This window comes from Acidovorax sp. (assembly GCF_021287135.1).
GTDB lineage: Bacteria > Pseudomonadota > Gammaproteobacteria > Burkholderiales > Burkholderiaceae_C > Acidovorax.
Window position 1 is genome coordinate 1 of sequence record NZ_JAJTBB010000062.1, and the last position, 43410, is coordinate 43410.

General features: G+C 65.3%; 47 protein-coding genes. 11 read left to right on the forward strand and 36 right to left on the reverse strand.

Features of this window, described 5'->3' with window-relative positions; translation table 11 throughout:
* On the forward strand, positions 1–135 hold a 135-nt coding region (locus LWW96_RS14155; RefSeq protein ID WP_291488131.1), incomplete at its 5' end, for a transposase.
* Positions 136–439: 304 nt separating this feature from the next.
* Positions 440–769 carry an I78 family peptidase inhibitor gene (locus LWW96_RS14160; RefSeq protein ID WP_291488046.1) on the forward strand — a complete coding sequence of 110 codons (330 nt, stop codon included), beginning with the start codon at positions 440–442 and terminating at the stop codon, positions 767–769.
* Between the two features lie 41 nt (positions 770–810).
* Here the strand turns inward: LWW96_RS14160 and hemW are convergent, their stop codons facing one another.
* The 5 genes from hemW to LWW96_RS14185 form a co-directional block, all read right to left on the reverse strand.
* Positions 811–2067, reverse strand: a complete 1257-nt coding sequence (gene hemW, locus LWW96_RS14165) for a radical SAM family heme chaperone HemW (RefSeq protein WP_291488048.1) — start codon at positions 2065–2067, stop codon at positions 811–813.
* Positions 2068–2182: 115 nt separating this feature from the next.
* Positions 2183–2782, reverse strand: a complete 600-nt coding sequence (gene rdgB, locus LWW96_RS14170) for an RdgB/HAM1 family non-canonical purine NTP pyrophosphatase (protein ID WP_291488050.1) — start codon at positions 2780–2782, stop codon at positions 2183–2185.
* A gap of 62 nt (positions 2783–2844) precedes the next feature.
* The gene (gene rph, locus LWW96_RS14175) at positions 2845–3573 is read right to left on the reverse strand and encodes a ribonuclease PH (protein WP_291488052.1); all 729 of its coding nucleotides are present in this window, start codon (positions 3571–3573) and stop codon (positions 2845–2847) included.
* Between the two features lie 175 nt (positions 3574–3748).
* On the reverse strand, positions 3749–4651 hold the full coding sequence (locus tag LWW96_RS14180; protein ID WP_291488054.1) for a PP2C family serine/threonine-protein phosphatase: 903 nt from the start codon (positions 4649–4651) through the stop codon (positions 3749–3751).
* Positions 4652–4682: 31 nt separating this feature from the next.
* Positions 4683–5699, reverse strand: a complete 1017-nt coding sequence (locus LWW96_RS14185; RefSeq protein WP_291488056.1) for a serine/threonine-protein kinase — start codon at positions 5697–5699, stop codon at positions 4683–4685.
* A 75-nt stretch (positions 5700–5774) separates the two neighbouring features.
* Between LWW96_RS14185 and LWW96_RS14190 the strand changes: the two genes are divergently transcribed.
* From LWW96_RS14190 to LWW96_RS14205, 4 genes are all read left to right on the forward strand, one after another.
* Positions 5775–6695 (forward strand): YicC/YloC family endoribonuclease, encoded by a 921-nt coding sequence (locus tag LWW96_RS14190; protein WP_291488058.1) that lies wholly within the window; start codon positions 5775–5777, stop codon positions 6693–6695.
* A gap of 36 nt (positions 6696–6731) precedes the next feature.
* Complete coding sequence (gene gmk, locus LWW96_RS14195; protein WP_291488060.1) at positions 6732–7352, forward strand: guanylate kinase; 621 nt, start codon at positions 6732–6734, stop codon at positions 7350–7352.
* A 21-nt stretch (positions 7353–7373) separates the two neighbouring features.
* Positions 7374–7577, forward strand: a complete 204-nt coding sequence (gene rpoZ, locus LWW96_RS14200) for a DNA-directed RNA polymerase subunit omega (protein WP_005794722.1) — start codon at positions 7374–7376, stop codon at positions 7575–7577.
* 96 nt (positions 7578–7673) lie between these two features.
* On the forward strand, positions 7674–9953 hold the full coding sequence (locus LWW96_RS14205; RefSeq protein WP_291488062.1) for a bifunctional (p)ppGpp synthetase/guanosine-3',5'-bis(diphosphate) 3'-pyrophosphohydrolase: 2280 nt from the start codon (positions 7674–7676) through the stop codon (positions 9951–9953).
* 34 nt (positions 9954–9987) lie between these two features.
* Here LWW96_RS14205 and greB read toward each other — a convergent pair whose 3' ends face one another.
* Positions 9988–10548: a transcription elongation factor GreB gene (gene greB, locus LWW96_RS14210; protein ID WP_291488064.1), complete on the reverse strand. Its 561-nt coding sequence runs from the start codon at positions 10546–10548 to the stop codon at positions 9988–9990.
* Between the two features lie 317 nt (positions 10549–10865).
* On the opposite strand from greB, the gene LWW96_RS14215 reads away from it, so the two are divergent.
* Complete coding sequence (locus tag LWW96_RS14215; protein ID WP_291488066.1) at positions 10866–11171, forward strand: hypothetical protein; 306 nt, start codon at positions 10866–10868, stop codon at positions 11169–11171.
* Between the two features lie 122 nt (positions 11172–11293).
* Here LWW96_RS14215 and LWW96_RS14220 read toward each other — a convergent pair whose 3' ends face one another.
* The 12 genes from LWW96_RS14220 to LWW96_RS14275 form a co-directional block, all read right to left on the reverse strand.
* Positions 11294–11833: a hypothetical protein gene (locus tag LWW96_RS14220; RefSeq protein WP_291488068.1), complete on the reverse strand. Its 540-nt coding sequence runs from the start codon at positions 11831–11833 to the stop codon at positions 11294–11296.
* Positions 11833–12174, reverse strand: coding sequence for a DUF6527 family protein (locus LWW96_RS14225; protein WP_291488070.1), 342 nt, complete (start codon positions 12172–12174; stop codon positions 11833–11835). The genes LWW96_RS14220 and LWW96_RS14225 overlap by 1 nt, the downstream gene beginning before the upstream one ends.
* A 2-nt stretch (positions 12175–12176) precedes the next feature.
* Positions 12177–13133, reverse strand: coding sequence for a hypothetical protein (locus LWW96_RS14230; RefSeq protein WP_291488073.1), 957 nt, complete (start codon positions 13131–13133; stop codon positions 12177–12179).
* A gap of 85 nt (positions 13134–13218) precedes the next feature.
* Complete coding sequence (locus LWW96_RS14235) at positions 13219–13440, reverse strand: hypothetical protein (RefSeq protein WP_291488075.1); 222 nt, start codon at positions 13438–13440, stop codon at positions 13219–13221.
* 4 nt (positions 13441–13444) lie between these two features.
* Positions 13445–15322, reverse strand: coding sequence for a hypothetical protein (locus LWW96_RS14240; RefSeq protein WP_291488077.1), 1878 nt, complete (start codon positions 15320–15322; stop codon positions 13445–13447).
* Between the two features lie 4 nt (positions 15323–15326).
* Positions 15327–15707 carry a hypothetical protein gene (locus LWW96_RS14245; protein ID WP_291488079.1) on the reverse strand — a complete coding sequence of 127 codons (381 nt, stop codon included), beginning with the start codon at positions 15705–15707 and terminating at the stop codon, positions 15327–15329.
* Positions 15704–15988: a hypothetical protein gene (locus tag LWW96_RS14250; RefSeq protein WP_291488080.1), complete on the reverse strand. Its 285-nt coding sequence runs from the start codon at positions 15986–15988 to the stop codon at positions 15704–15706. The genes LWW96_RS14245 and LWW96_RS14250 overlap by 4 nt, the downstream gene beginning before the upstream one ends.
* 112 nt (positions 15989–16100) lie before the next feature.
* Entirely contained in the window at positions 16101–17297 is a 1197-nt protein-coding gene (locus tag LWW96_RS14255; protein ID WP_291488082.1) for a hypothetical protein, read from the reverse strand.
* Between the two features lie 28 nt (positions 17298–17325).
* On the reverse strand, positions 17326–19257 hold the full coding sequence (locus LWW96_RS14260) for a hypothetical protein (RefSeq protein WP_291488084.1): 1932 nt from the start codon (positions 19255–19257) through the stop codon (positions 17326–17328).
* A 10-nt stretch (positions 19258–19267) separates the two neighbouring features.
* Positions 19268–21016, reverse strand: a complete 1749-nt coding sequence (locus LWW96_RS14265; protein ID WP_291488086.1) for a hypothetical protein — start codon at positions 21014–21016, stop codon at positions 19268–19270.
* Positions 21017–21019: 3 nt separating this feature from the next.
* Positions 21020–21430: a hypothetical protein gene (locus LWW96_RS14270; protein WP_291488088.1), complete on the reverse strand. Its 411-nt coding sequence runs from the start codon at positions 21428–21430 to the stop codon at positions 21020–21022.
* Between the two features lie 12 nt (positions 21431–21442).
* Positions 21443–25474, reverse strand: coding sequence for a tape measure protein (locus LWW96_RS14275; RefSeq protein ID WP_291488090.1), 4032 nt, complete (start codon positions 25472–25474; stop codon positions 21443–21445).
* Here LWW96_RS14275 and LWW96_RS14280 point away from each other — a divergent pair.
* Positions 25473–25670: a hypothetical protein gene (locus LWW96_RS14280; protein WP_291488092.1), complete on the forward strand. Its 198-nt coding sequence runs from the start codon at positions 25473–25475 to the stop codon at positions 25668–25670. The two genes, LWW96_RS14275 and LWW96_RS14280, sit on opposite strands and share 2 nt — an antisense overlap.
* Here LWW96_RS14280 and LWW96_RS14285 read toward each other — a convergent pair whose 3' ends face one another.
* The 13 genes from LWW96_RS14285 to LWW96_RS14345 all read right to left on the reverse strand — a co-directional run bounded on the left by LWW96_RS14285 (position 25671) and on the right by LWW96_RS14345 (position 36253).
* Positions 25671–26429 (reverse strand): hypothetical protein, encoded by a 759-nt coding sequence (locus LWW96_RS14285; RefSeq protein ID WP_291488094.1) that lies wholly within the window; start codon positions 26427–26429, stop codon positions 25671–25673.
* 77 nt (positions 26430–26506) lie between these two features.
* The gene (locus LWW96_RS14290; RefSeq protein WP_291488096.1) at positions 26507–26962 is read right to left on the reverse strand and encodes a hypothetical protein; all 456 of its coding nucleotides are present in this window, start codon (positions 26960–26962) and stop codon (positions 26507–26509) included.
* Complete coding sequence (locus LWW96_RS14295) at positions 26959–27294, reverse strand: hypothetical protein (RefSeq protein ID WP_291488098.1); 336 nt, start codon at positions 27292–27294, stop codon at positions 26959–26961. Before LWW96_RS14295 ends, LWW96_RS14290 begins: the two co-directional genes overlap by 4 nt.
* Before the next feature lie 8 nt (positions 27295–27302).
* A complete protein-coding gene (locus LWW96_RS14300; RefSeq protein WP_291488100.1) occupies positions 27303–27656 on the reverse strand; it encodes a hypothetical protein in 354 nt (117 codons plus the stop codon).
* Positions 27657–27658: 2 nt separating this feature from the next.
* Positions 27659–28597, reverse strand: a complete 939-nt coding sequence (locus LWW96_RS14305) for a major capsid protein (RefSeq protein WP_291488102.1) — start codon at positions 28595–28597, stop codon at positions 27659–27661.
* 39 nt (positions 28598–28636) lie between these two features.
* Entirely contained in the window at positions 28637–29008 is a 372-nt protein-coding gene (locus LWW96_RS14310) for a capsid cement protein (RefSeq protein WP_291488103.1), read from the reverse strand.
* A 40-nt stretch (positions 29009–29048) separates the two neighbouring features.
* Entirely contained in the window at positions 29049–30422 is a 1374-nt protein-coding gene (locus LWW96_RS14315) for a S49 family peptidase (RefSeq protein WP_291488104.1), read from the reverse strand.
* Positions 30419–30859, reverse strand: coding sequence for a hypothetical protein (locus LWW96_RS14320; RefSeq protein WP_291488106.1), 441 nt, complete (start codon positions 30857–30859; stop codon positions 30419–30421). Before LWW96_RS14320 ends, LWW96_RS14315 begins: the two co-directional genes overlap by 4 nt.
* Complete coding sequence (locus LWW96_RS14325) at positions 30856–32469, reverse strand: phage portal protein (protein WP_291488107.1); 1614 nt, start codon at positions 32467–32469, stop codon at positions 30856–30858. The genes LWW96_RS14320 and LWW96_RS14325 overlap by 4 nt, the downstream gene beginning before the upstream one ends.
* 3 nt (positions 32470–32472) lie before the next feature.
* Positions 32473–32712 carry a hypothetical protein gene (locus tag LWW96_RS14330; RefSeq protein WP_291488108.1) on the reverse strand — a complete coding sequence of 80 codons (240 nt, stop codon included), beginning with the start codon at positions 32710–32712 and terminating at the stop codon, positions 32473–32475.
* Positions 32709–33455 (reverse strand): hypothetical protein, encoded by a 747-nt coding sequence (locus LWW96_RS14335; protein WP_291488110.1) that lies wholly within the window; start codon positions 33453–33455, stop codon positions 32709–32711. The genes LWW96_RS14330 and LWW96_RS14335 overlap by 4 nt, the downstream gene beginning before the upstream one ends.
* A gap of 204 nt (positions 33456–33659) precedes the next feature.
* Positions 33660–34181, reverse strand: a complete 522-nt coding sequence (locus LWW96_RS14340; protein ID WP_291488112.1) for a hypothetical protein — start codon at positions 34179–34181, stop codon at positions 33660–33662.
* A complete protein-coding gene (locus tag LWW96_RS14345; protein WP_291488114.1) occupies positions 34178–36253 on the reverse strand; it encodes a terminase gpA endonuclease subunit in 2076 nt (691 codons plus the stop codon). Before LWW96_RS14345 ends, LWW96_RS14340 begins: the two co-directional genes overlap by 4 nt.
* 26 nt (positions 36254–36279) lie before the next feature.
* Between LWW96_RS14345 and LWW96_RS14350 the strand changes: the two genes are divergently transcribed.
* Positions 36280–36498 carry a hypothetical protein gene (locus tag LWW96_RS14350; protein WP_291488116.1) on the forward strand — a complete coding sequence of 73 codons (219 nt, stop codon included), beginning with the start codon at positions 36280–36282 and terminating at the stop codon, positions 36496–36498.
* Between the two features lie 23 nt (positions 36499–36521).
* Here LWW96_RS14350 and LWW96_RS14355 read toward each other — a convergent pair whose 3' ends face one another.
* The 5 genes from LWW96_RS14355 to LWW96_RS14375 form a co-directional block, all read right to left on the reverse strand.
* A complete protein-coding gene (locus tag LWW96_RS14355) occupies positions 36522–38243 on the reverse strand; it encodes a DNA cytosine methyltransferase (RefSeq protein ID WP_291488118.1) in 1722 nt (573 codons plus the stop codon).
* On the reverse strand, positions 38243–38830 hold the full coding sequence (locus LWW96_RS14360) for a hypothetical protein (protein ID WP_291488120.1): 588 nt from the start codon (positions 38828–38830) through the stop codon (positions 38243–38245). Before LWW96_RS14360 ends, LWW96_RS14355 begins: the two co-directional genes overlap by 1 nt.
* Positions 38831–39360: 530 nt before the next feature.
* Positions 39361–40824, reverse strand: coding sequence for a DUF5906 domain-containing protein (locus LWW96_RS14365; protein ID WP_291488122.1), 1464 nt, complete (start codon positions 40822–40824; stop codon positions 39361–39363).
* 232 nt (positions 40825–41056) lie between these two features.
* A complete protein-coding gene (locus LWW96_RS14370; RefSeq protein WP_291488124.1) occupies positions 41057–42124 on the reverse strand; it encodes a toprim domain-containing protein in 1068 nt (355 codons plus the stop codon).
* Positions 42124–42525 carry a hypothetical protein gene (locus tag LWW96_RS14375; protein ID WP_291488126.1) on the reverse strand — a complete coding sequence of 134 codons (402 nt, stop codon included), beginning with the start codon at positions 42523–42525 and terminating at the stop codon, positions 42124–42126. Before LWW96_RS14375 ends, LWW96_RS14370 begins: the two co-directional genes overlap by 1 nt.
* 266 nt (positions 42526–42791) lie before the next feature.
* Between LWW96_RS14375 and LWW96_RS14380 the strand changes: the two genes are divergently transcribed.
* Complete coding sequence (locus LWW96_RS14380; RefSeq protein ID WP_291488127.1) at positions 42792–43025, forward strand: hypothetical protein; 234 nt, start codon at positions 42792–42794, stop codon at positions 43023–43025.
* 114 nt (positions 43026–43139) lie between these two features.
* Positions 43140–43400, forward strand: a complete 261-nt coding sequence (locus tag LWW96_RS14385) for a hypothetical protein (protein WP_291488129.1) — start codon at positions 43140–43142, stop codon at positions 43398–43400.
* Positions 43401–43410: the final 10 nt, after the last annotated feature.

Sequence of the window (43410 nt, forward strand, 5' to 3'; positions counted from 1 at the left end):
CGCTGGCCCATGCACACCGGACAGCTCGAGGGGATCAACAACCGCATCAAGGTCATCAAGCGCATGGCTTATGGCTACCGTGACTGCGAGTACTTCTTCCTCAAGATCAAGGCAGCGTTCCCCGGGAATGCGTGAAGAACCAAAAAAAAGCCCGCAGGGTTGCGGGCTTGAACACTTGCTTGCTGCAAGCGGGAGGGATGTCGATGGGGGGATCGACGGAAGTTATGGTAGGGCCCCGGTGGCCGCGCTGCGTGTAGGACAGCGCCGCGTGATCGACCAGAACCACCGTCGGCGCCGGGAGTCACGGCCTTGTTTTGCCGGCCCGTCCGGCCCTTGTTACGCCCCGACACCGGTGCCGGGCCGGCCTTCCGCTATGGTGCGGAGTACGTCCGCACGGAGCTGCCTTTCACTCTCCGCACCACCCTCAACAGACTCGCCCATGAAACCCCATCCTTTGCTCGTCAGCTTTCCCCTCCTGGCCTCGGCGTTGATGGCCGGCTGCGCCCACCCGGTCCCACCGCCAGCAGGCACCGCGCCGGCACCGGCCGCGTCTCCGCCGCCGGCCGCCTTGTGCGACGCGGGCCCTGCGCAGTCGGCCGTGGGCCAGATGGCGACGGCTTCGGTGATGGAATCGGCCCGAGTGCGGTCGGGCGCGCAGATGGCGCGGGTGCTGCGGCCGGGGCAGATCATCACCAAGGAGTTCAACGCGCAGCGCCTGAACCTGGAGGTGGACGCGAACGGCCGCATCCTGGCCGTGCGCTGCGGCTGACCGCCGGCGGCGAGGACGCCACAGCGTCCTGGCCAATGTGGTCAATCGGCCAGGAACAGTTCCTGCAGGTCGCTCAGGAAGTCGAATCCCCGCTCGGTGGGCCGCACGCGGCCCAGGTCGCGCTCGATCAGGCCTTTGCGCTCGGCCTCCTGCAGGCCGGGCTCGATGGTGGTGAGCGGCAGGCCGGTGCGGGCCAGGAAGTCCTGCAGCGCAAAGCCCTCGCGCAGGCGCAGGGCGTTCAGCATGAACTCGAACGGCAGGTCGGCGCGGCGCACGTCGGCGTCCTGCGCCACGGCGCGCCCGGCCAGGGCCTGGTCCATGTACCGGCCCGGCTCGCGGAAGCGCACCTGCCGCACCACGCGGTGGGCAAAGCTGATTTTGCTGTGCGCCCCCGCGCCAATGCCGAGGTAGTCGCCAAACTGCCAGTAGTTGGTGTTGTGCACGCACGCATGGCCTGGCCGCGCGTAGGCCGAGATTTCATAGCGCTGCATGCCGGCCTGCCCGGTGAGCTCGGTGATGCGGTCGAGCATGGCCCAGGCTTGGTCTTCCTCCGGCAGGGCCGGTGGGAACTTGGCGAAATAGGTGTTGGGCTCGATGGTGAGGTGGTAGATGGAGATGTGCGGCGGCGCAAAGGCCAGCGCGGTCTGCAGGTCCTGCTCCAGTTGCGCCAGGTTCTGGCCGGGCAGCGCGTACATGATGTCCAGGTTGAAGGTGTCGAACGCCTGCGCGGCCTCTTGCACCGCGGCCAGGGCCTGGGCGCGGTCGTGCACGCGGCCCAGGGCCTTCAGGTGCGCGTCGTTGAAGCTCTGCACGCCCACCGACAGGCGCGTGACGCCCGCGGCGCGGTAGGCGCGGAAGCGGTCTTTTTCAAAGGTGCCGGGGTTGGCTTCGAGCGTGATTTCGCAGTCGGCCTCCAGGCGCAGGCGGGCGCGCAGGTCGCCGAGCAGCCGGTCGATGGCGGCCGGCGAGAACAGGCTGGGCGTGCCGCCGCCGATGAAGATGCTGTGCACGGTGCGCCCCCAGATGAGGGGCAGCGCGGCTTCCAGGTCGGCCACCAGCGCGTCGAGGTAGCGCTGCTCGGGCACGCCGCCTTCGCCCGCCCCTGCGCCCGGGCGGTTCTCATGCGAGTTGAAGTCGCAGTAGGGGCATTTCTTCAGGCACCACGGCAGGTGCACGTACAGCGACAGCGGCGGCAGTGCGCTGAGCTGCAGCGTGCCGGGCCGCATGTAGTGCTGCACGTCGCGCACCGGGGCGGGCGCGTCGTCCGGGGCCGGCGCGGGGTGGATGGGGATGGTCATGCGGGGTGGCGCAGTGCGCTCTCAAAAACCATAGCTGCTGGCGCTTGCTGAGCAAGAGTTTCAGTATTAAAACGATTTGAAATCCGCAGGCAGCAAGCGCAAGGCGCTCCTGTTTTCATAGCCATCGGCTGCGGATCAGCTCCAGCATCTGCTGGGCGGCACGGCCGCGGTGGCTGTGGGCGTTTTTCACGTCCACGGGCAGCTCGGCAAAGGTCTTTCCGAATTCGGGGAGGTACATCACCGGGTCGAAGCCGAAACCGTTGCTGCCACGGGGTTCGCGGGTGATCTCGCCCACCACGCGGCCCACGGCAATCAGCGGCTCGGGGTCTTGCGGGTTGCGCACGGCCACCAGGGTGCTGACCATGGCGGCGCGGCGCTGGTCCTGGCCCTGCAGCTGTTCCAGCACGGCGCGCACGTTGTTGGCATCGCTTTTTTCGTAGCCGAACTGGGTGCAGTAATAGGCGGTGTCCACACCCGGCAGGCCGCCAAAGGCGTCCACGCACAGGCCGGCGTCGTCGGCCAGCGCGGGCAGGCCGGTGTGCGCAGCGGCAAAGCGCGCCTTGGCCAACGCGTTCTCGACAAAGGTGCGGAAGGGTTCCTCTGCCTCGCCCACGCCCAGGTCGGCCTGGCGCACCAGCTCGACGCCCAGGGGGGCGAACATGGCTTGCAGCTCGGCCAGCTTGCCGCGGTTGTTGGATGCCAGAACAATTTTCATGGTCAAAATGGCCTGTAGCGCTTGCCCAGCAAGCGCTGGCAGCTATCAATGTGTGAGTGAATTCAGCCCGCCGCCAGGGCCTGCTGCTGCAGCGCCACCAGTTCGGCGATGCCCTTTTCGGCCAGCGCCAGCAGTGCGTCCATCTCGGCCCGGGTAAAGGCCACACCTTCGGCGGTGCCCTGCACTTCCACATAGTGTCCGGCGCCGGTCATCACCACGTTCATGTCGGTATCGCAATCCACGTCCTCGACATACTCCAGGTCCAGCAGCGGCGTGCCCTGCACGATGCCCACGGAGATGGCGGCCACGGGCTGCAGCAGGGGCGACTGGGTGATCTTGCCGCTGGCCAGCAGCTGGTTCACCGCGTCCTGCGCGGCCACCCAGGCGCCGGTGATGGCGGCGGTGCGGGTGCCACCGTCGGCCTGGATCACGTCGCAGTCGAGCTGGATGGTGCGCTCGCCCAGCCGCTTCAGGTCAAACACGGCCCGCAGGCTGCGGCCGATGAGGCGCTGGATTTCCTGCGTGCGGCCGGTCTGCTTGCCGCGCGCGGCCTCGCGGTCGCTGCGGGTGTGGGTGGCGCGCGGCAGCATGCCGTATTCGGCCGTGACCCAGCCCTCGCCGCTGCCGCGCTTGTGGGGCGGCACGCGCTCTTCCACCGACGCGGTGCACAGCACCTTGGTGTTGCCAAACTCGATGAGCACCGAGCCTTCGGCGTGCATGGTGTAGTGGCGGGTGATGCGCACGGGGCGCAATTGGTTGGCGGCGCGGGCGCCGGTGCGTTCAAAGTTCATGGGTTTCTTTCCAGAGGGGGTGCGCATGGCTTGCAACGGACGCGCTCCCGGCCAGGGCCACCGCGCGACGGCCGCTCTGGCGGCTTGGCTGCGTTCCGTGGCGTGCGCCGCTCGCGTCGCCCTTCGCGGCGAAGCCGAAAAAAGGCGGGTCCGCGCGCAGCGGCTCAGGGGCTTGTCACGCCTTCCGTGCGGCGGACCGGCGAATGGCTTCGTTGATCTCGGCAATGGAGCGTTCGATGGCCGCGTCGTCCAGGTCGTCCACCAGGCCGTCGAGCGGACCGGCCTGGATGGTGGAGGCGAACACGTCGTCGCTGATGCTGTCGGTGGACACGCCCTGGGTGGACTCGAACGCATCGGGCGTTTCCCATTCCAGCGCCAGCACGGTCACGTTGTCGCTGCCGCTGCCGGCCGTGCGCAGGGCATCTTCCACCAGCTCGGGCACCGCGTGCGACACGGTGTTGCGGGCCAGCTGCCGGGCAATGTCGTCATCGCTGAGCGTGCCCCACAGGCCGTCCGAGCACAGGAGGATGCGGTCGCCCTGCTCCAGGTACACCGGGCCGGTGATGTCGTAGATGGGCTTGGTGGGCGAGCCCAGGCAGGTGAACAGCACGTTGCGGTTGATGCGCTCCAGCCCCGGGGGCGGTGCGTTGCGCAGCTCCATGTACGAATGGTCGCGCGTGCGGGTCAGCAGGCCGCCATCGCGCACCATGTACAGGCGCGAATCGCCGCAGTGGATCCAGGTGGCTGTGCCCGCCTGCAGCACCGCTGCCACCAGCGTGGTGCGCGGCGTGTCCAGCATGCCCTTGTCGGTGGCATACCGCAGGATCTGGTGGTGGGCCGCCAGCAAGGCGCCGGAGAGAAACTCCTGCACATCCTTGAGCTGCGGCTTGGCCTGGCGCTGGAACAGCGCCGAGATGGTCTGCAGCGCGATCTGCGCAGCCACCTCGCCCTCGGGGTGGCCGCCCATGCCGTCCGCCAGCACGAATAACCCCGACTCGCGCGTGTAGCAGTAGCCCATGCGGTCTTCGTTCTTCTCGCGGCCGCCGCGGCGGCTGATCTGGAATACGGAGAACTTCATGGCAACTCACGCAAAAAGAGCGACGCGTCGTTCATTTGGGCTTGACTCCGATCCCGGTGGCTTCGCCCACCTTCTGCACGTTCTTCTTGGTGTCTGACACCAGGGTGTCCAGCTGCAGGCGCATCTTCTCGGCCACCGTGAGCTTGGTGTAGCGGCGCTCGCCTTCGCGGCTGAGCTCCTTTTGCAGCGCAAAGACAGACTGCGGGCGCGACAGCGGGTCCAGCGCCATGCACCACTCGACCACCTCGATCAGGTTGTCGGAGTACACCCCGCGCAGCTTGGTCAGCGCCAGCGACAGGCGGTCTTTCTCGATGCGCTGCGGCGCCTCGTTGGGCGGAAAGCCCTGCATGCACGCGTAGATGCAGGCGCCGATGGCGTAGATGTCCGTCCACGGGCCCATCTGCGAATCGCGCCGGTACATCTCCGGCGCGGCAAAGCCGGGCGTGTACATGGGGCGGATGAAGTTGCCCTCCTTGGACAGCACTTCGCGCGCGGCGCCAAAGTCGATCATCACGGCCTTGTTGTCGTCGGTGATGAAAATGTTGGCGGGCTTGATGTCCAGGTGCAGCATCTTGTGCTGGTGCACGATGCGCAGGCCGCGCAGGACCTCGTCGAACAGCGAGCGGATGGTGGACTCGCGGAACACCTTCTGCGTCTTCAGGTCGCGGGCGGTGATGATGAAATCCTGCAGGGTCGCGCCCTCCAGGTAGTTCATCACCATGTAGACGGTTTCGTTCTCGCGGAAGAAGTTGAGCACGCTCACCACCGACGCATGCGAGATCTGCGCCAGCGCACGCCCTTCCTCAAAGAAGCTCTTGAGCCCCAACCGGTACAGCGAGAGCTTCTCGGGCGGCACCTTCGGCAGCAACTCGCCCGGCGCCCGGGTGGCCAGCGAGGACGGCAGGTATTCCTTGATGGCGACCTGCTGGCCCTCGGCGTCCAGCGCCAGATAGACCACGCCAAAGCCGCCTGAAGACAACCGGCGCACCACGCGGTAGCCGCCAATCGCGGTATCGGGCGGCAAAGGAGCCGGCTTGATTTTTGACATATTTTGCGAAGATGACTCGGGGGTGGAGCGGAACCCGGATAATCGCCGGATCGCAAGCAACCATCAAAAAGTCCAATGCCAGTTTACAGCATGACCGGATACGCCAGCGTACAGCACGGCGCGTCCGCCACTGGCGCTGAAACCGATGTCCGCGCGCCCCAGACACGCCGGCTGGGGCTGGAAATCCGCTCCGTCAACAGCCGTTTTCTGGACCTGTCCTTTCGCCTGCCCGACGAACTGCGCGCCACCGAACCGGCCCTGCGCACCCTGCTCACCGCCCGCCTGAAGCGCGGCAAGGTGGAAGTGCGCGCCGCGCTGGACAACGAGGACAGCAGCGCCCTGCAAGACCCGCCCGCGCGGCTGCTGCAGCGGCTGAACTCCCTGCAGGATTCCGTGAGGGCCTGGCTGCCCCAGGCCGCGCCCCTCACCGTGGCCGACGCGCTGCGGCTGTGCGCCAACGCGCCTTCCGGCTCCGAGGACTGGGGCGACGTCCTGCCCGCCCTGGCCGAAGAGGCCCTCACCGCCCTCATGGGCGCCCGTGAACGCGAAGGCAAGCGCCTGGCCGCCATGCTGCTGGACCGTGTGAAGCAGTTGCGCGCACTGGCACAGCAGGCCGGCCCTCTGGTGCCAGCGCTGGTCGAGCAGCAGCGCCAGCGGTTCATGGAACGGTGGAAGGAAGCCATGGCGCTTTCGGACGGGAACGCCACCGTGCCCGAGGCGGCCCGCGACCGCGCCCTGACCGAGGCCACCGCCTTCGCCATCCGCATCGACGTGGCGGAAGAGATCACGCGCCTGGACTCGCACCTGGACGAAATCGAACGCCTGCTCAAAAAAGGTGGCGAGGTCGGCAAGCGGCTGGACTTTCTCATCCAGGAGCTGCACCGCGAGGCCAACACGATGGGCTCCAAATCGGCGGCACTCGAGCTGACACGCATCAGCGTGGACATGAAGGTGCTGATCGAGCAGATGCGCGAGCAGGTGCAAAATCTCGAATGACACTCATGTTTTGATAGCGCCAGGCGCACATCAACTATGGACTATCCCGGAAATCTCTTCGTAGTGGCGGCGCCCAGCGGCGCCGGCAAGTCCAGCCTGGTCAAGGCCCTGCTGGAACTCGACTCCCACGTTCACCTCTCCATCTCCCATACCACCCGCCCCCCGCGGGGCCAGGAAAAGCACGGCCGCGACTACTATTTCGCCTCGCAGTCCGAGTTTGACGCCATGGTGGAGGCCAACGCCTTCGTGGAGTGGGCCCACGTGCACGGCAACCGCTACGGCACGTCCAAGAAGGCGATCGAGGAACGCATCGCCCAGGGCACGGACGTCATCCTGGAAATCGACTTCCAGGGAGCCCTGCAGATCCGGCAGGCGTTTGCCAACGCTATCCTCGTGTTCATCCTGCCACCCAGCTGGGAAGAACTGCGCTCCCGCCTGGAGCGGCGGGGCGAAGACTCGCCGGAAGTCATCGAAGTCCGCCTCAAGAACGCGGCCACGGAGATGGCCCAGGTCAGCAAATTCGACTTCGTTATAATTAACGAATTGTTTGAACGCGCGCTGTTCGACCTGAAGGCCGTGGTTCATGCCCAGCGATTGAAGTACGCCGCACAACGCCGTGCCCGCGCCGACACCTTCCAGTCGCTCAACATCACCTGAAAAATCCCGGAGTACCCCACGATGGCCCGCATCACTGTAGAAGACTGCCTGGAAAAGATCCCCAACCGCTTCCAGCTCGTGCTGGCCGCCACCTACCGCGCCCGCATGCTGAGCCAGGGCCATGCCCCGCGCATCGAAAGCCGCAACAAGCCTGCGGTCACCGCCCTGCGCGAAATCGCCGAAGGCAAGGTCGGCCTGGAGATGCTGAAAAAGGTTCCAGGTTGAGATTTCCAAGGGCCCAGGCCCCGCAAGAGCACCGCGCCAGCGGTGCTTTTTTTTGCCCCGCCGCGTCCCGGGGCGCTCCCGCGCTACATTTAAGGCATGAACGCGGTGCTTAAATCACCTTCTGCAACGCAGCCCTCCGGGGGCGAAACCACCTCGGCAGGCGGCCTCTCGGCCGCTGCGGCGGCGGCCAACGCGGCTGCGGCCAGCTTTGCAGCACTCACTGACAGCCTCGATTACCTGGACGCCGCGGGCATCGAACAGGTGCGCCAGGCCTACCGCTTCGCCGATGAGGCCCACCTGGGGCAGTTGCGCAACAGCGGCGAGCCCTACATCACCCACCCCATCGCCGTGGCCGCCCAATGCGCCATGTGGAAGCTGGACGCCCAGGCGCTGATGGCGGCCCTGCTGCACGACGCAATGGAAGATTGCGGCGTGACCAAGGCCGACCTGATCGACCGCTTTGGCGCCCCCGTGGCCGAACTGGTCGATGGATTGACCAAGCTGGACAAGCTGCAGTTCAATACCCGCGAAGAGAATCAGGCAGAGTCCTTCCGCAAGATGCTGCTGGCCATGGCCCGCGATGTGCGCGTGATCCTGATCAAGCTGGCCGACCGCACGCACAACATGCGCACGCTGTCGGACATGCCGCGCAGCAAGTGGGGGCGCATTGCCTCCGAAACGCTGGACATCTACGCCCCCATCGCGCACCGGCTGGGCCTGAACCAGACGTACCGCGAACTGCAGGACCTCGCGTTCAGGCATCTGCACCCCTGGCGCTACGCGACGCTGTCCAAGGCCGTCAACAAGTCGCGCAACCGCCGGCGCGACCTGGTGCAGAAGGTGCAAAACGAGGTCGACGCGGCGTTTGCCAAGATCGGCATGAACGTGCGATTGGCGGGCCGGGAAAAGACGCTCTACGCCATCTACCAGAAGATGCACCTCAAGCACCTGAGCTTTGCCCAGGTGACCGACATCTACGGATTCCGGGTGATTGTCCCCACCGTCACGGATTGCTACACGGCGCTGGGCGTGCTGCACCAGATGTACAAGCCCGTGCCGGGCAAGTTCAAGGACCATATCGCCATCGCCAAGCTCAACGGCTACCAGTCGCTGCACACGACGCTGGTGGGTCCCTCGGGCGTGAACATCGAGTTCCAGATGCGCACCGACGAGATGCACGTGATCGCCGAGGCCGGCGTGGCGGCGCACTGGCTCTACAAGGCCCAGGACGGCGAGGGCACGGCCGCCGAACGGCTGGGGACCAAGTGGCTGCAATCGCTGCTGGACATTCAGAACGAAACCCGCGATGCGGCCGAGTTCTGGGACCACGTCAAGGTCGACCTGTTCCCCGACGCCGTCTATGTGTTCACCCCCAAGAGCCAGATCATGGCACTGCCGCGCGGGGCCACGGTGGTGGACTTTGCGTATGCCATCCACAGCAACGTGGGCAACCGCACCACCGCCGCCAAGATCAATAACGAGCAGGTCCCCCTGCGAACCGAACTCAAGAACGGCGACGTGGTGGAAATCATCACGGAAGCGGCTTCCACCCCCAACCCGGCGTGGCTGGGCTTTGTGCGCACGGGCCGCGCACGCTCCAAGATCCGGCACTACCTGAAAACGCTGGCCCAGACGGAATCAGAAGGGCTGGGAGAAAAGCTGCTGACCCAGGCCCTGCGCGCCGAAGGCCTGGAACAGCTGCCGCCCCTGAATGCGGAAACCCAGCCCCTGTGGGACAAGCTGCTGCGCTTTACCGGCAACCGTTCTCGCAGCGAACTCATGACGGACCTGGGCCTGGGCAAGCGCATCGCCAGCATCGTGGCCAAGCGCCTCATGGTGCTGATGTCCGAGCATGGCCACCGGCCGGATGCGCTGCTGATGTCCCGCGAGCGCTACACCTCCCACGAAACCCTGTCCCAGGGCGCCGTGACGTTGGACGGCAGCGAGAACGCTTCGGTGCAGTACGCGCACTGTTGCCGCCCCGTTCCGGGCGACAGCATCGTGGGCTACCTGGGGCGCGGCGAAGGCTTGGTCGTGCACAACGCGCACTGCACCGTGGCCAAGCGGCTGCAGCACAAGGACAGCGAACGCTTCATCGCCGTGGATTGGGCCGACGAGCCCACGCGCCTTTTTGAAACCGGCGTGGTGGTCACGGTGAACAATGGCAAAGGCGTGCTCGCCCGGGTGGCGGCGCAACTGGCCAATTCCGAGGCGGACATCACCCACGTCGACATGGACGACGACGCTGCGCTGGACACCATCGATCTGCGGTTCGTCATCGCCGTGCGCGACCAGGCCCACCTGGAATCCGCGCTGCGCAACCTGCGCCGCACCCAGGCCGTCATCCGCGCGGCGCGGATCACTCCGCAGGCCTGAACCCCAGCGGCCCGGAAGCCTGCCGCAGTGCAGCTCAGCCGGCGCTGCGCTGAGGGTATTGCACCCCGACGACTTCCAGGCTTCGCGTTCCGCCCGGCGTGGGCAGTTGCACCTCGTCGCCGACGCGCGCCTTGAGCAAGGCGCGGGCCACCGGGGAAACCCAGCTCACTTGCGCTTCACGGCTGTCGGCCTCGTCAATGCCCAGGATGGTGATGGTGCGCTCCACATCCTCGTCGTCCACGTAGGTCACCGTCGCGCCGAAAAAGACCTGGTCGCTGCCCGCATGCAGGCTCGGGTCCACCACTTCGGCAATCTCCAGGCGCTTGGTCAGGAAGCGGATGCGCCGGTCAATTTCACGCAACCGCTTCTTGCCGTACAGATAGTCGCCGTTTTCCGAACGGTCGCCATTGCTGGCCGCCCAGTGCACCGCGTCCACCACCTTGGGCCGCTCGTTGTCCATGAGGTCCAGCAACTCATCCCGCAAACGGGCGTAGCCCGCGGGGGTGATGTAGTTCTTGCCGCCGGCAGGAATGGGCGGCAGCGCCAGCTCCTCGTCGTCGGCCCCGTCGGTTTCCTTGGTAAAAGCCTTGCTCATCGCCAATCTCCCGATAAGCGCAAAGCGCTGAACAAATGAAAAAGCCTGCAATCTTTCGATTGCAGGCTTTCAACATTGGTGCGGCTGGCAGGAATCGAACCCACGACCCCTTGGTTCGTAGTTAGCCTGCCGCCTGCAAGTCGTTGATTTTACACAGCTAAAGGCCGTCCGTTCCGACGCATTGTGTACCGTCATGTACAGCAGTTTTAATGCGGATCCCCCGGTTTTCCCCATGGGATGAGCTATAGCGTCGCATACCAAAGCAATACGCACCAACTCAAAACACTGTATGCTTTTTCAGTATTTTGAGGTGGCGCATGTACTGCACGGTTTACAGACTCTACGACGGCCAGGGCAACCGCCTGCACAACGACGTGGCCAAGGCTAACGGGCAAACCGGCTGGCTGGTGTACCGGCTCAAGCGCCCGCAGAACGGCCAGCCATTTCGCCACGCGCTGCTGCTGCCCAAAGAAGGGGCGCCCGACCATCCCGCAGTGCTTCCAACGCTCGAACACGCGCAGCTGCGGATGCTGCAGGGTGGGATGCGCCTTACAGGCCAGGACTTTGATGCACACCACCGCTATCTGAAACAGGCCTGGTGGGTGATTCCGACGCTCGTCTAGCCCTTGGCCGACCACTCCCCAAGCCCGGCCGCAAGCGCGTGCATGGCCAGCTTGAGCATGCGCTTGTACTTGACCGGGGCGCCCGGCCTTGCGGACCCGAGGCGCTGAGCTGGCGGGCGCACTCATTCGGTCAGCGCCCGGTCGTTGACGATGACCCGCTTGAGGGTGCGGATCTCGTCGGCATGTTTTTCAGCCGCGCTTGCGAATTCTTCCGCCTGTCTGTCAGCTTCGTCGTATAGCTCCCCGAGGGTGGCGGCTCTATCTCGACAATCGCTGATGGCAGCGGCGACGCTTTGGGCTTCTCCCCCACCACAGGCGGCGGCAAAGGCTCTGACCTGGTCGCGCAAGCGCTCACCATCAGCAGCGGCAGCAGCCAGAGCAGCAGCGCGGGCACGTTCTTGTTTTGCATGGGCATCGGCTATCTCCTGTTGATTGCGTGCGTGGATTTCGTTTCGACGGAAGGTCGCGCGGGCATCGTCCAGAGCCACACGCATGCGTTCGGCGTTCTCCCGGGCGCGTGAGGTCTGCTCGGCCGACAAGGCGCTGCGCGACTTCTCGGCATCGAGCCGGGCCTCGTAGACCTGGAAGCCGAGGTAGATGGACAGCGCCAGCAGGGCCAGCGCCAGGGCCTGGAAGCCATAGGCTTTGATCTTGTCCAGCATCACGCCTCCAGTTCCGGCAAGTCCACCGTCTGCCCAGCCAGCGCATGGTTGCTGTCGGTGAGGAACTGGATGCGACCATCCGTCACGAACGAATGGCACACGTTGGGCAGCGGCTTGCCGTCTTCCCCACGCTCCCATTCGCCATTCCATTTGCCATCCGGCCCCAACTTGACCTTCAGGCCCTTTGCGAGGATGGAGGGCGCCAACGTGGGCCGCTCGATGTCTCCGTTGAACGACCACGCATTGGCGCCGGTCACCGGCAGGCAGTGATCTTGACCACAGCCGGGGCAATGGAAGGAAACATAGCGCTGGCCCTCAAAGTCTGCATCGATACGCGGCATGGCTACACTCCCAGCCACTGCGCATAACGCCAGCGCCTGGGCTCCAACAGAACGGTGGCGCGCACGTGGGCGCGATTGATCTCGACGGCGCTGGCACCGTAGCCCTGCCACTTGGCGCGGCTCTTGTTGCTGTGGTGTTCCACGTGGCCGAACCACTGCGCCGGGTCACACCCAGCCGTAAGAGCGCAAAGCTGCCGCTCTTGCTGCACACCGCCAAGGCCGCCGTTGTAGGCTGCATCGCAAAACGCCAGGCGGGCCATGTCGTCATCGATGCCCAGCTGCTGAAATCGCCGGTGACAGTCGCGCAGCTTGACCAGGATGGCGCGCACGCCCAGGTCAGCACGGGTGTACACGTTGTCCCAGGTCAGTTCCTGCAGAGCGCGCGGGTCCATGGCCACGGTCTCTGCCAGGGCGTCAAAGCGCAAGGCGCCAGATGCCCCCCAGGCCCGCGTGATCTGGCCCAGGCCTGCGCCCTCTTCCCGGCTGGTCTTGAGCCTCGCCGCCGTGCTCCAGCAGTTTCGGTGCTCCAGGCTGATGCAGCTCTCTTTCTCGATCAGCGCGCCCACGTAGCTGCGCCGGGGCACCTGCGGCCAGTGCTGATCAATCTCCTGCGTCACCAGGGGCGCCAGCGCCTGTGCAGCGGCCGGCACGGGCTGCGCTCGCGCGAAGCCGACGAACGCCAGCACCAGCGCGCCAGACAGGATGCACAGGCCCAGGAAGGCCAGCCCTGCGCCGATGGGGTGCTGCAGGGCCTTGAGCCACGCCTCCCGGCCGTGGGCGTAGTCGTACAGCGCTTTGCGCGCGCTGTGCGCCAGCGCCACGCAGATGGCGGTCCACGACAGCCACAGCAGCTTGACCAGCGGGTCGCGCCAACCATCGGGGCCGAATGAGTTGAGGGCAATGACTGCCAGGGGCAGCATCAATACTGCCCACCAGCGCCAGCGCTTCAGGGGGTTCATGGGGTTTCCTTTCGGGGTTACAGACGACAAAAAGCCCGCCGGTGTTGCCACGGGCGGGCGCGGATGGGTTGCTGTGGATGTGGTGCTAGATCTCGATCTCAACCACGGGGAGCGCGGGCGCTGTGCTCTCGATCACGCCGTCACGCACAAACACGCGCTGGCCTACCGGGGCCTCACCGCGCACCTGCGCGATGCCGCCGTCCTGCAGTTCGACGGTGGACAGGCCATCCGCGCTGGCGGTCACTTTGCCAATGAGCAGCGGGGCGTCCGGGAAGATTTCTTTGAACAGTGCGATAGGGTTTTTCATGGCATCACTCCGGGTGGGTCTCCACGGACAGAACTTGGCGCAGCGTGGGCGATGACCACTCCAGGGACGTGGCCCGCACGTAGCCCAGGTGCGTGGTCGAGCCGTCCACATAGCGCACCAGCGCGCCCGGCTTGATGACGCCCGTGGACTCCAGCACCGGCAAGCGCAAGCTGATGTGGGCCTGCACACCAGTGTTGCCCAGCTCGGCAATGCCGCGCTGCCGCGCCGCCTCCATGTCGGTGATGAGGGGGTGCGTGACGCTCGGTGCAACCAGCGTGCCGGCCGTGCCCGCGCGTTTGATTCGGCCCTCGATGCCGTCTGCAACCCCTGACACAAACACGCGGTCGTAGGTGGCCTTGCGCAGCCACTCAATGCCCTCAACGCTGACGACCGCGCTGGGCAGCTCAAAGTCGGGCGTCAAGTCGCCCCAGTCCCACGGCGCTGCGGGGTAACGCGGCAGAGCAATCACGGTCTGTTCGGTATCGCGCGGCTGGATGTAGCCACCCGCGGCCGCGGCGATATCGGCAAGGGCGGACATGAAAGAGCCCTGGTGTGTCCACAGGCCGCCGGGCACCAGCCAATCCGTCATGCGCCAGTCAACACCCCAACCAAAGGGCACGCCATTGATCGTGAGCACTTCGCTCATGAGCTGGTGAGCCGTGCGTGCCAAGCTGTTACCGTGGTTCAGCGCGGGCGAATACGGCACATCCAGCAGCGCGGTGACGCCACGGCCCTTCACGTTGATGGTGGTCTTTCCAAACCGCCGCTCGCGGCTGTAGCTCTCGGACAGCAGGCGGTAGGGCGCGCCGTTGATGGTGACGATCACCTGCACAGGCTCGCCACCCGGGCCTGGCGTGATGAGCGGGAGCGCGCTGCCGTGCAGGGTGGCGCTCCACTGCCACGTCCAAGAGTCCATGTCCAGGGACATCCCGAACGATTGGGCCGGGATGGGCTCGCCGTCTGCACGGGCCAGGCTGACATTGTTGATGGTCATGTAAACCCTCTGGATCGGTACGATGACAGTTGCCGGCGGCACCACTTGCCCCGGCCGCTGGCATACGAAAACCAGGCGCCCGTCTCCCAGCCACATGTCTGTGAACACCAGCCGCCCCACCGTGGCTGGGTCGTAGCAGGGTTGTTCGGGCGGCTCGACAGGTGGGACAAACGACACGCCCGGCGGCGGCCGGCGCCCCTGCTGCCAATGCGCCCGCAACACCTGCCTGATGTGCGAGCCGTCGCCCCAGTGGCCCAGCAAAGCCCGGCGCACGGGGGCGCCGTCCTGCCAATGCGCCGCCACGCCAGAGCGCAGCCGCTCGGTCTCTTGCCATGTAGACAGCACCGCACCGCGCCGGCCCTCGCCCTGCTGCCATGCGGCCTTGATGGCCGCGCGCAGGCGCTCGCTCTCTTGCCAGCCGGAGGCCACGGCGTTGCGCAGCCTGATACCCGCTTGCCAGCTGGACACGACGCCTGCGCGCATGCGCTTGCTCTCCTGCCACCGGCTTTCGACGGCGGCAGCCATTTGCTTGCCCTCCTGCCAATTTGCAGCGACAGCGGCGCGCACGGGCTCGCTGTCTTGCCAGGCCGTCGCGGTGCCTGTGGCGACAGGCCGCGCCTCTTGCCAGCATGTTTGCACTTCGGCCCGCAGGCCCCGGCTGACGTTGGCGTCCCACGCCAGGCCGATGGTGCCGTCCAGCCCGGGCAGCTCGGCATCAATGCCGAGTCGGGTGCCTGCACGCAGCGTGAGGGTACCCAGCCCGGGCAGGTCGCCGTCGACGGTGATGACCGCCTCCGGTACGACCACGCCGCCATCCGACTCGCCGAAGACCAACCGCCCCGAGCCATCGGCCGGGACCGTGAAGACAAGTTTGCCGTCAATGTCCACATCGTTACCCCAGCAGGGCCGGCGACGACAGCAACAACACGCCGCCCTCGTAGATGATCATGGTCTCTGTGCCTTGCAGCCTAATGGGGCCAGCACCAGCCTCGTTTGTGACTTCCGCGCCCCAGATCGGCACGCCAGCGCCGTTGCACCACTCGCCCCACGCTGGCGTCCCGGTGACCTGCACAAGGTCGTTTGTGGCCGATGGCAGCAACTGGATACGCCCGTCCGCCGTGATCGTGCCGCAGGGCTTTGCAAGGGTCCGCTGGCCCAGCAGCGTGCCGCCCGCAGCCGTGTAAAGCTTGATGACAGACGGCCCGGGGCCAACGTCTGCCAGGTCAATGCTCGCTTGGTTGCGAGCCGCACGATGCGCAGTGCTGATCGTCATGGCGCCTCCACGGCCCGCACAGGGCCTGCGCCCGTGGCCTTGTGGTTGCGGTTTGGGTCGATCCCCACCGCGATGTAGTCCACGCCCAGCTCAAGACTGGTAGCCGTGTAGTAGCCCGCAGCGTTGCTCCAGCCCTCCCAGGCTTTGTAGCCGTCTGCCAGACGCAGCAGCCACACGCGGCCTTGAGCGAACGGAGACTCGGGCGAGCTGGGGGTGGCTTTGAACATCACGCGGTCAGTGATGGTGCCGGTGGTCGGGATGAGCTGCCGAAAGTCACGCATAGATCCCCCGACGCTTGGCAGCGCGGCCAGACCGCTGAAAACCAACGGGGCGCGGCCGTCGATGCTCCCCGGAACTGGCAGCAATGCTGAAGGGGTTGGAATCAAAGCCATATCACCGCCATGGACCGGTGATGTCCATAAATGCGATGCCTGTCGGTGTTTGCGATGCATTGGCACCTGCACCGATAGCAAGCAAGACACGCCCCGCCCAGTCTCCAGCACCCATCATTTGATCGTGCGGTGACATTAGGGCCGCCAAGCCAGTTTGCGGCACAAAGGCCACACCGGGAACGATTGAGCGTGGGCCTTCGGTTCCCGTGGTCGGCCGCAGATGCAGCTTAGAGAGGTAAATCTTTCCGTCGACGTTGGATGGTGCCGCACCCAGCGTGGTGTCATTGCCAGAAAACGAAGCGGCCACGCCCGTGTAAGGAGCGGCGTTATGCATTACCGCACCGCCCAGCCCAGAGACTGCCCGCGGCGTCACGGTAACCCCGTATGAGGTGTTCGCCACTTGGCCATGCAGAGATCCGCTTTCAAGGAAAGTCGTTCCCGAGTTTGTCACGCATGACAGATAGGTGCTCCAAACGTCGCCAGATGCGGCCAGTGCTATGGGGTCACCGAAGCCACGAACGTTGCTGTTGCGCGGGGTCGATGATCCTTGCGTACCTGGCTCAATCGCCCAGTTCACGGCCCGAGAATCTGCGGACATGACGTAGCGGACCGGGCTTGAGTTAGCCGACGTTGCCTTGTGCACATAGCCGCCTCCCGCAACCATCGCTGCGGTCGGGAACGGACCCGTACCCGTGTCAACGTCGGCCATCGACTCGTAGCCCACCACGCGCGCCGCCGTTGTACCGCTATCGTCCACGCGCAAGAAATGCCCGCTGGACTGCACGTCCGCGCTGCGAAAGGCCGCTTTGTTGGTACCCGCGAATGGCTTGCTCCACCCTCCCACCGGTGCATAGCGGAAGGTGATCGCGCTACCAGTTGTCGCCACACCGTCGGGCGCATTGGTCTCGAAGGTGATGGAGTTATTGGTCCGTGAAATCACGCGCGCCTCTCCATTGAGTGCGGAGGGCGTCGTAGCGTTTGCACAAAGCACTATTGCGCGCTCTTCAAAGAACACGCCATCGGCAAACACTGCAGTGCCCACGCCCCCGTTCACAGACACGCTGATGGCGTTGGCCGACCCCCAGCCCGTATTGAGAAAGGCGTCGAGTGCCGCAATGAAAGTGCCCGCAGTGCCGCTGATCTGCGGCGCACCGCGCATGGTGCTGGTGATCCATTTGACTGGGTATGTGTAGGCCATAGGTGCTCCTTGGAATGGGGGAATGGGATCAGTCGAAGCTGCTGCCAGGTTCGCGCGCCACGTCTCCGCGCTGAACGATCCAGGCGCTGTCGTCGATGCCGGCAGGCGAGCCGGGCTGCGTGCAGCGCACGCAATCAATCGCGGCCTCCGCGCCGATGGTGTCCACGAACAGCACGTTGCCGGCCACCCAGCCAGAACCCCAGCCAGCCGATGGGACGGTCATGTACGGGGCGCCCGCAGCCATGTGCGTGGGAGAAAAATCGGCGTTGATGTTGCCGCTGGCGATCTGGCCCAGGTGTTGGCCGATCAAGTCAAGCGTCTGCCCGTCTGCGCGAATGCGCAGCGCCCAGCGCTCTGTGATCGCACCACGGTTGGTCACCACGATGGGGTTCTGCCCGCTGGCGAATGTCGCCGTGGCCTCGCCCTTGGCGGGGTCCACCCCGTCATACCAGGTGGTGCCGTTCCAGCTCGCCTGGTCATAGACCCGGCTCACCCGGGCAAAGCGATCACCGAAGCGCAACGCGGTGGAAAACACGGCCCCGGCCGGGAAGGCATAGCCGACAGGCTCTGTCAGGCGCACTTTCCCGTCCACGCGCACCTCTGCGATCTTGCGATAGACCTCCGTGCGGCCGATCACCTTGATGCTGGCCGGGTAGCCCGTCAGGTCGGCGAACGTGACGGTGCCCGCGTCCAGGTCGGCCGTGTAGCCCACCTGGATTTCAGCTCCCGTCGCCGCATCAATGACCTGGGCGAACGACAGGCGCTCTGCACCCAGGTTGTAGACCATGCCCACCGTGGGCGCGAAAGCCACACCGCCGTGCAACACGCCGACAACGCACAAGTCGCCCGCGCGGGCAAAAGCTACGCGCCCATCCGCAGGCAACGCAGCAGGGTCGATGCCCATCAGCGCGACGTCGACGGGCAGGTAGATGTAGCTGACTGCGGAGTAGCGGAGCGTCGTCGGGTCCACAGGCCACGGCCGCCAGATCTTGCCCGGCTGCACCGCGCCAACATCGGCAGCGCTGTACCACCACTGCGCGCGCTCCTCGGCGGTCAGGTCGGCGTCGAGGACGTAGTCGCCGAACTGCAGCTCGACGCCGCCGCGCGACGACTCGACCCGGCCGCGCATGTGCTGGCCCGTCACGAATCCCTGCGCGTCGACGTTAGCGGTCAGCGTGTTCCCGAGCAGGTCGACCACCGACAGCACAAAGCCCCCGGGGCCGGCTTTCAACGGGGCGGCGTCACACGAGAAAAAGATGCTCGCTGCGCTCCAGTCGCCCTTGCGGGTCCACAAGCTCAACAGCTGGAAGTCGCCAGGACCGGTGCCGCCGACCACCCAGTCAGTCATCAGGGCGGTGTTTGTGGCGTAGGTCATGCTGCCCGACGCGATGCCCGCGCTGGTGTCCGTGCGGTCCCGGTAGATCACGCCTTCAAAGTCCTGGTAGGTTTTGCCCATCCAGCGAAACATGACGGAGCCGGGAACGGCCTGCTCGCTGGTGTAGGGGCACAGCGCAAGCGCGACGGCCGGCGGCGTGATGGCTTGGGTCTTGGCGCGCGCCACGCTGCCGGCGACCCGGTAGCTGGCTGCGATGCTGGAGCCCGCGAGCATCGACTCTTGTACCGATGTGCGGCCGTACTGGCCGCCACGCAGGCCGGCGCCCGAAGACGCGCCCCCATCAGCGATGGCGGCTTCAAATGCCGCCGCCGCTTCGTGCTCGGACTCGTAGGCCGTCACACTGCGGTTGCGCCGCAGCACGCGCAGGTTGAAGGTCTTGCCCGCATAGGCGACGGTGCCCATGTCGCCGAGGAAGCTGCCGGCGCCGTTGTCGGTCGCTTTGTGCGCAACGACGACTTGTCCTGTGCTCGTGGTGCCGAACATCTGCTGCACAGTTGCAGTAGACGGCGCTGCTGTGGGCGCTGCCGTCGTGAGCAGCAGCGGCTTGGTCTCAAAAGTTGCCATGTATCAGTCCTCAGCTCGAACGCGGCCAGTTGACGTAGGTGGAGGGCGGGATGATGTTTGGAGGGCCGGCCCAGGCTTGCGGCATCACCATCGGGAGCACAGCGACTTGCGTGTCGGGGACCGTGTTTGCGACGATGTCCGTGCCCGTCGTGATCGGCCACGTGGGGCTGGACGTAGCCGGTTGGCCGCCGCTTGTGACCGAGACAGAGCAGATCGTTGCCCACGACACCGCCAGCGACCCAGCGGCCGGTTGCTGCGCCAGCGGCAGCGTGACAAAGCCCGCCACGTCCGGCGATGTGGGGCCGACGCCTGAATAAATCTCGGTCACCACGTTGTCGACCGTGTAGTCGACTTCGATCTGTGCCCCTGGGTCCGGCATGTACGACGGCCGCAGCACCCCGGTGCGGGTCGGGTAGTCGATGACGCCGGTCGCGGCGCCTGTGATCTGGCCCGTGCCGTTGTCCGTCGCAGTGCGCAGCACGCCCCCGCTCAACCATTTCATCGTGAGCGAATTCGGCACCACTTGGTCGGCGTCGTTGTCGCTCTCCAGCAAGAACGGAAACTCAGGCATGCGCACCGCGCCCGCTTGTTGCGTGCGGTCCGTGTACCCAACCCGCGATCCCCAGGCGATCGTGATCGAGCTGCCGATATCGGGGAGGGCCTTGAGCGTGTAGTTGATCGCTCCGGTCAGAGGATCAACCACTCCGCCCCCCGCGCCCGTGAGCCGGCCGGTGCCATCGTCCGAGATCGTGTACTTGGTGCCGAGCGCCCAGTAGTCGATGAACGTCATACCTGGCTCTGGCAACGGCCGGAGCTGGTCGACATACACCAGGCCGACGTTTTCTTCCGCGATCTTGATGCGCTTGGAGTGCGGCGTGGTGCCGACCTCAACGCGCCGCGGTGCCGTTGCGAGCACAAGGGTCTGGCGCGCCATCGGCCGCTGGTCAACCAAGGCAGCCTCGGACCGGCTGTTGGGCACGATCTGGCTGTAGATTGATGCGAGCTGCAGCCACGAATCACTCGCCTGTGTGGGCTCGGTCAGCCGGCTGGCGCCGCAGAACATGCCGGTGTCGCTGTAGACGGTCTCGCGCACCACGGTCTGCCCTGGCGCCCGTGCAAACTGACGTGAGGGCGGCGAGCCGGGGAAGTCGTACTGCAGCGGGTCGAACAGCTCGCAGGTCGTGACCTGGGCGAGGAAGTCGACCAGCTGACCGTTGACGATCTCGGTGCAGATCACATTTTGGGTGTCCGTGGTCTTGATGCGCACGCGTTGCCGCCGCTCGCCCGCGAGGCCCTCATTCCAGACCAGCAGGTACGTCCGACCGATGGTCGGAGGGCTGAGGCCGGGCCGCTGCAGCAGCGTGATGCTGCGCATGGTCTGGTAGTGGTTTTCGCGCAGGTAGCCAGACCATTCAGGGCCTGGCGACATGCCGGCTTCTATGCGTTTTGCGATGTCAGCACGCGTCGCAAACGGGTCTTTGAGGGACAGCAGCGTGATGGACACATTCGGGTCGGCGGGTGGCTGCGCCAGGATCACGTTGGAGCCCATCAGCGCAGCGCGGTCGGTGTTCCGCAAGATCCCGAAGATCTGATAGATCTCCACGCGGCCCACGGTGCGCGTTTCCTCGCTGATGTCCGGGAAGATTTCGTTGGACCGGCCCGACGTGAGCAACTGGGCCGAGGGTGGCCCGCCGCCTTCCGGCACGTCTGCCATGTTGGCCGACCGAGCAAGGCGGATATCGCCAGCAAGTAGTGGCATGGGTTACATCTCCAGAAAATTCAGCTCAAGGCTGCAGTAGTAGTCTTCAGGTTCGGGATCGCTGTAATCGATCACGGGCTCGACTTGCTTGATGGCATTGCTCTCTTCGGCAGTGCCGTGGTCAAAGATGACGGTGCGCGCCACGCCGTTGTGCGTCAGGGTGTACTGCTGCAGTGGCAGCGCGGCCCAGGCGTACAGTGTTTCGAGACCGGACCGCAGAACCCACGCGTAGTCCACGCCGCCCGCGAGCGTGATCAGCCGGCCGCCGACCCGGGGGGCTGCGTCGATCAGCATTGCGCCCGTGAGGCTGCGTTCAGTGGCCTGCGACACAGGGGACCAGCGGAATTCGTTGACCCACAGGAGGTCTTCGGGCAGCTCCAGGGTGGTGGAGTCTTTTTTGAGGGAGATTGCCATGGCGATGGTCACTTATCGGCCGGATACGCTCTTGCCGTCAGCAAGCGCTTTAAAGAAGTTCTGCAGCACTGCGCGACCGGAGGGATCGGTGTTCACCACGCCATACGGCTGCCCCTCGTAGTGCAGGTGGACGGGCACGCCCCCGCCAGCTGCGGCCGAGCTTCGCTGGCCCTGCCCGCTCGGCTGTGAAGCGCGTGCGCCGGATAAATCGCCCGACGCTTCCCGCCCTCGCCCGGAGGCCTTTTCGCTGTCTGAGCGACTGCTGCCGCCCTTTTCAGCGGCGGCTTTCTCCTTGCGCTTCTTCAACAGCTCGTCTTCGAGTTCACGCTCGACGCGGTCCAGCTCTGCCGCGATGTTTCGCTGCTCAAGTAGGCTTTGCTGACTTCTTGCGTTGCCATAGTTAGTTTGGTAGGCCTGCAGCTGCAGCCGTAGTTGCCATGCGCGCTTGGCTTTATCAAGGTCGACGGCATCCTCACCGTAGCGCTGGATGATCTGCTGGTTGATATCGGTGTCGTTGATGCTCGCATTGCCAGAGACGTTCTTGCGGATATCACCAATGGCCTTAAGCGACTGGTCCCCATCCATGCTGTACCTGTCGTATAGGTTTTGCAAATCAGACTTCTCAGAATCGCTACCGCCCAGGCGTTGACGATCATGGATCTGACGCAAGCGCTTAATGTTCTCTGCAGCCTCTGCGGCTGATCTACCTAATGTTTGATAGTCACCGGCCGCGCCACCGGCGGACCTGCGCAGATCATCGGTCGCGCTCTTGGCCTCTCGCATTGAGCGGACGATGGTGTTGCCTGCCGAGTCGGTTTCGAGTTTCAGACCCTCAGCAGCCGCGCGGGCCGCGATAGACGAGTCAGCAACGCCACGGTTCGCGTCGATGAGGCGTTGAACCATGGCGCGTGCCGCCTCTTCTTTCCGTCGTTGCCAGGCCAGGTACGACTCGCCTTCGTCCTGTCCGGCTTTCTTGATCACGTCATACGACCGGACCGCTTGATCAGCGCTACGGCGCAGGCTTTCAGAGGACTGCAATCCCAGGCGTTCCATGGCCTCGCGCACACTGTTGATGCCGCCGGTCGCGTCTTCGAGTTTTTTCTTCAGCTCCTCGGCCTTGGCGGCTACTTGGTCGAGCAGGCCGTCCGCAACTTTGTCGCCCAGCTGCTTGCGCACGCTCTCGATCTGGGCGCGCAGGGCGGTCAACGCGGCCTGGCTGTCGGCGGTATCAATTGCCTTACCGATGCTGGCGTTGAGCACGCGGCCCACATCGACGCCCTCGGCTTTGAGCTTGCCCATATTGGTGATGATGACCTCGACATCGTTGATGGCGCTGCGCGAGGCCGCACCAACACGGCCCTGCAGCACCTCATACTCCAGTCCGGTGCGTCGCACCGCTTCTCTGAGCACGTTGTCCATCACCTGCCCGGTGCGCTCGGCCTCGCGGGCGGCAGCAGATAGCGCACCTTTGATGCGTGCCTCAAGGTCTTTGAGCACGGCTTCAGGTGCCCCGCTGGCAATGGCCTGCTGCAGCTGATCCTGCAGCTTCTTCGCGTCCTGGGCGGCAGAGCCAAAGGCGTTGCGGGCGAGCACTTCAAACTTCAGCAGGTCCTGCCCGTCCAGCGCTTTCGCCCAAGCGGCCTGGAATTCGGTAGCTGTGAGCTTGCCGTCTGCCAGCAGCTTGTCGAGCACCCCCGAGGCGGTGCGAATGCCAGGCGAGTTCGACAAGTCAAAGTCCTTGCCGATCTTGCCCACTGCGTCGGCCACCGTGTCGCCAGAGGTGCGCAATTTGTCGAACTTCGCGATCAGCCCTACCGCTTGCTCCGTGAGGTCAAATGTGCGGTTTCTGGCCTCCGCCATCTTGTCGTTCTGCAGCTGCATGGCCGCAATCTGAGCTTTGCGGGCTTCAGCGTTGCGTTGCGTCGCCTCGGTGTCCTTCCGCTGCTGCTCCTCCTGCTGCTTGACCCGTTTGCCGGTCTCGGTGAACTTCATGCCCCACTCAACAACCCCGGAGATGCCCTTGCGAATCTCACCGTTGAAGAGCACCAGCGTGGCGATCAGCCCAACGGGACCGCCAAACAGAGCGGTGACTCCGCGCAATGCACCGCCCAGCGCGCCAAATGCGGCGGTCTTCGCCCCAACGGCGGCCGTGTTCGCCACGGCCGCAGTGGTAGCTGCAGCGGTGGCCCTGGTGGCCTGCCCGGTAAAGGTGGCAATGGAGGCCCACGATGCCGCATTGGCTGTGCGCGCGGCAGTGGATGCTGTGGTGGCCGCGATGTTGGCGGCCTGGGCGGCAGTGTTGGCCGCGTGCGCGGCTGCGTTGCCGGCCTGCGCAGTCGTGTTCGCAGCGACAGCAAGGGTGTTCTTTTCGACGGCAGCCGTGGCCGCCATGGTCTTGAGCGCCCAGGCGCCAAAGTCAGCGGCGAGGCCGGCAATCTTGAATGCAGCCCACAGCTTGCCAACGGCGGCCAGCGTGGAGACAAGGGTGTCGAGATTGCCCGCCAGCGCGTTGATGACCTTCGCGGCGTTGGCACTGCTGACCATGCCATTGTCCGCCTGGCCCACGTAGAGGGTCCACTGGGTGGACAGGTTCTGCAGGGCGCGGCCCACGGTAGGCGGCAGCTTCGAGAACTCCCCTGCGACTACGTCAGCCTGACCGCGCAGGGCTTTCATCACGGTCTCGGCGGTCAACGCGCCCTGGCCCGCGAGGTCGCGCAGCTTGCCCGTGGTGACGCCCAGCCCATTCGCCATGGCTTGCGCCAGGCGGGGCGCTTGTTCCATGACGGAGTTGAACTCTTCCCCGCGCAGCACGCCAGACTGCAGACCCTGAATCAACTGGGTGATGGCGGCGCGTGATGACTCGGCCGAACCGCCCGAAAGCTGAATTGCCTGGTTGATGGTTTGCGTCAGCCGCAGCGCATTGTTCTGCGCAACTTCGGCCGTCTGGCCGGCTTCCTGCCCAGCCTTTGCAAGCCGGGTGAAGAGCGTGCCGGTTTCGTCCAACGCTGAGTTGGTAGCCAGTGCGACGCGCTGAACTCCGGCGAACGCTTCCGCGAACAGTGGCCCCTCGCCCGTGGCGAGCTTGACGCGGGCTTCAAGGTTGCGGAACTCGTCGGCGGTTTCTGCAACCGACTTCGCAAGCCCGCCCACATAGCTGCCCCCGAGTGCGACCGTGGCCACCTGCTGGATGCGCGCCAGCTGGGTGCTGATGGACGTCATGCCCTCGCGCAGCGTGCGCTGGTTCTGGGCCTGGACCTGGGTGGACTGGGTGGAGGCGGTAGCGGCCTGTTGGTATGCCGGCGCCATGGCCGCGACTTCTTGGCGCACCTGCGCCAATGCAGCCTGCAAGTTTCGCTCTGCCTGGGCGAGGTTCGTTGCCTCAACACCCATCGCCTGGAGGCTTTCCCGACCAATCCCGAGCGCAGCGTTATTGGCATCCTGCGCTGATCGCGCTCGCAGCAATGCCGCGGCAGACTCTTGATGTTGGGCCGACAGTCGGTTCTCGGCCTGCAGCGCTGTGCGGGTGTTGGCCTCGGCTTCTTTCAGGCTTCTGGCTTGCTGCTTTATTTCAACCGAGAGTTGCTGAATTCGCTCCTTTGCAGTCGTGCTCGCCGTACGGTATTCATCCGTCTTGCGAGCCGCTCCAAGCGTGCTGGACTGCAGTTCTTCATACCCTTTCTTCACGGCCGCCAGTTCGGAACGCTTGGTTTCGAGCGCTGCTTTAGCGCCCATTTCCGCTTGCACAAAGCGTTGCGTAGACGCGCTGGCTTGGGCTAGTTGGGCGTCCATTTGCCGCAGGTTTCCCTGCGCCTCGGCCAGTTCAATTGCCAGGGCCCCCGACTCATTCTTGAGCTGTTGAAAGTTCTCAAGGGTTCGCTGCTTGGTCCCAAGCACTTCCAGGGCGCGTGCTGCGTCCAGGGCACCTTTTTGAAGGTCGCCCTCCAGGACGTCACCAACCCCGCGCAGCGTCTTGGCAAGCGCGTCGGCATCGGCCTCGCCCTTGACGGCGGCTTCGATGTCGTATTTGATCTTGGGATCGGCCATGGTGGAGGATCAGATGAAGGGTTTGGTGTGGTGCATTGCCCTGGTGGGCGCGGGCATTCCGCTGGCCCTGCTGGGCCTGCTGGTGGATTCGGAGCGCCTGATGGCGCTGGGTGGCGGGGCCATCGCCACCGTGGTGGTGGGATGGCCCGTGCTGGTGCTGATGGGCGCCGTACAGACGTCTGGACGGCGGCCTTGATCAGGCGGTGAGGGTCGGCCAGCGAACCTCGTAGCCTTCCGTCTTGCCGGTGGGCACCACGATCTCGCCCGACAGCTCGGTGGCGGTGAAGTTGTCGGACAGAAAGTCGAACTCGTTACCGGCGCCCAGCACCGCCTCGTGCACGTCGACTTCCACGGGCGCCCCGTCAACAAGATTCGCGCCGTCGAAGCGCGCCCGGCAGCGGATCTGGGTCATGCGACCGCCCAGGATCTTCTTGCCGTCGACGGCGTTGTAGGCACTGGTGAGCTTGATCTTGTCTCCCACGGTGACACCACTTTTCACGCGGATTTCCCCCCGAGCCCAGTTCACTTCAAACGTGCCTGCAGCGAGGGCCGTAGTGCCGTCGGTCTGAAAGACACCGAAGCCTTCTTCAACCAGGTTTCGCTTGCCCACGGGAAGCCAGTCGCCCAGGGCTGTCACAGTCACTTCGTGGGCTGTCAAATTACCCGCGCTTTGCGTCAGCGACTCAACAATGCCTTGGAACTGCATTGCCAGAGTTGTGGCGCTGGCTGCCGAGATGGCAATGGACAACTCGGTGGGCTTGGGAATGACAACCGCCGCCCGCGACTGGCCGTAATTCAAATGAGATTTCGAGGTGCTGGACTTCTTTTCCGAGTTGGGCTTGATGGCGAATTTGTCGGCATCGAGCGCGTCGCCCCACGGCCCCCACGCTTGTGTCGCCGTGTTCCAGACGGACAAGGTCACCAGGCCACCAGCCAAAACTGCACGTGCGGTCATAGCCGCCTCCTTTCAGTAGAAACAGAAAGGCCCGCTCATCGGCGGGCCATTGGGTTGGATCAATCGAAACGGGCAGGTCAGCCCGGATCGCGGTAGTCGACAGTGAACAGGCCGAGCACAAGGCCGCCGCCCACGTCGAGGTTTTCAAGGCGGTAGAGCACGTCGCCTTCAACCATGCCTCGCCCTTCCAGCCGCACCAGCGTGTTGATCGCTGGCAGGCAGTTGCGAACTGCGCGCTTTGCGGCACGGTAGTCAGCGTGGGCGCCTTGCCGGTCGTTGTCGGTGCGGTTGATGACCCCCAGCGTGAAGCCGTAGGTGCGCTTTTGCGACTGGCCCGGCTGTGCAATGGGCTTGTCTGCCTGGTCTTCGAAAAAGACGATGCGGCTACCCGTCTGCAGGTCGCTGGCACGCTTTGGGTTGTCCAGCACCGTTGCACCAGCCAAGGAAGGCTCAGAACGCAGCGCATAGACGATGGCCGCCCCGATGGCGAAGGGAGCGCCCTGCGGCAACGTGTCAGGCTTGAGCGCGCTCATGCCGACACGCTGCCCAGCAGCGCCTCCATCTCCATGCCGTCGTTCACGCGCAGGGGGTTGTCCAGCACGCGGAACCGGGCGCCTGCGGCGATGCTGAGGGCCGGGATAGCCTCATTGGCCACCAGCACGTCGTCGGCGTGGACATCCTGCGTGACAGGCATCTGCACCTTGCGCGTGGCGGCGATGGCGCGGCCATCCAGGGCCTCTTCATCGACCACCCCGAAGATCAGCACCACATCCACGTCAGCGACCGATGGCCGCTGGCGCGTGAAGGTGGTGGCGAAGTCGGGGCCGTAGAACACGGCGGCCATGTCTTCTTCGAGATCCAGCATGGCGGTGGTCAGCCTTGCGTAGAGCCGTTGCCTTGCGCGGCGTCGGCGGCCTTCTGCTCAGCGGCCTTGCGCTCCATCTCGGCCTTCTCGGCTTGGCGGCGCTCGGCTTCAGCTTTCTTCGCCGCTTCCGCTTCCTCCTGGGCCTTGCGCTCGGCTTCGGCCTGCTCAGCTGCCAGGCGCTCGGCTTCGGCCTTCCGCGCCTTGTCAGCAGCCTTGCGGGCGGCAGAGTCGTCGGCGTGCGGCTGATCGACAGCGCCGTGCGGCAGCGCGTCGGCCTCGGCCTTGGTCAGGTCGATAGAGGCGCCCACGGCATAGCGCTTCCCATCGTGCGTGATGGGGGTGAGTGCTGTATACCGTGCCATGATCAGGCCGCCGCGTTCTTGAACAGAAAGCCCGCCGTGGCGCCAGGCAGCACAGGCTGATAGGCGTCGGTCACCGGATAAATCCAGCTGTTGGCGTTACGGTCTTCGTAGCCTTCTTCCACCATGGGGCGGCCTTCCAGCTGGTAGGTGTACCCGTAGCTGGGAGAGCCCATCTCCTGCATGCTGGCAGGGGTGGTGTACGCCAGGATCGCGTCCTTGCCCCACACGTCCTGAAACTGCGTGCCATCGTGGTAAACGGCTTCGCCCTCAACAATCTGCTGCAGCTCGAACAGGGCTTGCAGCTGCTGGATGGTCGCTGGTGGGCGGTCCGTGGCGGTGCTGAGGCGGTCGAGCACCTTGGGGTGGGTACGCACTGCCGTCAGCACCTTCGGGCCGAGCGTGAGTACGTTGGGCTTTTCACCGGTCTTGGAGCGGATCACTTCCTTCGCGTCCATGATGTCGGTGAAGGGGTCGCTACTCGCATGGCTCCATTGGCTGGTGCCGCTCAGGGTTTCCTTGTTGGAAGAGTCGTAGCGCGCATCGTCGCGAGCCAGGTCGGCCGCCATTTTTTCGCGCTCCAGCGCCATGGTGTTTTGGACCCGACGCACCGCACCGCTCGAAATGTCAATGCCGGGGCCATTGCTGGCTTCTTCCTGGATCTCGTTGGGCGCGACGCCTTCGAGGCGGTGGTCCACGAGCGCGTAGGGGTCGCTGGCGTAGCCGAACTGCACACGCTTGGTATTGGCACCTGGCGCGCGAGCAGTGTTCACCAGTTTGAAGTCGTCGGGACCAAAGCTGATGATGCGCCCGCCCCGCAGGCCGACCGGAATGATGGGAAACAGCACATTGGCGACCGCAGCTTTCGGGCTGCGGTAGCCGCGCGCAATGGCGGTGAGAATGGGGTCAACGACGCGTGCCTGACCGGGGGTTGCTTGTGGCATGTGAATGCTCCTGAAGTTGAGGGGTGAGGGATGCGCCGATCAGGACGCTGCCGAGACGAGACCGGCGCTGGTCACGAGCAGCACTTCGATGAAAGCGCCTTCGCCGGCTGCGGCTTCCATTGCCCGTGCGACGGGCGACTTGCTGCCCACAGTGAGGGGCACGACACGGCCCGTGGCGTCCACCATCAAGGCGGCATCTTTGGTGACGGCTGCGCCGGTTTCCACGATGGCGGTGCCCAGCACGTCGGTGGGCACCAGGTCGCCTGCAGCCGCCGCGCTGGTGCGGGTTACGCCAAAGCCAACGCCGCCAGCGGCGGGATATGCGCCGGACTGGGTGATGACGCGGCACGAGGCCAGAGGGCCCGCCGCTGCCACGGTCAGCGTCAGGAGAGAGAGGTTTCCAGAAGACATTGCGTTCTCCAAGAGTTGAGGGGTTTGGAGCGGCTACGCGTCAGGACGCGAAGCCCAGTTCCTTGAGGGCGGCAACCAGATCGATGCCCTTGGCCTTGGCATGAGCCTGGGCTTCGGCGACCTGCTGCTCCTTGGTCTTTGCGCCCTGATCAGGGGGCGTGGCGCTGGGCTTGGCGGCGGGCGGTGCATCGCCTGCATGCGCATTGGCTGCGGCAGCGCGCTGCTGCTTTTCAGCAGCGAGCACGGCCATGCTGGCGTCGGCGGCAGTGGTCTTGCCGTCGAAGGCCAAGGTGGCAAGCAGCTTCTCATGGCCCGGCAGGCCCTCGCCCACGGCCAGAACGGCCTGGATGCGCTCGCGCTCTTGCGTGGCGCCGAGGCTGGTGAACTCGCCGCGCAACTGGGCGAAGAGGGGCGCGTGGTCCTGCTCGAAAGACGCACGCGTGATGGGAGTTTTGTTGTCAGCAGGATCTGCCATGACGTTTTCCTTTTCACGGGGTGGTGGGTTGTCTTTGGGCGCAGCACCGGCGCTTGGGGACGGGAGGGCCGCCGCAGCCTTGAACGCGGCCTTGCGGCGCGTAGCGAACTGGGCGGGGTCTGTGGCCATGGCTTGCAGCAAGTCGTCGAGCGTGGAAACACCGTCCACGAGCCCGGCGTCCAGCGCCTGCCGACCACGGAACACGCGGCCATCGGCCATGTGCTCCAGAACTTGTTCTGCCGTGACGCCGCGGTTAGCGGCTACGGCATCCACGAAGAGCGTGTACACGTAGTCCACATCGGCCTGCACTACGGCACGGGCCTCGGCTGACAGTGGCTCAGCGTCGTTGGCGAGGCGCTTGTACTTGCCGGCCGTGATGCTCTCGGTGCGGTAGCGGGACTGGGGGTCATACTCGCGGTCCACCACGACGCCGATGCTGCCCACCGTGACCACGGGGCCGCTGATGTAGATGGCATTGGCGGCGCTGCCCGCCCAATACCCAGCACTGCAAAGCTGATTGTCGGTGTGCACTACCAGCGGCTTTTGCTCGGCCGCCCAGCGGATGGTGTCCGCGAACTCGGGCACCCCCGCCACGTTGCCGCCTGGCGTGTCCAGTGTCAGCACCATGCCGCGCACCCGAGGATCTGCCGCTGCGCTCTCAAGTTGCTGGCTGGCGAGCTGCGTGCTGATGCCGCCGCTGACGCGCATGAACAGGTTGGCCTTGGGCGACATGACACCCGACAAACGCAAGAGGGCCACGCCGCCGGGCTCCAGCGAGTAGTCCTGCTGTTCGTGTGCGAGGGGGCGGCCGAGGCGGGCCTCGATAGCGGCGACGTCGATCTTGTCGCCGCGCAGATGCGTGGCATAGATGGATTGCAGCTCGCGCAGCATGGAGGGCTCGATGGCCCATGCGCCGGTGATCAGTTCAAGGAGGGTCATGGCTTCGGGCCTTCCGGCTGCTTGGGGGTCGGTGCCGACCGGCCGCCGACCACGAACTCAAGGATTGCGAGGCGGTTTTCGTGGCGGTTGTCTGCCGCCTGCAGGGCGCGAAGCTCGCCGAAGGCCCACCCAACGAGGCCCAGCGACGACATGGCAGCTATGCCGACCAGCTTCCACGTCCAGCTGTGCACCCTCACATCCGTGGTGATGAGGTCGATGGAGGAGCCGTGCTCATCCGACAGCTGGAACAGGCGCTTCTGCCCCACATCGAGGGCAGCAAGACGCTCTTGGTAAACGGCGAGGTTGCCGCTCAGGGTGCTTTGCTGGGTGCTGATGCCCAGGATCAGCCCCTCGATCTTGGAGTGGTTGGCAATGAGGGTATCGACGCGATCAGCCAGGATCGCCACCTGTTCTGCAGAAATGGTCTTCTCCGTCATGCCGCGTCCTCGGTGGTGGCGGGTTCGGCGGGCTTATCTGCGGGGGCAGCAGCCCCCGCCTTCGGCGTGGGCTGCATGCCGTCCTTCTTAAGCCGCTCGTGCTCCATGAGCTTTTGCGTGTACGTGTCGTTCCAGTCGCTGCCGAACAGCTCCCACTCCGCACGCTCGCGGGTGAGCAGGCGGCCCTCGATGGCGGCCACATACGCGGCCACTTCGTCTTTCGGATTGATGCTGCCCATGCTGTCGCCGGGCCATGCGGCGCGGGTGTAGGCCCAGCGCAGGATGGGGTCGGAGAAAAAGCCGAGGGCAGGCACGCGGCCGATGGCTACAGCCTCGGCCATCCAGGTCTCGAACACAGGCTGGCAGAAGCTCTGCGACAGCCAGTAGCGCACGCCGCGGAAGTAAACCCATGCATCCAGCAGCGCGGCCTTGCTGGCGCTGTAGCTGGCGTTGAACTGCTTGACCAACAGCTCGTAGGGCAGGCCCAGCGCGATGCCCATCTGCTTGATCACCGCGTCTATGAACGGGCCAAAGTTGGGGTTCGGTCGCGCCGGATTAACCATATTGGCCTTTTCGCCTGGCGCCAGGCCCACCACACTACCCATGCCCAGGCCGACTTCCTGCTGCTGTTCCACGGCGGCCTGGCCGTCGAAGACAGGGGCGGCGTTGCCCGTGGGCGTCTCAATGAAGACGGTGAGGTAGGCCGTGATGACTGCCGCCATGATCTCGGCTTCGGTGTAGCGCGAGATCTGCTTGATGCAGTCGATGATGGGCGCCAGGTATGGCAGGCCGCGCGGCATACCGGGCCGTAGCTTGCGGAAGTGGTGCAGCAAGCGGCGGCGACCGCTGCGGCCCAGGCGATCCACCCACTGCCCGGCGAGGATGCTGCTGCCCGATGGAGGCAGGTAGCTGCCGGGGTGCTGGTCGTACACGTGGTACGCAACTGGCGCACCGCTGGGCGCCAGCTTGACGCCGCCCGCAATAGTGGCGGTGTCCAGCTGCCCGAGGGGGTTGCCTACGCGGTCGGCCTCCAGCACCTGCAGGCGCAGGGCGTAGGGCTGGGTCGCAGAGCGATCGCCATCCGGCAGCAGGGTGAAGCAATCGCCGCTCTCCAGCGTGGAGCGCAGGACCAGGGCCTGCAACTGGTAGAAGTTGAGCTGCTGCTCAATGTCGCAATCCGTGCTGTCGGCCCACAGGCTGAACTCGCGCTGCACCAGGGCCTTCCATTCGATGGCCTGCTCGGGCGTCCAGCCCAGCGCCTGCAGGGCGGGTTGGCAGCTGAGTGCCAGGCCCGTGCCCACCACGCGGTCGACGTTGGTGTTGATGGCGCCCACTGCAATCGGCGAGGTACGTGCCAGCTCGCGCGATTCCGCGCGCTGCGAAGGCAGCTTGCGCAGGGTATCGCTGCGGGCATCGCGGGCCACAGAGTGCCAGAACCGGCGAAAGATGCCGGGCGCGTTGCCGCCGCCCGCGCTCTGGTCGGACGCCTGCATCGCTGTGGGGTCTGGCAGCGCCGACACTGCCGCGAGCTGCACACGGGCCTGCACGCGCTTTACCGCCCAGGCTGGCGCTACCGCTGCGATGGCGCGGTCGATTGGATTGGTGCGCATGGCTTAGTACGGGCGCAGGGTGAACACGCGCCGGGTGCGGGGGGTGGCGGCGGCTTCGATCTTGGCGATCTCGGCATTGCACTCGCGGATACCCGCCTGCACTTGCTCAAGATCGGCGCGGCGGTTGCGGCGGGCGGTGCCGCCCTGACCCACCGCGTATTCCTGCGATTCGAGGATGCGCTTCTCGGAGGCGATGTAGCCTGCCAGGCGCTCGCGCCACTGTTCGAGGGTGAGTGCGCTCATGCCCAGCTCCCTCCGCGCGACTGGAGCGCGGCCATGGCCTTTTCAAACTCGGGGCGGAAGCGATCCAGCGCCACACGCTGCACCACGCCAGAAAAATCCAGGCGGCGGCTGTAGTCCGGTGCATCCGTCGTAAAGATGAACAGCGCGCGCAGGCGCTTGCCCTCGCGGCGCCAGATGCCGTCTGGCCGGTTGCCGCCGTTGGGCTTGCCCGCGAACAGATCGTTGGCGAGCTTGCGGCCCCGCCCGGCGCGCTGGCCCTTGGCGCCCACGCCGCCGCGGATGTTCTTGAGGGCGCTGAGGATGGTGCGCACTTCGGCGCCCTTGACGTTGCCGCTGGCGTCGAGCGAAAGGCCCGCGCCGGGCATGGCGTACTGCGAAGCACCCAGCACGCCCGCGTAGCGCATGGCGTTCTCCATGCGCTTGCGGCCGCGCACGCCGCCTTCGACCTCGGGCTGCAGGAACTTCTCTTGCGCCACGCCGCCAGCGGTGCCCGTGTCCTTGACCATCACCCGGGCACTCAATGTGTCTTTGGTCGCCGGCTCAATGCGCAGCGAGTTGAGGGTGTAGGCCACAGGGTTTGCGAACACCCGGCGCATCTCGGCGGGTAGCTCGGTGCGCTGCGCGTACTGTGCGCAGCGCGTGAGCGCCGTGGCGGCAGCATAAGGCACCATGCGGACAGGCACGCTGCGCACGTCGGCGGCGATCTCTGCGAGCGTGGGGCCGCTGCGGCGGATGGTCAACATGGGTTTCTGGATCTCCAAAACAAAACCCCCGGCTCCTTGCGGAGACCGGGGGCGATACCACTTGCGCTTGCTGCGGTGGGGTGTTGGGATCAGGTGGCGGACTTTTGAGACTTACCTGATTTAGGGCGAATTTTGGGCCATTTTGTCGGGTGGCGTCGAGCGCTAAAGTGTCGCCTCCACAGGCGACAAAAAAGCGCTTGACGATCAATCTTCCAGTGCGCTACGCACCTCCCGCGCGTGCTGCATGTTTGCGAGGCGCCCTTCTTCCTCGGCAAGGATGTGTTTTGATGCCGTGTGAATCCGCTTGCGGAAATCTCCCAGCACGGCATAGAAGTGCTGACGCCCTATGCCCAGGGCCGCCGCTGCTGCCTTGATGGGCGCCACGCGGTAGATGTAGTACAGGTCGAACACCCGCTTGTCGAGGGCGTCAGGCTGGCAGGTGTAGGCCACGTGCAATGCGGCCAGCTCTGCGCTGCAGATGGCATCAGGACCACCCTGCTTGAGAGGCCGCGTGCGGGTGCCGCTGAGCTGGCCCAGCACGCTGCCCATCGTGGGCGGCGGGCCGAACAGGCGGCGCGTGGCCTTCCAGTTCACCCAGCGCTCGCAGAGGTCATCGAGATCGCGCTGTTCCTCGCTCAGCTCGGGCGGGGCCTCGGGGCCGTGCTGCTGCGGCGCTGGTGCGGCAAGGCGCATGGCTTCGGTGTCGTAGTGGTTGTTTTCGCTCATGAAATCCCCCTGGAAAGTATGCGGCGGCCTACCGGCTGGGCGCGCTGGATGGTGGGCGCAGGCATGGAAACCGGCGTGGGTGAGGTTGGTGGTGCAGGCACCGCTGGCGCATCGGCCGACAGTACAGACGTCTGTACGGTGGCGGCGGCTGTCACAACGGGCGCTGGCGGCGGTGCGGTGGGCAGCGAAGGCGGTGCAAAGAGGTCGCCAGTGGGCGGGATGAGCTTGTCGCGCAGCCGTTGCCAGTCGAGCGCGCTCCACTTGTGGAGGCCCAGGCGGTAGGCCACGGCGAGGTTGTACTGGGACAGGTCGAGCGGCTCATTACGGGCACCGTTCGGTTTGACCCACTCGCGCACGGCGCGCCCCTTTACGTATCGGGTACGTGGTTGCTCCACGACAAGACCCGCGAACCACTCAGCGGGCAATTTGTCGTGGAAGTGCATCGCTCCCGGACCTTCGATGAGGTGAAAACGGTTGAACAGGTAGTCCTTGGCGACGTCCGTGCCAACCATCCACCGCTCAACCCCTCCTTGGCGCTTTGTGCCGCCCCAGTCGATGTCCACTTTGCTGGGCGCGCTGCTGATGATCGGACGGTTCGGCCGGGGCGAGCCGCCCAGCACAGTGCAACCCAGATGCGCACGGGCCGCGCCGTAGTTGTACACGTCCTGCGTGTGGTGACCGCCCGCGTCGATGCCATCGGCGCTGATCATGATGGCCCGCCCGCTGGCGTGCAGCAGTGGGGTGCGGCGGATTTCGTCCAGCCGCGCCCAGACGCTCTTTGGATCATCGGGCGAGTCGGACGGCAGTCCGGGAAGCACGATGTAGTCGAGCACCCAGTGCTCCATGCCCGGACCCCAGGCTTCGATCTGCACCTCCAGCCGGGTGTCCTGCGTGTCGGTGGCCATTGTCACCACCAAGGCCTGATCGGGAATTACGCGCGGCGGGTTTGGCTCTGCCCTGTCCTGCAGTTGCTTGGCGGTAGTGTTCGCCTCGCTGTTCTTGTAGCTCAGGCCCAGCCGGGTGTTGTAGAACACCTGCATGCCTTCATGGTCCCCACGCGCACGGCGGTCCTTTGCCCGGGCGTATTGCCGGGCCAGCGACAGCCAGGTGATGGCGCCGATGGGCATATAGAAGGCCGACAGGGTGACGCTTATCGTCTCACCGTCGCCTGTAGACGTTGCCACCCAGCGCGCTTCCCCGCCAGCATCGATATCGGGCAGCATGGTCGTTTTGTGATGCTCATCGATCTCGAAGAAGCACGCAGGGCACACAAACCACGCGCGGTCCATATAGCCCGTATCTGGATCGCGCTCGAAGCGGAAGTTGTCCAGCACCAGTGCATGCAGGTGCCCGCAGTCAGGGCAAGGAACGTGGTATTCCTCTTTGGTCCCCATGTTGAAGAGATCATCGATCTTGCTGAAGCCTTCGATGCTTGGGCTGGAGGTGTAAAAAAACTTGCAGTCGTTGGCGTACTGGGTGGCGCGGGCCTCCGCCAGCTCGACGGGGTCGCCTTCGTCGTCAACGTTCAGTTCCAGACGGTCGATCTCATCGACGTAGATATATGGCGCGGAGACCTCAGCCAAGTTGGCGGCCGAACCTGCCGTGTTGATGTACAGCGTGGCGTCGCCCAAGAAGTCCTTGGCCTGCACCGTATTGCGGCTGTCGCGGCTTTTGGCTGCGGCGACGCGCTCGCGCAGGACGGGCACGTTGCGGATCATGGTGCTGACACGGGCTGAGAATCGCTTGACTAGGGTGTCGGTGGGCTCCAGCGCCAAGATGTTGCGCGGTTTGCGATGGATAAGCGACCCGATCCAGTTCAACGCCGTCTGGGTCTTAAACATCTGAGAAGCCACCTTTGCCACCACCCGCTTGCAGGGATGGCTGGGCGAGAGCACCTGGTGCACGCGCCGCGCGGGGTAGCTGCGCTCAAACCGGAACGGCCCAGGCTGGGGGCCGCTCTTGGGGAGGATCATGAACTCCTCGGCCCATTCGTCCACGCGCAGCTCGGGGTCTGGGCGCGCGGCCTCCATGGCGGCGCGAATGACGAGTTCGTAGCCGTCAGTGAAGTTCATAATTTCCGTTTCCTTGGAGAATCGAAATGCCCGTTTACGCTTCTGGACCCGAATTCGACGCCGCCCTTCAAGCCTTTAAGGACGCTTGCGCCGCTGAGGGGCATGCAGTTAACTCCCTTACTGCTGCGATGCAGAGCGGCGCGGACTTTCAGACGCTCAGAATGCTTACCGAGGCCATGGAACGCACCGGTGCGGAAAAGATGCGCCTTTTGCACGAGATGAAGAGGTTTGAAATAGGCGAGTAGGCCGCTCACGTGAGACAAGAAAGTCATGCTGCCCTCCGCATCGGAAGCTTGCTGTTCCAGTTCGCCTCTATGACAGCGCGGCCAAGGGGGGGCGGCACGGCGTTGCCGCACATCCGCACCTGGGTGGACTTGCTGAACGCGCGCCCGTCGTGGCCCCGGTCGATGATGTAGGTCTTGGGGAAGCCGTTGGCGTTGTACAGCTCACGCGGAGTGAGCATGCGCAGCTGGATGTCCACGATCACATAGGGCGTGCCGCGCAGCCAAACGGTGACGAGCGCAAGGCGGTCTTTGGTGGTACTGGTCGACATGGGCTCGCGCATGTCGCCGAGCTGTCCGCCCTGGCCGTAGTAGCGGATCAGGAAGGCTGCGCAGCGCAAGGCGCCCTCTTCCTGGCTTGGCGTGAGGGTCGGCTCCACCACCGTGGCCGTGACAAGCCGCTGCTGTGAGCCCGTGGCTGTACTGGTGGACAGCGGCTCGCGCGCATCGCGGGCCGGGGTGGCATTGAAGCCGCCGTTGGCTTGCTCGACAAATGCAGTGACGGCAGCGAATTTGCCAGCCCCCACCACGGTGCCCAAGGGCTGGCGCGCATCCAGCGCGCGCGGGGCCTGGCCTTCGCGTTCTCCGTAGCCCATCTGCACCAGCGTGCCCATGGCCACGGCCTGGCCGCCACCGCTGGCGGTGACAGTGCCCACGGGATCGCGCATGCTCTTGTTGCCGAGGCTCCAGCGAGGGGCGTCGGGCGTGCCCTGGCCGTGCCCCGCCTGAACCATCACCGGGGCCACCACCGCATGCGATCCGCCGCGAGGCCACGCTGTGACGGTTGAGAGCGAATCGCGCGCACTGGTCACCCCATCGCGCGACCAGTTGGCGATCTGCACGATGAACGGGTCGGCGCTGTCCAGCACGTAGCGCTTCATGCCATGCGCAACCCGGCGCAGGGTGGCGTCGGCCAGCGGCTTTTCGCGCTCGAAAATGCTCCTGCCCGGAATGCTCCAGTCGATGCACTCGGCCGCGGAGCGCCAGCGCTTCTGGCCTTTGGCCGGGTTCTTGAAGTGGGTGGGTTCGGGCCACACGATGGGGGCGCCGTCGCAGCGTGCGACCATGAACAGGCGGCTGCGCGTGGTGGGGGCGCCGTAGTCGGCGGCGCACAGCACACGCGCCTCGACCGCGTAGCCCAGGTGCTCCAGCGCCCGGACAAACGCGCGCCAGGTGCGCCCCGCGTGCCGTGGGTCTGGCACCAGGTGCTGCTGCTGCACTGGCACGCGCTCGCCCTCGGCGGCCACGGTGCCGTCGAGCTTCACCACCCGGCCCGTCTTCGGGCAACGCTTGGCGATCAGGGGCCCCCACTGGAGGATCTGCTTGACGTTCTCCAGCGTGATGATGCGCGGGCGCTTGACCCCGGCCCAGCGCACGCCGATCCAGGCAAGGCCGCGCAGCTTCTTGCTGCGGGGCTGGCCGCCGCGGGCCTGGCTGTGGTGGGTGCAATCGGGCGAGAGGTGCAGCAGGCCCACGGCGCGGCCCTTGGTAGCCCGGCGCGGGCACACCTCGAACACGTCCTTCCAATGGTGCTCGGTCTGGGGGTGGTTCGCGGCGTGCATGCTGCAGGCGTCCTCGTCGTGGTTGACGGCGATATCGACATGACGCCCGGTTGCTTGCTCGATGGCTTCGGACATGCCGCCGCCGCAGGCGAACTCATCGACCAGCAGCTCATCGTCCAGGCCGAGGATGAATTGAGGGTTCTGCATCAGGTGGTTTCCTTGCTGGGCAACAGTGCAGCCATGCGGGCCTCGAAGCCCTCCAGCGCCTTGCGGGTTTCATCAACGATCACGTGTTCTATCTCGCGGGAGTCGGCAAGTCCGATGCATCGAGGGGCAGCGCGCTGGCCGATGACCATCACCGAGTCGCGGAAGGCGCGCACCGCGTCGAAGATCCCGCGCTCGACCAATGAGCGCTCTACCAGCAGGCCAGCCTCACGGCGGTTTTCCCGCTCCGCCCGTTCGTAATCCGACTTCTCCCGCAGCGTGCGGTAGTCGGTATACCCAGGCTTCGATGCGGCGCCTTGGGCCGAATCCGGGCCGCTGGGGGGCGTTTCTCCGTCCAGCAAGGGGGGACCAGCATCGCTTGAAGCAGCGCCCGCCGCGCGCTTGCTATCAGCCCGGGCACGGGTGTTCTTTGCCCACTGGATATCCGCCACTTCGGGGTCGATCAACTTGCGCCCGTTTGGCTGCTGGATGGCGGTAATCCGGCCCTCCTCGATTGCCTTGCGCACGGCCTTTTCATCGCAGTCACGGTGGCGCGCATAGGCAGCAATGGTGATCAGCCGCACAGCCATCGGACTATTCCCCCGAAACCGGACCAAACCCCGGACTTTTCCCAGCGCCAGCAACTAGCGCGCGCGCGGGGGTCGAATTACCCCCATGGCTTCCTGCGCCAGGAGTACCTACATGGGGGGGGTGGCTTAGCTTGTACCGTATGGCCTGGGGCCCAGCGGCGCCCGCAGGTTCGAGCAACAGCGCGACCGCCCGGCCGATGACAAAGGGCCAGTGCTCAGCAGCCCGGTACTGCCTCAGTCTTTCAAGTTGATCCATTCCCTTTTCCTTTTCTTTCTTCAAAAGAACAAACCGAGTTACGCGCTTACACGCACGCGTAACACCACAACCCGCGCCATGCCTAGCGAGTTACGCGATTACGCGGTTACGCTGCACACGCACACACATGCATGCACGCACACACGCGCCCGCCTGCACGCCTGCGCACATGCACACACGCGGGAGGCGCGTAACCGCGTAATCGCGTAACTACCCGCGCCACGCCTAGCTTTTGGCGTTACGCACTTACATAACCGCGTAACCAAGAAGCCGCTCATTCATCACCTCCATCGGCATCGCCGCCATCGTGGGAGGGGGAGCCCGAGCCATAGCCCACGTACTTGCGCAGCGCCTGGGCGAAGTCAGTCACCGAGCTGCTGGCCCACTCGCCCTCGGTCATGGCCACGTCATCCGGCCCTGCGTCAGGCTTACGCAGCACAGGCTCGCTCACCAGCAACATGCGGGTGGTCTTCTTGGCCTCCCCTGGCTTGGTCACATTCATGGCCTTGATGCGCACGGCCCTGCCCTGCCCCTCAGCAAACCGGGTCAACGTGGGCGAGAACTGGTTGCGCTTGAACGGGTAGCGGTCGCCCGTACGCTGGCACCACTTGAGGTAGGCCGTGTACGCCTGGTCGACGGCACAGGCTTGGTAGGGCAGATCCAACTCACCATTCGCCCATTCAGCCCAGAACTGCTCAGGGCTCTTGCGGTTGATCTCGATCAGCGCCTCTTTGGCCGCCGTCATGGGTGCCGGTGAATAGGGGTGGAAGCCGTCAAGCGGGTAGGTCAGCAGGAAGTGATAGAACGCCTCTGCCCCCCCGTTGTCCCGCCACTCGCCCAGCTTGCGGTAGTACTCCGGGTCTTTGGCCCGGGGCGTGTACACCACCAGATACCGCCGGTCGCTGTTGTCCAGGGCCAGGGGCTGTAGCTCATTCGAGAGGAACACGATGTTCATCTGGTTCTTCTCTTCCCGACGAGCCAGGTTCTTCGGGTTGATCTGCACCGTGGGCGAAGTGATCAGCGCCTTCAGCCGGTTCTTGTTGTGCACCAGCTCAGCGCGGCTGGAAACCTCATCCCCCACCACAAACATCTTGCAGCTGCGCCAGTCGTTGAACTTATCCTCCAGCTCGTCCTGACCGACCAGGGCGCCATACTTCCCATAGATCGCCACCATGATGTCGAACAAGAAGTTCTTGCCGGCGCCCTCATCCCCGTGCATCACCACGGCCGTGCGCAGCTTCGCACCAGGGTGCTGCAGGGGGTAGGCCAGCCAGCACAGCAGCCAGTGCATGATCTCGTCGCACTCGGCTTCGTGCTCAGCGGCGCGGCTGGTCAGGTAGCGCACCAGATCCAGGATGGGCTCCACATTTCCCTCCTTGGGCACCATGGCCATGCCGTCATACAGGTTGACCGTCGTCTCCGGGTCGCACGTCATCGTGGGGTCAAACACCACGTCATCTAGCCGCACCGTGCGCCGCCGCTCGCTCGACTTCCACATGCGCACCATGTCCGCGCCGTGGGCGTGGCCCATGTTGGCGATCTTCATCTGCAGGCGTTCACTGCCATCCCACACCGTGTCCGTGCCATAAATCAGCACGAAGTGCTCGCACAGGTGGTTGAACTTGCCCCAGTCGATGGTCTTTTCTTTCTTGCGCCCCTGCACCGGCTTGTCGCCAGCGGCATCGTCGGCAGGCGGCCCAGATGACTCCCCGGCGTCTCCACCCCCATCCCCCGACATGAGCGCAGCTGCGCTACTTTGGGGGAGGGGGGGCGGGGCCGAGCTGGGGCCGCTTTCAGCGTCTGATGACGCAGCACCACCGCCCTGCCCCCGGCCAGCGCCGAAGTCCACGCGAACGACAGAACTATCGTGCGGCGCTGGTGCGCCGGGGGCAACGTGCGACTGCAATGCTTCGCTTGCAGTCGGTGCGGGCTCCACCGCCCCGCCCTGTGGCCCGCTGTCTGGCGTCGTTTCAGCCATAGCGCCTCGCCATCATCGTGACGACGCCAGACAGCTGCTTGCGCACGGCATCAAGGCCCTCGCGCGCCTGCAGATCGTTGAAGTCGGTGTCCTTGTCGCCCCGCGTTGCCGGCTTGAAAATCGGCCACACGAGGTCGCAGCCCTCCACCTTGCGGGCGATGGCGCGAGCAGCCGTGCGGCCGGGGTTGGTCAGATCGCCCGAAACGGGGTCGCAAGTCTTCCAGTCGTCGTCGGCCAGGATCAGGATGCGGGTGGAGGGGTACAGCTTGCGCAGCAACGGCACTACGTGCGCCAGGTTGCCGGCGTCCAAGGCCACAAACACCGGGTACACGCCATCGACGGCCGCCCGCGCCGTCAGGCCCGTGGCATAGCCCTCCACCACCAGCAGCAGTGGCGTGGTGTCCGCGTCGATGTCGCCCAGGCGCAGGCAGCACCCCGGCTTGTCCATGCCCCGCTGATAAATCTTGGCGCCATCGGGCCTGATGAACTGCAGAGCGCGCAGCGCCTCATCGCGCGGCAGGTCATACCGCAGCAGCGGCACCAGCACCGTGCCCTCGGGCAGATGCACCCGCGTGTCATCCTCACCCGGCTCGCCCGGCCAGCGCAGCACAAACGGCGCCGCCAAGTAGCGGCACGCCTCGCCCTTCACGCCCTTGCGCTCCAGATAGGGCGAGTGCCCATCCTTCACGCCCCGGCGCCACACATCGATAGCCTCGGCCATCGCATTGGCGATCTCAGCCCGGCGCTCAGCCGCAGCCCGGGCACGCTGCGCGCGCAGCTCCTCGGCCCGGCGCGCACGCTCCTCGGGGGAGAGGGGCGCCCACTCCACATCCACCTTCTGGCTGGCCCCGCCGTGGCGATAGGTGCCAAAAGTGCCCACCACGTAGGTGCCGCCACCCTTGTCCTGGTCGCGGCGGAAGACGTAGAGCTTGTACCAGTCCTTGCCGCCCTTCCCGCACGTCACGCTCTTGGACGTATCCAGCTTCAGGGGCAAGTCCTTGTCGCGCAGCTCAATGCCGAACTGCTGCATCTGCACCAGCACCTGCTGATAGTTGTCCATCAGCCGCGCCCCGCACCCGTCAGCTTTTCAAGGCGGTGGGTCAACGCAGAGAACTGCCCCACCATCGCCTCCATCTGCCGCGCCAGCACCTGCGCCTCGGTTTGCGGCTCCACCGGCACCGGGGGCGCGTAGCCCGCCTCGCGCATCAGGTATCCGGCCAGCCCATGAAAGCCGACCTCCCGCGCCATGCGCATCAGCATCAGCAACTGCGACGGGCTCAAGCGCTCGGCACGCGCCCCATTCAGGCAGTCCAGCAAATAGCGGGCGGCCGTGTCTGGCGCCTTGTCGGGCCAGATCAACGGCCCGACCTTCTTTGCCCCGCCCAGGTGCTTCACCGCATCGCGCGCGGCGTCCAGTTCATCTTCGTACAGCAACGGATCATTCACAGCAGACCACCCCATGACTGTGCTGCCCCAGCCGTTCCGAACGCTTCCGAATCATTCGGAACCGTTCGGAATGCCTTTTTTGGGCAAAAAAAAGAGACTTCAGTCCATGCACAAAAGCACTGAAGCCACATCGAAGAAAAAGCCCGCCGGCCGCGCACCCAGGAACAGGAGGAACGGAAGGAAAGGAAGCACGGCCACCGCTGCAAGCGGCCACGTGGCGGAAAATGACCCGGGGGCCTCGAACGCCCACGAATCGAAAACTCAAACCCTGGAAGGAACACATGAGCGACGCCAACAACACCACCCTGCCCCTCACGCCCGAAACGGTGAACGCCATCGTCAACGCCCTCGGCGCGCTGGTGTTCGCCACCGTGCGACAGTTGCCCGCAGACAAGCAAGCAGCCTTTGCCAGCGACCTTGCGCGCCTGGCGCAGAACGAAGAGCGGCAGGGCAACACCGCGACAGAAACCATCCTGCTGGACATGCACCGCGCCGCAATGGCTGCGGCCAGCTGATCGCGGGGTCCACCACCACAAAGCGCTTGGACGCTCTCCAAGCATCGAAACGGGCCTCAAGGCAATCAATCGCCATGTCGCCCTCCAGTACCCAACATAGTGGAGCCGTAGCTCATGCACGAAGAACCAAACTTCATCGTGAACCTCACCTTTTCTCAGGCAGCGCGCCAGCACCTGGGCTGGGAGAGCGGACCACCCAAGTCATATCCGCAACCTGTGGATCTAGAGCACCTGCGACACGTGCAAGCGGGCGACTTCCTCCGCATAGAGGGCATGGCCGAGCTGTGGGCGGTATCGCACCGGGTGTGGCACCTGATGGGCGACCAGACGGTGCTGAAGCTGGTTCTGGATGGGCCGATTGCAGACGACGAATAAGCGCCAGACG

Coding starts and splice junctions, on each gene's coding strand:
- LWW96_RS14160 (WP_291488046.1), top strand. CDS start 440: ATGAAACCCCATCCTTTGCTCGTCAGCTTTCCCCTCCTGGCCTCGGCG.
- hemW (WP_291488048.1), bottom strand. CDS start 2,067: ATGACCATCCCCATCCACCCCGCGCCGGCCCCGGACGACGCGCCCGCC.
- rdgB (WP_291488050.1), bottom strand. CDS start 2,782: ATGAAAATTGTTCTGGCATCCAACAACCGCGGCAAGCTGGCCGAGCTG.
- rph (WP_291488052.1), bottom strand. CDS start 3,573: ATGAACTTTGAACGCACCGGCGCCCGCGCCGCCAACCAATTGCGCCCC.
- LWW96_RS14180 (WP_291488054.1), bottom strand. CDS start 4,651: ATGAAGTTCTCCGTATTCCAGATCAGCCGCCGCGGCGGCCGCGAGAAG.
- LWW96_RS14185 (WP_291488056.1), bottom strand. CDS start 5,699: ATGTCAAAAATCAAGCCGGCTCCTTTGCCGCCCGATACCGCGATTGGC.
- LWW96_RS14190 (WP_291488058.1), top strand. CDS start 5,775: ATGCCAGTTTACAGCATGACCGGATACGCCAGCGTACAGCACGGCGCG.
- gmk (WP_291488060.1), top strand. CDS start 6,732: ATGGACTATCCCGGAAATCTCTTCGTAGTGGCGGCGCCCAGCGGCGCC.
- rpoZ (WP_005794722.1), top strand. CDS start 7,374: ATGGCCCGCATCACTGTAGAAGACTGCCTGGAAAAGATCCCCAACCGC.
- LWW96_RS14205 (WP_291488062.1), top strand. CDS start 7,674: ATGAACGCGGTGCTTAAATCACCTTCTGCAACGCAGCCCTCCGGGGGC.
- greB (WP_291488064.1), bottom strand. CDS start 10,548: ATGAGCAAGGCTTTTACCAAGGAAACCGACGGGGCCGACGACGAGGAG.
- LWW96_RS14215 (WP_291488066.1), top strand. CDS start 10,866: ATGTACTGCACGGTTTACAGACTCTACGACGGCCAGGGCAACCGCCTG.
- LWW96_RS14220 (WP_291488068.1), bottom strand. CDS start 11,833: ATGCTGGACAAGATCAAAGCCTATGGCTTCCAGGCCCTGGCGCTGGCC.
- LWW96_RS14225 (WP_291488070.1), bottom strand. CDS start 12,174: ATGCCGCGTATCGATGCAGACTTTGAGGGCCAGCGCTATGTTTCCTTC.
- LWW96_RS14230 (WP_291488073.1), bottom strand. CDS start 13,133: ATGAACCCCCTGAAGCGCTGGCGCTGGTGGGCAGTATTGATGCTGCCC.
- LWW96_RS14235 (WP_291488075.1), bottom strand. CDS start 13,440: ATGAAAAACCCTATCGCACTGTTCAAAGAAATCTTCCCGGACGCCCCG.
- LWW96_RS14245 (WP_291488079.1), bottom strand. CDS start 15,707: ATGACGATCAGCACTGCGCATCGTGCGGCTCGCAACCAAGCGAGCATT.
- LWW96_RS14250 (WP_291488080.1), bottom strand. CDS start 15,988: ATGCGTGACTTTCGGCAGCTCATCCCGACCACCGGCACCATCACTGAC.
- LWW96_RS14255 (WP_291488082.1), bottom strand. CDS start 17,297: ATGGCCTACACATACCCAGTCAAATGGATCACCAGCACCATGCGCGGT.
- LWW96_RS14260 (WP_291488084.1), bottom strand. CDS start 19,257: ATGGCAACTTTTGAGACCAAGCCGCTGCTGCTCACGACGGCAGCGCCC.
- LWW96_RS14265 (WP_291488086.1), bottom strand. CDS start 21,016: ATGCCACTACTTGCTGGCGATATCCGCCTTGCTCGGTCGGCCAACATG.
- LWW96_RS14270 (WP_291488088.1), bottom strand. CDS start 21,430: ATGGCAATCTCCCTCAAAAAAGACTCCACCACCCTGGAGCTGCCCGAA.
- LWW96_RS14280 (WP_291488092.1), top strand. CDS start 25,473: ATGGTGGAGGATCAGATGAAGGGTTTGGTGTGGTGCATTGCCCTGGTG.
- LWW96_RS14275 (WP_291488090.1), bottom strand. CDS start 25,474: ATGGCCGATCCCAAGATCAAATACGACATCGAAGCCGCCGTCAAGGGC.
- LWW96_RS14285 (WP_291488094.1), bottom strand. CDS start 26,429: ATGACCGCACGTGCAGTTTTGGCTGGTGGCCTGGTGACCTTGTCCGTC.
- LWW96_RS14290 (WP_291488096.1), bottom strand. CDS start 26,962: ATGAGCGCGCTCAAGCCTGACACGTTGCCGCAGGGCGCTCCCTTCGCC.
- LWW96_RS14295 (WP_291488098.1), bottom strand. CDS start 27,294: ATGCTGGATCTCGAAGAAGACATGGCCGCCGTGTTCTACGGCCCCGAC.
- LWW96_RS14300 (WP_291488100.1), bottom strand. CDS start 27,656: ATGGCACGGTATACAGCACTCACCCCCATCACGCACGATGGGAAGCGC.
- LWW96_RS14305 (WP_291488102.1), bottom strand. CDS start 28,597: ATGCCACAAGCAACCCCCGGTCAGGCACGCGTCGTTGACCCCATTCTC.
- LWW96_RS14310 (WP_291488103.1), bottom strand. CDS start 29,008: ATGTCTTCTGGAAACCTCTCTCTCCTGACGCTGACCGTGGCAGCGGCG.
- LWW96_RS14315 (WP_291488104.1), bottom strand. CDS start 30,422: ATGACCCTCCTTGAACTGATCACCGGCGCATGGGCCATCGAGCCCTCC.
- LWW96_RS14320 (WP_291488106.1), bottom strand. CDS start 30,859: ATGACGGAGAAGACCATTTCTGCAGAACAGGTGGCGATCCTGGCTGAT.
- LWW96_RS14325 (WP_291488107.1), bottom strand. CDS start 32,469: ATGCGCACCAATCCAATCGACCGCGCCATCGCAGCGGTAGCGCCAGCC.
- LWW96_RS14330 (WP_291488108.1), bottom strand. CDS start 32,712: ATGAGCGCACTCACCCTCGAACAGTGGCGCGAGCGCCTGGCAGGCTAC.
- LWW96_RS14335 (WP_291488110.1), bottom strand. CDS start 33,455: ATGTTGACCATCCGCCGCAGCGGCCCCACGCTCGCAGAGATCGCCGCC.
- LWW96_RS14340 (WP_291488112.1), bottom strand. CDS start 34,181: ATGAGCGAAAACAACCACTACGACACCGAAGCCATGCGCCTTGCCGCA.
- LWW96_RS14345 (WP_291488114.1), bottom strand. CDS start 36,253: ATGAACTTCACTGACGGCTACGAACTCGTCATTCGCGCCGCCATGGAG.
- LWW96_RS14350 (WP_291488116.1), top strand. CDS start 36,280: ATGCCCGTTTACGCTTCTGGACCCGAATTCGACGCCGCCCTTCAAGCC.
- LWW96_RS14355 (WP_291488118.1), bottom strand. CDS start 38,243: ATGCAGAACCCTCAATTCATCCTCGGCCTGGACGATGAGCTGCTGGTC.
- LWW96_RS14360 (WP_291488120.1), bottom strand. CDS start 38,830: ATGGCTGTGCGGCTGATCACCATTGCTGCCTATGCGCGCCACCGTGAC.
- LWW96_RS14365 (WP_291488122.1), bottom strand. CDS start 40,824: ATGTCGGGGGATGGGGGTGGAGACGCCGGGGAGTCATCTGGGCCGCCT.
- LWW96_RS14370 (WP_291488124.1), bottom strand. CDS start 42,124: ATGGACAACTATCAGCAGGTGCTGGTGCAGATGCAGCAGTTCGGCATT.
- LWW96_RS14375 (WP_291488126.1), bottom strand. CDS start 42,525: ATGGGGTGGTCTGCTGTGAATGATCCGTTGCTGTACGAAGATGAACTG.
- LWW96_RS14380 (WP_291488127.1), top strand. CDS start 42,792: ATGAGCGACGCCAACAACACCACCCTGCCCCTCACGCCCGAAACGGTG.
- LWW96_RS14385 (WP_291488129.1), top strand. CDS start 43,140: ATGCACGAAGAACCAAACTTCATCGTGAACCTCACCTTTTCTCAGGCA.